Raw genomic sequence first — 57671 nt, 5'->3', positions numbered from 1 at the left:
TAGGAACCGTTGACTTCACGACAACTAGACAATCCCTCTCTATAGATTCTGCAATTTGTCTAGATACTACCGCTATATATGATAAATCTGCAGACCCATCCAATCGTTCCGGAGTACCTACTCCAATAAAAATAACCTCCGCATCTCTATATGCCTCTTTATAATTCGTCGTATAATGTAATCTACCAGATGCATTATTCTTTTTCATTAAATTTTCCAAATCATTTTCATATATTGGCGAAATTCCTCGCTGCATTAATTTTACTTTTTCTTCATCTGTATCAACACACGTAACATCATGTCCCTTTTCCGCAAAGCAAACACCTGCTACAAGTCCAACATAACCCGTTCCTGCTACTACTATCCTCATTTCTTTATCATGATATACGAGATATATCACTTACCCCCATTTTTAGTATAAATTATAAAAAGTATATATTTAATATTATAAAAGCATGGTACATATTAAAAAGGAAAGCATTTTAATATGTACCATTAAATAATTACTTTTTCCAACTATATTCCTTTAAATTTCATTGTATTTTCAGCGAAAAATCATGCTTCTCCAATGTCAAATTGATATTATAATATGGATCTCCGTCCTCTAATTCCTTTTTCCACTTCTTTGCGAAATAATTTACTTCCTCATTAAAACGTTCAACTTTTTCTTTTGTATTCTCTAGCCCTCTTGATTTAGACTCATAATGATAAAGTTCAGCATATGGTGTATAGACTATTAATTTGTTCCTTTTCCTTATTTGCATACACAAATCAATATCGTTAAATGCAACCTTTAATTTTTCATCAAATCCGCCTACATAATCAAACAACTCTTTCGCCATCATCATACATGCTGCTGTGACAGCACTATAATCTTGCGCACATATGATACGAGAAAAATATCCATTTGCATTGTGCAATGCCTCTCTAAATGCATGACCGGCAATACCACCAAGACCTAATATAACTCCTGCATGCTGGACTGTGCCATCCGGATAGTACAATCTTGCACCAACCGCGCCTACATCTTCTCTGCATGCATAAGAGACCATCTCTCGTATACAATCTCTATTAATAATTTCAGTATCATTATTAAGGAAGAGAAGATATTCCCCCTTTGCGTGTTTAGCGCCATAATTATTTAAAGCCGAAAAATTAAATTCATTTCCAGCATCCCATGTCACTATTCGAATTTCTTTATACTGTTCTGTAAGTTCTTTATAATAATCATGGGTTGCATCCTCAATACTTCCATTTTCAATAATTATAATTTCAATATTAGAATAATCTGAATTTTTATATATTGATTGAATGCAACGCTCTAAATCTTCTTTATGATCTTTATTGGGAATTAATATTGAAATAAGTGGTTCACTTTCTAACTCATACTCTATTCTATATAACCCAAGATATTTTCCCATACTTACAGCACCTTTTTCCCCACATCGTTCCAAATGTGCTTCAATTGCACGTCGTCCTGCTTCAAAAGCATATAACTTACTTTCTGGATTCTCCGCAGTTGAATCTTTATGTGCTCTCCAATGATATAAAATCTTAGGTATATGCCTTATATTACCACTGTGCTCTATACAACGCAGTATAAAGTCATAATCCTGAGCCCCATTATATTCTTCTCTAAATACTCCAACCCTTTCTTGTATTTCTTTCTTTACAACAAACAAATGACAAATATAATTCATACTTCTTAGCAAATCTAAATTGAAATCAGATTTAAAATGAGGCTGAAAATAACTTTTTCCGTCCATACTCACTTTATCTTCATCCGTATACAAAATATCAACCACTGCCCCTTGATTTATAACCTTCACACATTCATAAAGCGCACTAATCTCTAATAAATCATCGTGATCAACAAATACAATATACTCTCCTGTAGCTATTTCCAATGCTCGGTTTGTATTTTCGGAAATAGAAAGCGGAAATTCTGACGAAACAAGTTTTATCCTATCATCTTGTTTCATACATTTCTCAATATAAGTATGCTCCATACTTCCACTACCACTGCCGTCAGACAAACATAATTCCCATTTTCCATACGTTTGTTGTTGTATTGAATCTATTAATTCTTTTAAATATACTTGCGGCGTGCAATACAGTGGAACTAGTATACTAATTAATGGCATTTTATTAAACTGCTCATTTCTTTGCCTGTCAATTTCTTTTTTTCCAAGCCGATGCTTTTTTCTCCAACGATTATAAGTCATCTCTTCCATGTGAAATACCTTAGCAAAGATGTGTCGAATAAATCTTATCATTCCATTTTCACGATAGTATTTTATTATTCGGTATATTTTTTTTACTGCTTTTCGTTTCATCGCGACTCCTAAGAAAACAATTTATATAAAATACGGAAAAATACCACAAAATAAATGATAAATCCTAAAGTCATAATAAATGTCTCGATATCAAATTTATGAGTTATCGTTCTAAAAATCAAAGTCCCCGTAATTTCCTCTCCGTTAACTTTCAAACTCCCCGCTTGCTTTCCTATAGGATCATAGTACACCCCTATACTTTCACCTTCATTTAGTCCTGAAGCACTAAATGAAACAGTATATATTTTTTCCTTACAATTCTTTATTCGCTCATCAAATTTCACTTTATTTATTCTTCCACTTTTTATATCGCTAATTGGTACTTCTCCTTTTATTACTTCCTGTCCCTCAGCATCTTCCAGCAAGTAAGTCAACTTCCCACCTGCTGATGTGCTGTTCACCACGACTTTCGCTGCTAATCCATCTAAATTTGCTTCCTGACATTTGAAAGTCTGCGAAATCAACGAATCCCCTTCTACATTTGCAGCTACATATGCACTGTTATCCGTCTCTGTATCATATATGTTATGCGCTTTATCAATATAGGCATATACAACGCAAAAAACAATTGCGATTATGCCTGTTATGATATATTTTATCCATTTCCTCACAATACTAACTCCTTATGATTTTCTATATTCGTCTCCTATTTCCTTTGCATTTCCAAAACACTTCATATGACCATGCTCTAGCCAGACAACTTTATTGCAAATTTTTTGCACCTGATCTATACTATGCGACACAAAAAGAATAGTAGTTCCCTTATCTTTCATATTGCGAATACGTTTTTCACATTTTTCCTGGAACTGAAAATCTCCAACTGACAACACTTCATCTACAATTAAGATATCCGGTATCCCTATTGTCGCTATTGCAAATGCTAATCTTGACACCATACCTGATGAAAAATTTTTTACAGGCACATCCATAAAATTCCCCAATTCAGAAAAGTCTACAATATCTTTATAATAGCCTTCCATTTCACTACGAGTATATCCTAGAAGCGCCCCATTTAAGAATACGTTTTCCCGCGCTGTAAGATCCATATCAAAACCTGCTCCCAATTCAATTAATGGTGCTATAGTTCCAGATACTTTTACGCTTCCTTTTGTTGGCTTTAAAACACCGGCAATTGTTTTTAACATAGTACTTTTTCCACTACCATTCAATCCTATCAAACCAACAGAATCGCCTTTTCTCACCTCAAATGAAACATCTTTAAGTGCCCAAAACTCTTCTATAGACACCTGCCCCTTAATGCTTTTAATAACATACTCTTTAAAACTATCAAATTTTTCTGAAGACAAGTTAAACTTCATCGAAACATGGTCTACTTTAATAATAATTGGTTCTTCCATATTCGCTCCTATAAATTAAGAATAAAAGTATCTTGGTTACGATAAAAAACATAAAGACCAAAAAACAATGCTACAATCGCTTCTAATATTCCAAAAAACAAACTTTGCACATCAAATATCCTATTATTCATCATAACGTCTCTAAACATGGTCAAATAATTCGTTAAAGGATTTGCTTTCACTATAATTGTCAACCAATTTGGTAAAATGGACATCGGATAAATAACTGGTGTTAAATACATCAATGCCGTAACAAATACTGAATATAAATGCATAACATCTCTAAATTTAACAGTTATTGCTGCAAGAAACAAACCTATCCCAAACGAAAAAACAACTAGTAATACAATAGGAACAAATACCAAAAATATCGTATAATGTAATTCTACCCTAGTCGCCAACATAACGAGTATCAACGTAGAAAAGGATGCCAATAGGTTAATTACGCTAGAGCATATTCTTGACATAACAAATAAATATTTAGGAATATAGACCTTTTTTATTAAACTGGCGCTCCCCAAAATCGATGACATTGAAGTATTTGTAGCATCTGAATAGAAATTAAAAATCACTTGTCCACTTAATAAATAAATCGAAAAGTTTTCCACATCAAACTTAAACAGATTTGAGTAAACAACAGACAAAACAATCATCATCATTAGCGGATTGAGTAAGGTCCATAATACTCCTAACACTGAACGTCGATATTTGATTTTAACATCTCTTGCGACCAATTCATTAAGCAATGGTCTAAACCTAAGGAAATTTTGAATATAAGTTGACACAACAGACCTCCCTTATTACTTAAAATCGCCTATTTCTATGCGATTTTTATTCACTTTTGTTTTCCAACATAATTTCTTCCTTTAAATCTTTAATAAAGCCATAAGGATTAGTCATATATACATACTCATGATTCACTTCTTTATGAGTTACAACCGTATGGTATTCACTACATATTTTTTTCAATTCAACTGCAATCTGCACTGGATCCATATTATCAACGGATGTAATATTTTCACTAAAATATGACATGTCTTTATTTCCATAACTATTGGTAATGATGCGAACATCAAAAACGGCCATCTCTAAAGGCGGATAACTAGGATGCGGAGACACCATCAAGGATATTCCAGCATAACTTTCTTGTAGCACTTTGGCATATTCATCAATTGTCAATTTTCCAACCGACTCCAAATATAATCCTTCACCAAGTTTAACAGGATCATGTTGTTCTCCCGCCGAAAGAATAGTCCAACTCTCAGCTCCTGGTTGAATAGCAATCCATTTACGCAGAGACTCTACAATGATTTCAAATGCATTCCGATCGACACTCGGTCTTCCATAAACTAAAATCTGTTTTCGCTTATATACAGTCTCATCTAAAGCTTGTACTTTTTCTTTTAAAACAGAATTAAGTAATGGTTCAAAATAATGTACTGACTCAAACTTATACCCCTTCCCCAAGATATAATCTTTTAATTCATGAGAATTAAAAATTGCAATCTGCGGATATTCATAACGATAAGTCGCCTCCGCCAACACATATTTAGGAGACCAGGCATAAAATCCCGGTTCATAATCCTGTATCAAATACAGAAATGGTCTCAAATTTAATTTCCCGCTTTCTTTCCATTTTCTATATTCTGTCTGTATTATATATGCTGACCACCAAGCAGTGAACATAAACTGATCATTTTCCGAAACTAGTAATGTATTTCTCTTTCTATCCACCATAGAAACAATTTGATGTCTAGCATCACTTCGTTCATCGGATTCTACAATCTTATACTTTTTACCATACTTATCTTTAGTTTTTTGATCCATTTCAGCATCAATCAATACAATTCTTGTTGCACATCCTAATGCTTCACCTATAGCCTCGAAGCAATTTAAAGCCGTCGCAATTCCACCAAACACATATTCTTCATTCAACGCAGGTAACATTAAGTTAAGACGATACTCCCCCTTATTTTCTTTTCTAAAATGTAATTCTCGAATATCTGCAAGATTAACTGGCTTTGTTTTTACCTTCACACTATCATTCTTTTTCGTTGCAACTTGTGGAATACAACTTTCAACACTTAAATTCCTATTATAATACGGATCACCGCCACGACGATATCCAGAGTACATGATGTCAGACAGTTCAAAATCTACTGGTGGAATATATGAATCTCTGCTTTTAGACTCATAATGATATAGTTTTACTTGCGGTACATATACATTCCTATATCCTTCATCTATTGCTCTTAAACAAATCTCCACATCACTTCCACAAATAATAAATCTCTCATCAAATCCACCAATCTTCTCTATTGTCTTTCTAGAAATTGCCATACAAGCTCCTGTACAAGCTGTAACGTTTCTAGTAACCATAGGCGATATAAAAGGAGTTTTTGTATGCACAGGCTGCATTTCCTTGTAGACGTGGTCTGCCCAGCCCCCCATTCCAATTACAACACCTGCGTGCTGGATAGTCCCGTCTTCATATAAAAGCAATCCCCCCACAACACCAGTATCCGGCTGTATAGCATGTTCTACTAGCCTCTGTAGCCACGTAGGTTCTATTACTTTTACATCATTATTTAAAAATACAAATACATCTCCCTTCGCTAAACGAATACCATGATTATTTAATTTAGACCAATTAAACCCATACTTTGCTTCCACAACGATTACATTATCATAAGTTTTTTGTATTTCTGCAAAATATTCTTTTGACTCTTCTTTTTCAGAATTATTATCTAAAACAATAATCTCATAATTGTCATAAACTGTTTTAGAAAAAATACTAGTAAGCGCAACATGTAAGTCATCTACATGATCCTTTGTCGGAATAATAATCGACACAAACGGTTTTTCAGCCACATTGTATCTGATGTCATATATAAGTGCTTTATCTGTATCCTCAACTATAGTAGCATTTTCTCCTAACATTCGGTCAAGATGTAACTGAACCGCTCTTTTTCCTTCAGCATGGGCTGCCTTTTTCCTATCTTCTTTCACTAAAGCACTATTCCTGAATACTCTTTTTAAATATAAAACACGTGCTACATGCTGGATATTATTTGTATATTCAGTAATACGCAAAAACAATTCATATTCATATACATTCTCAAATTCTGCGCAAAATCCACCGCTTTCCCTAAATAATTCTGTTTTCACTCCAGCCAAATGATCTAAATACATTTGTGACAACAAAAGATCTGGTGACCAGTCAGGTTTATAAACAGGGAACGATTTATTTTCCACCTCGTCTACGATTTTCATATCACTATAGATAATATCTGCTTTTGTCTTTGCAATATTTTTACCAAATTCTCGTAACGCCTTTGGATGTAGTTCGTCACCAGCATCCACAAAAAGCAAATAATCACCAGTTGCCATATCGGCAGCCATATTCAGGGACTCTGCCATACTCCTAGGCATATCCATATACTTTATTTTTATTCTATTACTATTCAAATTCTCTAAATATACCCGTAAATCTGATTCTGATGTTATACTATTTATAATGCATAATTCCCAAGTCCCATATGTCTGATTCTCAATTGACTGAATTGTGCTCTTTAACAACTTTATATCAGCATTATAGATTGACATAATAATAGAGAATTTAACATCAAGCAAAACCTCTACATCTTCACTCTCGTCACTTTTCCTCTGCTTTTCCCACTCGTTTCGCGCAAGTTCTCCTGCTCGTGCTTTTAATCCTTTAGTACCATAAAGAACCGTAGCCTTCCCCAATCTAAGAACATCCATCGGTTGATTACAGCAATGTTTCAGAAACATCTTCCCTTTATCAGCACGAGACATATTTTCATTGTTTTTCTCTTTATTTTTCCCCATAATTCATCACCTTACCTATTCTTACAAAATCAAGAACAATTTTCTGTATATTTACCATTACAATTTATGAGTTCTCCGCCCAGTATAGCATTCCAACTATTAAATATCAAGGAAAGTTCTTTATAAGTTTCTCGAGTTATGTCAAAACTAATCAAAGAAATCACTTGCCAAAACATATTCTCTTAATAATATCTAGCAGCAGTTACTATAAGCATCGCTCCTACCATAATCGATATAACCGTCATATCTCCCATATGTTTTTCTTGCTTCTCTCCTTTATTATCAATGGAGTTGCACACTAATGGCATAAGTGCCAACGCCGGAATCAAATATCTCCCTTGCATTCCCATAACCCCAGTTTCTCCGACCGGAGTCCAAGTTATATACAATGCCAAGCATGATGCAACATAAATCCCCCCCATCATAAGTACTACCAAAAACTTATCTAGTTTCCTTATATAAATTCCTTCTTCTTGAAAACATATTTTTCCATACATAAACAACATAATAACCGTCAATATCGGATAACTATATTCAAACCATCCAAAATAATTTAATTCTCCAACATATGTTATTAACTGGTTGATAATACTCGCTCCAAAATCATGTGCCCAAGAAAGAATATTATTTAAAATATATTGTATTTGAGCTTGCGAATTCACATTTATAGATTCCAAATATATCTGATGCTCCTTAGCCGACGGGAATCCCATTGCATAACTATAATACACCCCACCCACAAAAATTGCTCCTATAATTACTAAACCTTTTACTAAAATCTCTCTTTTTCTAGTTGTGAATTTTTCCATAGGAATAAGTAAGATCAAACCAACAAGAAAAATATCTGTGACTTTGGCCATTGTCAATAGTATCCCGATGCCCCAAAAAACTATAAATTGCTTATTAGTTATTTTAATATCTTTTTTACAGTACAAATTCAAAAAATAACCAATCAAAAGAAACGACAAGCCATTAATAGTTGCATCTGGACTATACGATGCCGCTTGCTGAATAGACATCGGAAGAGTCGCAACAAAAAAAAGCGAAAATTTCAACTTTGGAGCCAGTTTTATAGAAAAAGCAACCAAAAAACTATACCAAAGCAAATTGAAAAATCTTCCTAACCATAATAACCAAATCACATCTAATCTTAGCACTTTAGCAATAATAATACCAAATGCCTGCGGAAAATAAAGATATGATATATTCGATGCTGCCACATGATTAACTTCTTGTGAATCATAGTCTATCTTTTTTCCTTTTAAATCAGAAAATATATATGACTTTTTTAAATTATTTTTCATATCTTCAACTGATTGGATTGCTTCATACTCTTGCCTATCAGAATCCATAATTATCTGTCCTTGTGAAACAATCTCTGCTCTACTAAAATGTGCAACTTCATCTGGAATATTAAGGATAGGCTGAATAAAAAGTGATAATCCTCCTACAAACAAAATAAACACAAATGCAAATTTATGAAATTCAACCAAATCTAAAGAGTATATTAATAACAGGATTATCAATACACAAATGACCACTATGGTGATAATACTTTCCGCTTTACTTTTTTGTAAATCTATCTCAAAGAAAAAAACACTCCCTAATATAATTAAAACTGAAATAATACAAATAACACTATTATATTTTCTATTACCTTTCTGTATTGTTCTTGACACTTCTTTTATTTTACCCATAATCATATTCCTTCTAACAAAATGTATCTCCTCAAGATAATAACCTTAAAATATCTCCTCGTATTCCACTCTCCATTGTTAAACACTTGTAATATTATAACATCTATATAATTATTCAACAATATAATATTCATAGATCAATTTTACGAGGATTCTAATATCTCCCTGGCGCTTCAAATATTCATTAACTATTTAATTTTTATTATTCCACCTGATTTTTCTTGCACAAATATCTTTATATACACTTTAATTCCAATATAAAACATTTATTAATTAAATACAACCCCAACTTTGTACTAATATAGTTGGAGTTGTATTCAAAATATCTTCTTTACAATTTTATTTTTTAGTGATAAACCACTACTGTCGTCCCAGACGGAATATTATCATATATCCACTTCGCATTTCCTATTTGCAAACGCACACATCCATGCGACAACGCCATTCCTACTCTCCCATCTCGCAAAGTTCCATTTTTATTATATAAAACCGAATGGAACAAATAATTTCCGTAAAACTGCGTCCACCAAAAACATCTGGATGCCCCTGAGTCAAAATAATATCCTCTGCTTCCAACTCTAAATGTTCCCTCTACAGTAGGTGTTCCAACTGCTCCATCTGCACAATCCCACGTTACAATATTATTCCAATTTCCTCTCCATCCCTGGAATATGCCAACCTTATGCGTGCTCCTGTTAACTAATATGAGATATGACGTAGAACTTGTATAAAGATTCGCCCGCATAGCCATAGCCGACACAGTAGATGGTGGTGCCTTTTTAAAACTATTACTTGTACTACCTGGCGCCGAAGTATTTTTAGGAACCACTTTTATCTGCACGGCCTCCAAATTATATGCATATCCAGAACTTCCAGCAGACTCTCCATTTTTCGCCCAACCTAACCAACCAAAATTCGACACATGAGCCCTATAATAAATATCGCAGTATTTTTCCATTTCTCCGGTCAGTTTAATTTGAATTGCCTCTGCTCTCTTTCCCTGTCCCACAGCACCTGCAATACTACCATCTTTACACCAATCCTGCCAGCCTATATCAGACACATGTAATTTGTAGGAAATACCTCCCGAATAAATTTGAGCATTCTCACTTTTCTTAATCGACATTGCTATAGCTTCAATACTCTTATTTTGGCCTGTCGTCCCTGCTATTTCTCCTGTTACTTTTGCATTCTGCCAGCCTATATCAGACACATGAGCCTGATACTCTATTTCAGCTATATTCTCTCTTGACAAACAACTTACTCCTGTAGTTTCCGGTGCTTCTGAACTATCCTTCTCGTACAATTTGACCTGTATCGCTTCAATTGGTGTCGCATATCCTACACTGCCAGAAATCTCCCCATTTTTTGTCCAATTCAACCAACCAAAACCTGACACATGAGTCCGATAATAAACATCATACTTCTCTTCCAGTCCATCCGCCACTCTAACACAGATAGCCTCCATAGACCTATTTTGTCCGGTAGTTCCTGCTAATGTACCATTCGTCACTTCATTCTGCCAACCAATTCCCGATACATGTGCCTTATACACAATCGTTCCACCCATATGTTCGCCCAAACGAAGCGTAATGCCTTCTATTCCCAAAGCACGTCCCGTTGTTCCTGCAGTTTTCCCATCAACTACTTTTGATTGCCAGCCGACATTTTTCACATGCGCCTGATAAATAACATCTCCCATATTATTTGCGGTCAGATAGGTTTTTCCTGAAACAATCGGTTTTTCCTCACTATTCTTCTCATATAATCTTATTTCAATTGCCTGCATTGCATATGCAAACCCGACACTTCCGGCCACTTCTCCATTTTTCGCCCAATCAAACCAACCATATGTGTCTGAATGAACACGATAATAAATATCATATTGATCGGCGATCTCACCTGTCAATCTTATTTTTATCGCCTCTATCGCTTTCGCTTTTCCAACTGTTCCTGCCAATTCCCCATTGCTCACAGCATTCTGCCAACCGATATCCTGTACATGTGTTTCATACTCCACGCTACCTTGAATTCCATCCAATTGTTTTAATTCAATCCTCAGACCTTCCATAGCCAACGCTTTTCCTACAGTTCCAGCCATCGTTCCATCTTCGACTGCATTCTGCCAGCCAATATTCTGCACATGTGCCTCATACTGTATTACTGGAACTATTTTTGGCTCTTCCGAAATCTCATCTATACTATTTCCCTGAACTTCTTGTTCTTCTTCAGTTGAGAACTCACGTTTTTCTTCCTTTGCACTAGGATTTTCTGCCGTGCCCTCATTTACTTCAACCTTATTACTATTACTCTCATTTTCTATAGCATCATTATTTTGTTCAGAGTCTTCTTCTATTACAGCATCATTATTCTGCATTTCTTCAACTTCAGTAGTTTTCTCCGCCACATCTTCTGCAAAAACTGTACCTGTTGATACCATTAGCAAACTCATCATCAAAATAACTGCTACTACCTTCTTCGCCAACAACTTTTTTTTCACTATTTTCACCCCATTCTACTTCTTTTTAAAAGCATTATTAGTACCGCCCGGTGCTGCTTCGCCTTTTCTCACTATTTTAATCTGCAAAGCCTCCGCTTTCTTTCCACAACCTTCACTCCCCGCATTTGCTCCATTCTTTGCCCAGCCAAGCCAGCCAAAATCACTGGAATGCACACGATAATAAATATCATACTGTTCTGCCATTTCTCCAGTCAGACGAATAGCAATTGCTTCTACTTGCTTATTCTTTCCGGTTGTCCCTGCTATGTTTCCATTCTTTACATAACTTTGCCAACCAATATCTTGCACATGGGTCTTATACTCAATATTCCCATCATATTCTTGACTCAATAATTGAATTTTTATCGCTTCTATCTGCTTATTCTTTCCAGTAGTTCCTGACACCTCTCCCATTTTCACATAAGCTTGCCAACCTATATCCTGAACATGTGCGCTATATTGTATACTTAAACCCGTTGCCTTCTTTTTAAATGCCCCCTCTGTACTTCCCGGAGCCGCGCCATCTTTTTCTACTAATTGAATCCGAATAGCCTCTACCTGTTTCCCATATCCCTCACTTCCTGCATTCGCTCCATTCTTCGCCCAACCAAGCCAGCCAAAATCACTAGAATGTACACAATAATAAATATCATATTTACTTGCCATCTCTCCCGTCAAACGAATAGAAATTGCTTCTACTTGCTTATTTTTCCCTTCTGTACCCGCAACATTTCCATTAGATACATATGATTGCCAGCCTATATCCTCCACATGGGTTCTATATTCTATTTTCCCTTCATACTCTTGACCAACAATTTTTACTCTCAACGCTTCAATCTGCTTATTTTGTCCTGTAGTTCCGGCAATTTTTCCGTTCTCCACATAAGATTGCCAGCCTATATCTTGTACATGTGTACTATACTGTACACTAAGCGCTTTCTTCAAAAATGCATTATCTCCCGTTTCGGGTGTATATCCTAATGAAACAGGTACAATCATAATCTGAATAGCTTCAATTGAATTACCATATCCCTGACTACCAGCCGGAAGCCCATCCTTTGTCCAACCCAACCAGCCTTGATTAGATATATATGTACGATAGAATAAATTATACTGATTCTTGTTATCTCCCGTTAATTCCAACTTGACTGCTTCTACCGACTTTGCCTTACCTACAGTGCCAGAAAGTTCACCCTTTTCCACATAATCTTGCCAACCCGTTCCACTTACACAACTAGTATAACGAATTCCAATATTTTCTGCAGTCATATTTACAGTATAAGCTTCAACTTCTAATGCTTTTCCTATGCTACCCGAAACTTCTCCATTACCCACTGCGCTTTGCCACCCCAACTCACTTACGTGCGTTTTAACAGTCATTCCTAAATCATCTTTATACCTAAAAGGCATTTCTGTTGTACCAGGCGCATCTCCATCTATCGGTAATAAGACCACTTGATATGCTTCTATTGCATAGCCATATCCCAATGTTCCTGCCAATTCATCATTTTTCGCCCAATCAAGCCAACCAATATTGGATACATACATCCGATAATAAACTTTATATTGGGAAACAGCATTTCCAGTCAATCTAATTCTCACTGCTTCTATTGCTTTACTCTGACCAGTTGTTCCTGACTCCATTCCATCAGCAACATAATCCTGCCAGCCCACTCCACTTACATATGATCGATATTCGATCCCTAAACCTTCTATGCCCTGAACGCCCACCTTGAACGCTTCCATTTGCTTTCCCATCCCAGCGGTGCCAATCACAGTTCCATTGGAAACCTCATCCATCCATCCTATATCCTGTAGATGCGCTGAATATCGCAAAGAATTTTTCATCTCTGAAGGCACATCGACTGTTATTGAGCCACCATGATCATTCGGATTTCCAATCAAATAGTCCAAATCTACAGGTCCTGAAATTCCATCCACACTTCCTATTGCCGAATACTGCCACAATGCATATTCTCCTGTATAGTTACAAGCACTACTCCATTGCGCAACCCATCTATACCACTGGGAAAATCTAGTGTCTGTCAAATAATTATTCCACCAGTCCAGATTCGCATATACCCCTACTGCATATCCTGCATTCTTTATCGTACTACAAAATGTCTGCGCAATCGCATTCAAATCACTTCCTATCGTACTGTTATCCTCCATATCAAAATAAACAGGATAAGAAAGATTATGCCCACTTATTAGTCTCAATACGTGCTGCGCTTCACTTAATGCCCTATCTGTATTCGTAGCATATGAATAAATATATACGCCATATGGAATTCCCAGCCTCTCACATTCTGATACATTTCTTAACCACTTCTTATCATCTTGATCCGACCGATTTGTCCCATAACCACATCGTATAATCGCAAATTCTATCCCTGATGCTTTCACTTTTTCCCAATTAATATCTCCATTATGTTCACTGACATCAATTCCTTTTTTAGTAATATTTCCTTGCTTCACTCGCGATGCTGCACGACTTCTTCCAATAGAATAACTCTCAATTAATTCTCCATCCTTATAACGCCAACTATTCGCCCTATCTCCTTCTTCCGGATCATCAACACTCACCTTTTCTTCAGTTTCATTATTCTCATCCGTTTTGGTTTCAATTTCTTCTACATCATTTTTTTCCTCAACATCTGATTCTTCTACATCAACAGTCTGATTCTCTTCTTCCTCCACTACTTCCTGTTCACTTTCAGTATTAGCAGCACCGTCTTCCACTGGCGCTGCTAATATATTCAAATTAATGCTTCCAACTAACATTGCAACCAATAAAATTATTGCCAACAATCTTTTTCTTCTCATTATTTTTCTTCCTCCATTTTTTCTTCCTCCATTTTTTCTCTCTGCTTTTTTTCAAACAGAGCCAATTCCTGGGACAATTCCTTGATTCGAATCGACATTCTTGACACAGCAAGTGTTAATCCAAAAATAATAATCAACGCGAAACAAAATCCCAAGAAGAATAGCATATTAATCGGAAGTTCAATTCCCATGAGAATCGCCAGCCACTGCATAAGCCCTGGAAACAAGTCTAACACAAGAACTCCAAAACCAACTCCAAGCCAAGCCAATGCATATCTTAATTCTAATGCTTTTTTTCTAATCATATTAACAACAATAATTAATGCAATAATTATAACTAATGCAATAATTATCTGAATTCGTAATCTCATATTCTACCTCTACTTTCTGATGCGTTCAATTAAAATTGCTAATGTTACTTTTATCATATAATATATGGATTTTTTTGGTGATATCGAAGATACTCCGCCTTCTCTTGCCCTCATAATAACCGGTATTTCGCGAACCTTTTTCTTTTTCCTTAAAATCGACACAACACTTTCCGGTTCTGGATAATCTTTCGGATAATCATAAGCAAAAATTTTCATAATATCTCGATTAACCATCCGCAGTCCTGATGTTGGATCTGTAATTCTAGTTCCCGTCATCAATTGAATTAAAACTGTAAAATACTTAATTCCAATGCGTCTCGCTCCAGAAGATTGAAATCCTTCTTTATTAATAAACCTAGAACCTATGACCATATCCGTCTTATGCTCCATCATATAGTTCACCATGACGTTCAAAAATCGTGGATCATGCTGTCCATCTCCATCAACCTGAACAGCCACATCATATCCCTCTTCATAACCATAACGATATCCTGTCTGCACAGCACCGCCAATTCCGAGATTAATCGGAAGATTCACAATATTATAGTGATTTCTTTCACAAATACTTCTTGTAGAATCAGTTGAACAATCATTAATTATCACATAATCAAAATCTGGAGCATCCTTTTTTATTGCATCTACAGTCTTTTCTATGTTTTCGCTTTCATTATATGCTGGTATTATAATTAACTTCTTCATTTTTTCTCCTAGTTTATCTTGTTTGATTTTTCACTTTTAGAATAAAACTTCACTATAATTCTAGCTATCCATTTTGGCCAAAATTTGCAAAACATCTCATAATCTTCCTTGCTTCTCGCATTATCGCCAATAATTATAGATGTCTCCGATTCCTCATGTATCCGATGTCCCATCTGTATACTCGAATCATATATAAAGTCTCCTTTTAATTTTGATATGCGTTCCCATGCTTCCCAATCTTCGTCTGAACGGAAATGCACAGAAAAAACTGGATTGGGCAAATTGTTAACCGCAAATGTAACTGATGGACAACAGATTCCATTTCCTAAAGACAAACTACGTCTCCTTACAAATCTACTTTTCTGGAATAATTTAACCTTCAATGGAAACAATAACATTCTCTTTATTCTTAACAACTGATTGCTATTTATTCTCTTTCCGTCTCTTATTTCACAATAGTCAGAAAAATAAATTAATGGCTTTTTACTTTTTTCTAAGCACCGAACTGCTCTTAACGCATAATCCCGCAAATAAATGTCGTCTTGATGTGCAATTGTTACATAATCTGTCTTGCATTGTTGATATCCAAAATTCCAATCCTGTACTATTCCACTTTCACCCTCATTAATCTTTAATGGTATATGATATCTATCTGCCATAGAACTAATATATCCATTCGGAGTTGAAGTTACTATTATAATATTAGTCGTTAGGCTTTGCTGCTTTAACGATTTAATACACTCCTCTAAAAAAGGACTTTCTTTATATGCACATATCACAAATGTATGTTTCTTTCCTAAATTGCTCATAATATAATTCCTTTACTTTTTCTTTATCTACCACAGTATAACATTCTACAACTTTTCATGTCAATCTAAGCACCCATTTCTCTTCCTCTCTCTAATAAGGAAAACAAAAATCATAATCGCTAATACCAAAAACAATACTCCCGCCGATACCGTATATGCATATCCCGCTCCTAATAGTTCAAATATCTCAACCAGTGGTTTGGATATAAAAAATGCAGTAATACTTGCAATTACAAATCCAATCAGAAGATATATCTGTCTACGCATTACCGTCAGCACCACTTGTTCAATAACAGCAAACGCAAAAAAAGCACCACCTATTAACAAAACAATTAATACATTCCTATATTGAATTAACTGAACCCCAAAAACAATCGACAACACCTGACATCCTATTGCTCCACCTAGAACTACTATAAAAGTAGCCATCACTACTGCTCCTAAAAAAATCAAGCCACACAATTTCAGAAAATTTCGGTATTCTTTATGCAGCCATGATTTTGACAATTTAACTAGCAAAGGCTGAAGTGCAAATCCCACAAACAAATTCGTAACGAAACACGGCATAAATAAATATGTATAATATGCCTGGTCATTTAAAGACAAATATGTGTCAATCGCATACTTGGGCGCATTCCCCATATATATTAATAGAAAAGCACTAACACACAAAGGGAAGCACTCCACAAGTAAGGAAAATATCTTTTTCCAATCAAATCGAGGCTTCTCCAAAACAATTACGTCTTTCGTAGATGTAACCACCCCCCACAAAACCAGCGAAGAAATTACAATGGCTCCTAAACATCCAATAATCAAATTATGAGATAGCAGCAAACTAGCGCAAAAAGCAATTACATAAGCCACAATGCGCAAACTCATTACCTTCCCACTAATATCAAGCCTTCCTTGTTTTTGATAATGTCCTCCGTATACATCATCAAAAGCATCCGTAACTTTTAATAAACACAACAATATCGTTATCACCGCTTTTTCAACAAAATATCCTTCTATTTTTACAAAAGCAAAAACAGATAACATCATTATAAAATTTGTCACAATTCTTGATGCCAAATAGATACGCATAGAATATTTGTTCTTTATATCTGTAGCCTGATAATTTCTCATTCCGTAATTGCCAATAGTCAGCATCATTTGCGAAGTGGAGAAACCTAATGAAAAAACACCCGCATCTGATACCCCATTAACTAAAGTCACAACCCACAACAACAACATTGATACTATAGAATTTAGTCCACTAGACATCATATTCCAAAAAACACTTTGCTTTTCAATATCTTTTTTATCTATTTTCCATAATCTGTTTATCATAATCTAATACTCCACCACTATTTTTGTACATTGCTTCATTATAACACTTATATAATTCCTCAGCAACACTGCAAATAAAGATGATATATACTCATAACGCTACTAAAGGCCATTGCTCCCATCTTAGCAATAGCCTTTAAATATACTTTCTCTATGCATTAATCAACGATTCCTATAATTTCCCCCACTTTATATTGATTACCACCTTCATCCACTACATAAGCATGAATATTATACTCACCTACTTTATATCCAAAACTCGGAACATTAATACGCGCATAATAACTTCCATCTTCACGATTTTCCATTTGAATCCATTGCAGATCACTTTGATCTACATTTGTCCATACGGCTAGCATAACCGTTTGTATTCTATCCTGTATATTTTCAATATCTGCCACAGTTACAGGTAATGCACCCGTATCATGCTCATATGCTTCAACATACATACTTGCTGTCGGGATCTTCCCCTCACGCACCAACAATTCTTCTGCGTTTTCATTCAAGTCCGCCATTTTTTCCATTAATTCAGACTTTTTCCCAATCTCTTCTTCTACATACTCTATACCAAATCTTTCTGTAAGAGTCTGTGTACCCGAAAAAAGATTCGTTCCAAGTCCCAACCTATTTCCTTCAATCTCTACCCCTAACGCTGCTAAGGTTGTTGGAAAGTTATCAAATGTTGTATAGTTTCTTTCTGTGTCCACCTCTACCTCTACTGCGGAATTGATAAATGAAGTATATACTCTACGAATATAACCATCATCAATGTCTTCACAAAAATCAGAATCCATCGTAGTGTGATCTCCAACCAGAATAATAGTCGTATTCTCATAAAACTCCTGCTGCTGAATCCATTTTACAAACTCACTAACCTGTTGACTAGAACATGCCATTACGTTGGCATACTGGTTATCTCCATATGTATCGGGACATAGTTCACAAAGATATCCATCTTCAAAATGTGTATCTACAGTAAGCATTGTTAGATTGAACGGGGTGTCTTGAGAAGCAAGTTCCTCCACTTTTTCTTTTGCGAATTCAAATAATTTCTGATCCTCATACCCCCACCAAACACGATAGTCCTCCGGTATCATTCCCGTCTCAATCGCATAATTATAATCTACAACATCATAATTCCCATGCTCTGTAAAATACAATCTCCTACCGCCGAATGTTGCATCCGAGCCAATCAACAACGTCTGCGAATACCCTGCCTGTTCCAGAATATCTCCCAACGTTATTGCCCCGGCAAAAAAAGAATCCTGGGTATCCATATTATTTCCATCAATCAATATGCTAAGAGGGATTCCCGAAGTATGGGAAAACATTGCCCCCATCGTCCATGTTGCCCCCGTCATAGCATATCCACCATTCAATCGACTGCTTTCACCAGAGAAATCTTCATTCTCCTGCGCCAGTACCACCAATTCAGGTATCACATTCTCTTCAAATGCACCACCATTCTCATTATCAGCATATGTTGTCTCCATGGATTCTAAAAAAATATAAATCAGATTCCGTTTTTGTTCAGGAAACTCTATCGAAACCTCTGCCGGATTTACATAATAATCATCAATAAATGTTGAGTAAGATCCCTGTGCTTTCACATAATTCCCCGCATCCAACTGATTCCATGCCGCATGAACCGTATGAGCCGACACTGCTAATGATACTGCGATTACCACTCCCATTACTATGAAATAACCCTTCCGTTGACGTAACGCACTGAACACTATTGCCACCATTAGTAGCATTAACACAGTAGGTACGATACAGACATTCAAATATTCCATAATCATGCTTTCATTAGTACCATCTAATGGTGCAGTAAGATGATATACTAGTTCATCCATCGACAGATTACTCCAAGTATCAAACATCCACCGAATACTAAAGCACAAAATCGTAGCAAGTACCACTATCAGCATCGACAATACTGTCCCTACACCAACCATAATCTTTTTTAAAACATTCTTAAACCTACCCATCATTTTACACATTCTTCCCAATCTTTTTACATTTTTCGACATTTAGTATTATATAAAACTCCTCTCTCCTTTGCAACTTATAGAATTTTCATTTATAAAAATTTAATAAACAAGAGGGAAACTTTGCAACGTCAATTATTTATATTATACCCTAGCATTCGAAACAAACAGGGGACAATACTCTTTTCGACAAGTCATGGGACACACCATATCAAACCGTTTCCATAGCAAATCAATAAATTTAGATAAATATTCAAGACAATTTCAACACAAAAAATTCAACTCATTTCACATTATTTTCTCTTTTATCCATAACCTTATCAGCATCATCTGGTATATAATATCCAATTGCAAATATTGTTATTGACCATACCCCAATACCACTCTCTCCAACTTATGCCTGCAGTATTATTTCTAGCCCTCAGACTCCCTTCATTCTCAGCCAAAGTGGCCGCCACACTAAGTAAGTATTTAACTAGTGTGACAGCCACTTTCTCATTTATATCTCAACTCACTTTTCACCAATTTTTCAACATAACGCTTCTCTTTTAAAACAACTTCTCCGGATACACCTCTCCAGCAATCAGCCGTCTAATCGCCTCAACAACTGCCCCCTTATCTTCCTTATAAGTAACTCCAAACCACTGATCCTTAGACTCCAGCACCTTCACCTGTGCCTTTCCTTCCTCAAGAAGTTGTCCTATAATCTTCGGCAGCAAATACTCAGCCTTCACATCTTCTTTCTTAATTCCACTCAGAAATTCCGCGAACCCACTCTCTAATATCTCAAAAAACTCTGGCTGAAGCCCCCACATATTCATGGATACCGCCGAATCCAGATCTAATTGAACCTCTTCTCCATCCTTCTCAGCCACCGCATGATCACCACGACCTTCAATTCCATATGTCTCTTCAATCTCCTTCAGCATGCGGTTCTCATCAATCTTGCATACTCCTCTTGTTACAGTACCATTCTCGCTCAAAGTATTCTTCAGAATAAACCCAACCATACTGATATCTGTTCCCGCATGTTCCTTTACAAGTTCTTGGTATGCCTCACGATAAGCTTCTTTTCCATAATAATCATCTGCATTAATTACTAGGAACGGTTCATTCACCACATCTTTGCAGCACAGAATCGCCTGACCGGTTCCCCAAGGCTTCTTTCTTCCTTCTAATCTATCTTTAAATTGCTCTGGAATATGATCCAGTTCCTGATATGCATAAGCAACCTCTGTTACCTTCTCAATCCTGTTCCCAATAACTTCTTTGAAGTCTTTCTCCAGATCCTTTCTTATTACGAATACTACTTTGCTGAATCCAGCCTCCAGCGCATCATAGATGGAATAATCCATGATAATCTCGCCGTTCGGTCCAACTGACTCCAACTGCTTGATACCACCGCCGAATCTGCTTCCAATTCCAGCTGCCATAATTACCAATGTTACTTTCTTCATAATCTTTTTCTCCATAAAAGTATTCATTCATATTAGTCTGTTTCAGACAATTCCATTATACTATGCCACATATAAAAATGTCCAACTATGTTTCACATTTCACCACTATTTTCACGCCAGGAATCCTGCTGCCCGAATGATCCTGCCCACGCTAATCACTCCCCCTTACGAACTTCACAATCTTTCCGATAAAAAGAAATTCCATAACACATAATCTGCCGATACCCCTCCACACGAAGTTCTTCTATATATCCTCTCTCATGGATTTGTCTCACAGCCACCTCAGCATCGTCTTCCAGCGCATCTATACTGTCAGATACTTTTACCTCTATTACGAATGCCTTTCCGCGCAGTGAAGGACTTTTAATCATCAAGTCCGAACGTCCGTTGCCTGATTCTCGGTTTGATTTGACCAGATAATGCTCACTCTGACTTAGAATCCCCGCCAGGAATCCATGATAGAAGTTTTCCGCACTATCGTAGAAACTAATCACCGACATCAACTGGCTGCACAGTATCTCACCCATTCTTCCTGCGTTTCCTTCTTCCATAGCCTGATACAGATCAGAGAAATCCTGCTTCTTTATGCTTTCCCGGAACCAATTCAAGATGGTATTCTGATAGACCGTTTTTACCTCCACATTCGGAATACGTACTTTTAGGAAAATCGTTGATTCTTTAAAATATTCTTCTTTCTTGGTCAGATAACCGGTGAAATACAGGAAATTCCAAAGATTTTCCCCGCTTGCATGGATATCCTCATAGGTAATCTCTTCATGCACCTGGACATCCATCGTATCTCCCCACAGAAGAGTCTCTATCTGGGTTCTGGTTTCCCGGTCTGCATGGCTTATCATCTCTTTAATGATAGAATTAGAACTTGTGTTGATCCAGTATGGGCGCGGAAATGCATGGATATCTGCATCCAGGTCGTACATGAACTTGATAACGCTCCACGGGTTGTATACATCCGTATCGCCAAATGTATATCCGTCATACCATTCTTTCATATCCGCAAACCGTTCTTCACAGCCATAATCGCACATCATCTGCCGGACCTCGTCACCTGTGAATCCAAAATGTTCACTATATCTGCGGTCCAGCACCGATATCATATTCAAATGATTTAAGCCGGTAAAGATACTTTCCTTTGAGATCCGCAGGCATCCGGTAATAACCGCGAATTTCAGGTAATCGTTCGTTTTCAGTGCAGACTCAAACAATGAGCAGATGAACTGAACCATCTCTTCATAAAATCCACTGAAATAAGCGTTCTCCAGCGGAACATCATACTCATCCAGCAAGATAATAACTTTTTCCCCGGTCACTTTATAAATACAACTGCATAAAAATTTTAACGCCCCGGAATACTCATCATACCCTGCCTCACAATCCGCAATTTTAGAATAACGTTCTTTCTCCTTTTCTGTCAGGATATCTTTCTCAATCAGCGCGTCATGCCGTCTGAATTCTCCCGCTATCTCTTCTCTTAATTTGAAATATGCCGATTCAAAAGTGCTTTGTTTTGCCGACTTTAAAGTGAGATTGATGATCGGAAACTTTCCCATCTGCTCTACGTATTCTTCGCCTGCAGACATAATCCGTAAGCCTTTGAATAATTCTCTGTTGCGTGCATTCACCTCAGCATCTCCTGTGTCTTCAAAAAATACCGGAGCATACTCATATTCAATGTCTTCCCAAAACGCCGGGGACGGGTGAATAAGTTCGCTTTTCCTTTCAAATCAAGCAATTCTTTTATGAGATTCGTTTTATCTATATAGTAATAATCATTTGTAATTAATTCTTGAAAATTATCCACTCCGATTGGGAAAGCCTTCTTCATATATTCCACCACCTTTTATCACTAATCTCTATTTCCCCATCTATTATAGCAAATCTTCCGGCAAACTACACACACTATTTCCAAAACAGAGGCGCGCCTTAAGCGATCCTCTGCCTAGAACTGCGCATAGATGAATCCTCCTGTCGTAATCATCACATACCCGAACATCGGAATTGCGAATACCAGCATTCCATACACTGCCCACCGCAGCACCAGAGGCTTCTCTCCCAGACTCTCCCGGATTCGAACTCCTCTCTCCTGCAACAGACTGATCAGGAACACCACCACACATCCTGCTGCCAGTATTGTATAATCCAACTGATCCAATCCTAGTGTCATCAGTGACCCGTCCGTAAGCGTACTCATGGTGAATCCCGTAACCGTAGTCTTCATCATCATCCACGCAGCTGACAGACTGACCGCCATATCAAAATACCAGCTGATATTCACCAATACAAACGTCCGGACAATCTGTACCACCCGCCATCCGCTGGATTTCGGATTCAGATGAAGTTTTTCGAAGCATTTTTTATACACTGGTGTCAGAAGGCTGCTTACTGCAATGATCAGTCCATTATAGAATCCATAGGCTATGAATTTCCATGCGGCGCCATGCCAGATTCCCACTACCAGGAACACGATCACATTCGCCACACAGATAGGGATGACTCTTCCTGTCTTCTTTCCGAATACCTTCTTCGCCCATTTTCCGAACTTTCCCATCCATTTTGACAGAGAGATCGGATAGAACACATAGTCTTTCATCCAGGTACCCAGTGTAATATGCCACCGATGCCAGAAATCTGTAATAGACACTGCAAAATACGGTCGTTTAAAGTTCTGTTCCAGTTCGATTCCGAATAATCCGGCCACTCCGGCCACGACATCCATGCCACCTGAGAAATCCATATATAACTGGATCGAATACATCAGCACCGCCACAATATTCGTAAGCCCTGCATACTGTGTGTAATTCAAGAATACCTGATTCACTACCACTGCAGCCCTATCTGCCAGTACCAGTTTTTTGAAGAATCCCCACAGAATCAGCTGCAATGCATACTCAGCCCTTTGCAGATTGAAGGAATGCTCCGCATACAACTGCTTCGCCAATCGGTCAAAACGTCCAATCGGCCCCTGAAGAATCTGTGGAAAGAAGGACACAAACAATGCGAATCGGAAAAAATTCTTCTCTGCTTCGTATTTTCCCCAATACACATCGATAATGTATCCCATGGACTGGAATGTATAGAACGAAATCCCCAACGGCAGAATCAATTTTTGAAAAGAGATGCCCGTGTGAAATATCGCATTCACATTCTCAATCGCAAAATTCGTATACTTAAGCACTGCCAGCATTCCGAAGTTCAGCAACAAGCATCCCACCAGAACTCTTCTTTTTTTGATTTTTTCTTTTTTTACCTTTTCTATTAATCTTCCTGCTCCATATGTGGTGATGGTCGTAAAAAGCAGGAAGAATAGAATCTTGATTCCCGATGATGCATAATAGATATAACTGAAGATCAGAAGCCATATCCACTGGAATCGTCTGGGGATCAAGTAATATCCAATCACCGCGATTCCTACGAACATCAGGAATCCCATTGATATCAGAGACATTCTCTACCTCCACTCTTAAGCTTCCTTAAGACGATTAACCATCTCCCACAGAGATTTTGCCGAATTGAAGTTCTCCGGCACAATATCCACCGGTGTAATCTCGATATCATATGCCTCCTCTAATTCACTTACGATAGACAGAATTGCAAATGAATCCAGCAATTCATCATCAATCAGTGTTGTGCAGTTCTCATAGTCCACATCCGGCTGAACGTCATTTAAGATTTCCATTAATTGTTCCATTTTTCATTTCCTCCTAACACACTTTTATGCCCGCCAAGTTCTAATTGGCATTTTGTTTATTATTTTTCTTAAGATATTCTCCCAATTCTTCACTGAAGTGCTCACCTGCCGGTCCATACATATGTCCGTCATAATCCCAGTAACTATCCATACTCCTGTCGAAATCCAATTCCGAATCCATATTAAAATTATGATAAGGAACCTGATATCTCTCCATCAGTTCTGCAAAATACTGATCCGACCTTTCATAACTCTCCGGCATATTCGCAACCGTATCTACTGGTACCGGAAGGGTAATTGCCTCCAGTTCGATTCCTTCTTTCCTGCAATAACTTACCATTTTCTCAAAATACCGTATTGCGTCTGACCGAACTTGTCCTTCATCCCAAGGCACATTATTATAGGTTCCCTTATCCGCACCTTCTACTGCATCCTGATAGAGAAAGCCGCGCCCGCCATAATACCCTCCGGGCACATCCAGAATCTGTGGATCATATTTCCGATACTCTCGGCTTATTTTCTTCTTCATGATCTGCGGTGCCTGTAACAGATTATTCTTATAATAACTCCATGGAAACATAGATTCACGATAGTCCAGTTTCATAATCTTATCCAGAAAATACTCTGCCTTGTTCTTAGACCACGGCAATTCCTTATAGAACAGAATCGCAGTTGAACCCAATCGCTGATCCATCATCCAATAGGACGGGTCCAACTCATAGATAATTTTTTTCGGTTTCTGCTCTTTACATGCCTCTTTCATTAGATAGTAGGTGTCCACAGGATATTCATCTGCCATACACAGATTAAAACTCTTCTTTCCTGTCACCCGGTCTATTACCTCCGGGCTGATTCCGTATTGCCCATGAGATGTCCCGATAAAGAGATAATCATAAGGACCTTCTCTCTTCAACTGGTGAAGATTCATCCATATAACATTCGGCGGCATCGTTATCCAGTTCAGAATCCCTGATAATACAACGCATAGAATTAAGAAAATCCCAACTCTTAAGATACCATATCTCTTCTCTTTCATAGCATGACTGCCCCTATTCCATTGATCTCGTCAGTCCCTTTACGCTGCCTGATCATCTGAACCCCATTGCCGCCATCCTGCGAATAGAACAATACCTGCGGCAGATCCCTGTTCAGGAACAGATACATTCCTTCCGTCACCGAATAAGCGCCTACCCGCTCAAATACAATCACATCTCCAATCAAGGCATTCTTTAGCGGAAGTTGTTTCACAATCACATCATTCACCGTACACAATGAGCCACATATATTCCAAGGTTCTGCTTTTTCTACATCTGCATCTTTCTCTATGCCTGTATCTATGTCTTTTCGCACACTTGCAGCCTCTCCGCCAGCGCCCTCTTCCTGCATCCAAATATACTGATAATGCGGAATCTTCATCGCCATAGCCTGTCCATAATAGGTCAGATGATGAATACCTCCATCCACAATACAGTACCGTTGCCCTTGATTCACCTTCCAATCCGCAATGCTTGTCAGATAATAACCGCAATATGCAGCAATATATCTTCCCATCTCCAACGTGATCCTTCCCGAGAAATGAAGTCTCTCCAGAATACTTCGGAACTCACCCAGCATCTTCTCCTCATCAATCTCCTCATCTGACGTAAAATACGGCACATAAAATCCCGGACCATACTCCAATTCTTCCGCTTCATATCCGTATTTTCCCCTTAATAATCCAAGGAATTCATCCAGATGCAGTAATTCCTTCTCTATCTTCGCCATTTTCTTCTTCTGGGTTCCGGAATACCACTGTAGTCCCACAATCTGAACATGTGGATACGCTTCTCTTCGCTCTATGATACGACAGATCTCCTCCTCATCCACTCCAAACTGATTCCCGCTGGTAACCCGTATCAATGCACGGATAACTACCTGGCATTCTTTGGCACAGGATTCCAACACTTCTAACTGTCCGGCAGATTCGATGGTATAGATTCCCTTGCTGCCGTATCTTCCCATTACATAGGCAATATCCGCTCTCTCCTTATTCACGCCGGACAGCACGATCTGCTGCATATCAATTCCGGCTTTCTCGCAGATACGGAATTCTCCCGGCGAGCATACTTCATACTTGGAAATCAACTGCCGGATCGGTCCTATCAGGAAAGGGTTGGCTTTCATTGCATAACACAGCCTGATCTCTTCTCCCAGGCTTCTTTGTATCATCCTGATCCGCTTCTTTAACATATCCAGATCAAAGATATATGCCGGAGTTCCATACTCTTTGGCTACAGATCTTAATGCTTCCTTATCCATTCATCAAACCCTTTCTGTCAATCTTTCCATTCTTCGTAACCGGCATCTTGTCCACCCTCACGAATACATTCGGTATCATATATGCCGGCAATCTCACTCCCAGCGTACGAACAATCTGTCTTTTGTCCGCTTCTCCTTCATAGAAAGCTACAATCTTATTCTTTTCCTCATCATAGATGCAGCAGTTTCTTCGGATTCCTTCTACCAGTTCCATTGCCGTCTCGATCTCTCCCAATTCAATCCGATGTCCCATATGCTTAATCTGATAATCCTTCCTGGATGCAAAATACAGATACCCATCTTCGCCATAATAAGCCAGATCTCCGGTCCGGTAGATTCTCTCCAGATAGCAGGTATTCAACGGATTCTGGACAAATGCCTTACCCGTCTGTTCCGGATTATTGTAATATCCCAAAGACAGCGCCGTTCCGGACACGCAGATCTCGCCTTTTTGCCCCGGTTCTGTCACTAATCTATCTTCTTCATCCAGCAGGAATACTTTTTCATTCGGAAATGGCATTCCGATCGGAAGGTTCTCCCCCGGCGCAAACTCCCGGTCTACAATATAATAAGTGCAGTTACAGGTAATCTCTGTCGGTCCGTATACATTCGCATACATCGCATGTGGAAGATATCTTCTCCACTCATTCAGATGCTTCACCGGCATCACCTCACCGCTAAATATAATCTTATTCACCTTTTGCGGTACTTTATATTCGAAACCCTTAAGCGTGGTAATGATACACAACGCAGAAACCGCCCAGATCAACGTCGTAACTTCTCGTTCTTCCAGATAATCCAGTAATTTCGTTGGAAAAGAGAATAATTTCTTCGGAATAATCTGCATAGTCGCGCCCGTCTTTAATGTAGAATAGATGTCCTTCACCGACACATCGAAATCAAACGGTGCCTGATTTCCAATGACATCTTCACTGGTAATTCCGAAGATTGTCGTGAATTCTTCGATAAAATCAATCACCGATCTGTGGCTGACCACAACACCTTTGGGAACGCCCGTGGAGCCCGAAGTGAAATTCGCATATAATGGATCGATATCCATAGCCTGCTTGCGAATGCTTTCCAATACACCTTCCTCTGCATCTTCCAAAATAGCTTCTTCAATATCAATGACTGTCCCTTCATATCCCAGGTTCGCCAACTGTTTCTCATACTTTCTGTCAGCCACCATTACTTTTGCACCCAGTGTGTGTAGGATCTGATTCAGTCTTTCTGCCGGAAATTTGGGGTCCAGCAGCACATAGAAGCATCCGGCATATACTGCTCCCATAAAAGCATAGATTGCATTCACGCTCTTCTCCATGAATACCGGAATTGGCGTTCTTGGAGATACCTTATGCGCAAGACAGGTTCCTACAGATCTTGCGGTACTTAACAATTCTCTGTACGTACATGTTGATTTGTCATCTGTAAAGGCTGGTTTGTCCGGATATTGCACGGCAGAATGTTCCAGATAATCTAATATATTTCGAATCATCTTTTTCCTCGATTCATCCCTTATTTTATATATAACTCCCATCACATTTAGTTTACAGGATTATTGTCAGAAAATCCACTTAGAAATTCTGAATATTTCTTAACAATTCTTAAGAAGTTTGTAAGAACCGTCCATTATCAGGACATGACAAATAGCCCGTCTCCTAAGAGACAGGCTACTACGTCCAAGAACTATCGCCGCCCTACCAGATAATCTATGGTAACCTCAAAATAGTCTGCAATTGCCCACATCATCTCTATATCCGGCATACGTTTCCCGGTTTCATACCCCGCAAGTGTTGTTCTGTCTATGTACAATGCAGCCGAAAGTGTTTCCTGTGATATTCCTTTCTCTCTTCTGAGCATTCTAAGGCGCTCTACAAAAATACTTCTATCCATATTTATCACCGTCCTTATCTCCATTGTAAATAAATCATTGCACATATGCAAATAAAATGGTGATTACATGCACAAAAAGGACAGCAACCCATCTATTTGGATTACTGCCCTTCTGCTTATCTTAAGATTTTATGCAGCTTTTCTTTTCTTGAGGCTATATATCACTCCCAACATTGAGACTGCCAACAGAATCGTCCATATTCCTGTCCGGCTTTCATCTCCTGTCTTAGGAACTACATTCTGCACTTTGTTCTTTCCTGTATTCTTCTGTATCGTGTCTTTGACTTCTGAAGCTGAGGCTGCATTCTTATCTTTTGTATCAGTACCCGTGGTAACTTGTTCTTGTCCTGATGGACCCGATGGGGAACTCGGATCTTTAGTATCGGTTATAACATCAGGACTATCGGTGTTCCCGGTACCTTCACCTGCCGGCGGTACAATGACCGTATTAGCAGGCAGATCATCTGCACCATTGTCATTCGTATTGTCTGCTGCCGGCGGTGTTGTATCTGGCGTTGCCGTATTATCCGAAGATGTATCATCATTTTCTCCAGATGGTGTATTGCTATCCGGCGTGGTATTATCCGGCGTGGTATTACCCGGTATAGTGTTATCCGGCGCAGTATTCTCACCACCATTTGGCGGGTTACTATAATCAGCCCCGTCATTCAGCGCCACTACATATGGAGAAAAGCCAGTCACTTCAATAGCAATCTTTCCCTCTTCTGCTTTTGTCAGATATCTTTCTACATAAGTATTGCCATCCACTTCATTATAACTGTAATGAAGAACCACAATCTCCCTTCCGTTATACTGCTCATCAACCTGGAGCCCCAGTTCAACCTTTTGATCTTTCTCCAGTTTCTCTGTCAGGCTAATGTCATATACGCCAAGGATTGTCTGCCCTTTGACTGCCTCAGTATACTGGGCATACTCTTCTGTGGTATCTGCAATCCCTGCTACCTTCAATTGTGCACCATCCAGTAGAGTTCCTGTAACCCACACCTTGGAATCTTCACTCGTAACTATTGTCTCAGTTTCCGGTGTATCTGGTGTATCTGACTCATTCGGATTATCACTTCCGTCCGGCGTCTCTGGTACATCCGGTGTCTCAGCCTCTCCCGGTGTCTCCGGCTGTTCAGGCTCTACTACTTCTTCCTTCACTACTGTAACAACTGCCTCAGCGCTCTTCGTAACATCCTGAACGGATACAGCCTTTACTTTCAACGTCTCAACTGTCTCATCAGTGCCTATCTGAAGTTTTCCATACTGATCGACCTGTGTATCAGCACTCAACGCGCCTTCCACACTCCAGGTTACATCCTTCGATGGATTGCCTGTACCAATAACCAGTACTCCAAAGTTAAGGCTTTCTCCCACCTTCAGTTCTACCTGTGACGGATCAATCTTCACTTCTGTAACAGCCACCGACTCTGCCACAGTAATATTCTGTTCTGCCGATGCCGTCATGTCCTCGTATGCATAAGTGATTGCGACACTTCCCTGACCAGCCTGCAATGCCTCTGTCGGATAAGTAACTTCCTGTGTAACATCCGTCTCTGTACCGTCGCTCCACTTCGCCACAACACCCATACCGGTTGGGTCGAAGATCTCACCTGCCGTGTAAGCCGTCTTAGCCGGTGCCTGGCTGATATAGATGGACTGCAGTTCTTTCTTAACTTCCACAGTTCCTCCCTGGTTTACAGCAGACACATAATTTGCAGATATATAAGCATACATGCTGTCAAAATCATACTGACCTGTTCCTGCGTTCACGCCTGAGCGATCACCATTCAGTACTGCATCACTCTGGATTCTGTAGAAGCCGTTCTCTGCTGTCGGATTCTGAATCAGCACGGCATAACTGGAATGAAGCCCTGTCTTATATAAAGAAGTATAAGCGGTACTGCTGCCGCTTCTCACATTCACACTCGTATGCTGCGTAGAGATGGAATCCTTGATACCAATCGTATAAGCGTTGGCATCCCTGCCTCCGCCATTCGCATCCAGTGTCCATAAGATATTCGCTGCTTTCTCTCCCCAATATGGGTCGGAGGCATAACTTACATTGACTCCGCTTGCCTTATTTCCAAGGAAACCGCCTTTATATCTCCAATCACTTGGCTTCAGATATCCTCTGGACATCCAGCCATCTGCATACTGGCGGATGCACTCTTCAACACTCGCATAGGTAGAAGCACTGGTTCCCGGTGAAGAATCCACGGCATTCAGACCGAACAGGTTGTTCTTATTCTTACAGATAGAACTTGTCCCCCATCCGCTTTCATTTGCTGCAATTGCTGTCATAATCAACGCATTCACACCATATGTATTCTGGCTGTTCACCAGATAGTCACCAGTATTCCTTAATTTGGATGTGGAACTTGTCCTTCCATTGATCAGATTATTCAGATCTGCCGCGCTATAGGATGTTCTGCTTCTGAAAGGCAGATACTGATAATAATTATAATACGGACTGCCTGGATTCACAGAATTGGAGCGTGTATTATTCTGATAATCTCCAAGCATCGTTCCATAACTTGTGTAAAAATAATGTCCATCATAACTGTAATAAGTAACTCCGCTTTGCAGATATGATGGTGCGGCTCCGTTATCAAGAGAGGTTGCATATCCCGGAGTTGTCATATCCTGTGTTATGTAGTGAAGAAGCCTTCCCCCAGATACCTGGTAACAGCTGAAAGATTTTGCATTAGCAAAATCCACAACCTGCACTTCACTGGCTGACACCTCTCCTACCACTCCGGAAAGCATGAACCGTACTTTTCCTCCACTGGTACCAAGGTATGCTGCATCCGCACCATAAGCACCATTGGTGTATCCATCTGTTCCAGTACCGAACTCTTTGTACGTGGTAACCGCATTTCCTTTGGTTCTGAAATTCACGACCTTCACAACAGCAGTTCTTGCCATGGAAAATCTTGCAATTCCAGATTCACTTACTTCGCCACCCTCATCGCCTACTTCATAGATGTTGCCGTCTTCATCCATAGCAGTAACTTCTTCCAGACGCTGGGGGTTCTCATCTGTTAATCCCGACTCTGCAGACGCCTGCTCCCCTGGCGTTTCTTCCGCATAACTCTCCGTCCCTGGCATGAATATCATACTCAAGCAGACGAAAAGCGAAAGCATCAGGAACTTTCGTGTTTTTCGCAATTAATCTCCTCCTTTTCCCCTTATTAATTTAGAAATATTTATACCGATACAATTTTACGTTACCATAAAATCATTCCCATTTCAATGTAAGAAACGTATTTTTGCAATAAAAACGACCTATGCACATACATAAGCCGTTTCCATCATCCATCTTCTTTTATTCTCCCAGTCCGCCTTCAACGGCATCAACCATTGCACGCAGAGCTTCTTCTTCATCTTCTCCATCACAGACCAGTTCAATCTCATTGCCCTTCTTAATACATGCCCCCAACACACTAAGAACACTTTTCGCATTGGCTCTCGTATAATCATACTCAAACTCAACTTTGCACTTGAAACTGTTGGCCGTATTGCAGAAGATGCCCGCTGGTCTAAGATGCAATCCAGTCGGATTGGTAATTGTAACTCTTTGCCTAACCATGACTTTCTTTATTTACTCCTCCTGTTCTTCTACTTTTTCTTCCAGGATCACTTCTACACTCACATCCTCTACCAATGAACAGCCATCTGGTAATTCTACCGATACCGGAACTGTATAAGTACCTGGACTTGTATAATTTTTAAGATCAATACTTACCTTCTTTGCAATGGAGAATACATTCAATGTCTCCTCCGGACCTTTGATCTGGAGTTCCAGATCTACCATCGACCCATAACTTAATTCCAGATTCGCTGCAAGATTATTCACCGTAATCGAACTGGTGGAGACCTCATAATGCTTTGCCCCCGGCTGTTCGACATAGATCGTCACCACTACACTGCTCGCATTCTGATCCACCAAAGATACTCCATCCGGCAGATATGATGATATATCTATAACCTTCTCTGTTCTCTGTGTCAGATTCGAGACATTCAGCGCCTCTGCCGGCACATCAATCTGTCTTAATTTGGAGAGATCTGATTTGTCGCCTGTCACACTTACATCCCGCGGCTCGACACTGAACATGCTTATCTTATAGCCTTTTGCAGCAGTAACCATAGATGTGTCTAACTTGATCGGCACACTCTTGACCTGATATAGTGTTACCTCTACGCTAACTCCTTCTTTGCCCAGATTGTTGGCAAGAAGCGTCTGATCTATTACATTATTATTCGCATCATACAGAATCAGCCTTGCTTCAATATCCGCATTTTCAGATAAGCCTGATACGTCCGCCTCTGCTACTACCCTGCTGATGTTGTTAATAACGGTCTTAGGTCCGCGAAGAGTTACCTTCTCCGGATTCACGTTCAATTCCCCTACCACATATCCTTCTCTGACGGTTCCGATCGTCGTTGGCGTAATCGGGAAATTATTCTTCGCCTCATCATCAATCTGAACCTGAAGATTTCTAGGCGTCGTATACGCACTTTCATATCTGCCGCCTTCAACGGATACCTCTATCGGAATCTGAGTTCCCAGAGACAATTCTTTCATATCAGCAGTTGCCGTAATATTCTCTGCCTTAATCTTATTCATCTCTGAGCGCTGTGCTCTCACCGTAACATTCACTTCCTTGGTATCATCTACAATCTGATACGTCCTGTTCGTTGTCGTTACGACTTCTTCATTCACCACCTGCACAGGTATGCCGGTATATGTCTTCTCTATGACCGGATCATCAATATTAACCACAATAAACCACATAAAAACAGCGGTAAAGAAGGCCAATACCTTAAGACCCAGGTTAGCTGTCAGTCTTTTTTCCATGCTTACGCCTTCCTTTCCATAATGCTGTTAACTTATTCGTCTCTGTCTTTTTATCCTGAATTCCAGTTAATTTCTCCCTCAATTCTTTCTCGCTGATATTGCGATAAAGTTGTCCGCCTCGTGCCACAGATACTGCACCGGTCTCTTCTGAAACCACAACAATCAGAGCATCACTGACTTCACTCATTCCAAGAGCTGCACGATGTCTGGTTCCAAGTGCCTTGCTGATGTTCATATTATCTGATAATGGAAGATAACAGGTCGCAGATACAATTCTGTCTCCACGCACGATGATCGCTCCATCATGCAGAGGCGTATTATGCTCGAATATATTGATCAGAACCTGGCTGGACACAAGACAATCCATCTGGATCCCAGTACTTTCATATTCTGTAAGACGTATTGCCTGCTCAACAACAATCAATGCTCCTGTCTTAACCTTTCCCATCGCATATGCTGCTTCAATAATACTTTCCATTGTCTCTTCACTAAAACGTGTTTTCTCACGGTTTGTCTCAAAAGGCACCATGGAAGACAGAAACTGCCGTTCTCCTAATTTCTCCAACGCACGCCGAAGTTCCGGCTGGAACACCACAATCGCTGCTGTTGCCATAACAGTAACCGAATTCTTAGCAATATACAATATAGTATGCATCTTGAATATGGCGGCTATCAGAATGAATACAGCAAGTACAATGATTCCCTTAAGCAGCATCCATGCTTTTGTGTTCTTAATCCATACCATAAGCTGATAGATCAAAAAAGTAAGAATTAAAACTTCTATCACATCCGTTACACGTATCTCCGGAAAATACCAGTCAGATACGTATTTTTCTACAAATCTGCTAATCTGCTGTTCCATTCCTCCACCTCCTTCTTTTTATTTATCCTATTCTTAGTCTTTCAGATTAAGATCTTTTCTAAGACTCTGTGTGAGAAGCATCTTATCCACTTCCCTCATATCATGTTTCTTTGTGACAGGTCCTTTTTTGGGAGAACGCTTTCTACTGCTCTTTTCACTCCCATGTGCTACAGCTTTCTTCTCCGCCATTTTGTCCGGTGTCTTAACAGATACAGCGCCAGAATTCCTCCGGACTGCCTCTGTATCTATGATCTCCGTCTCCTGTCTCTCATTAATCCTCTTTACTGTCTTCTCCGGTGTCGCAACAAATACCTTCGGAACAGCCTTCACATAATAATAATACTCATCGTCTTCATACTGCAAGTTCTCACTTCTCGCATAATCCACTGAGAAAAAGAACAACTCCAATACCAAACCAACCAGTATAGAAGCAATACTTCCTCCAATCAGTGCTCCGTAAGAAGTATGTACTCCTAAAACCATGTCTCCTACAACAATCACGATTACATCTGCAACCGCTCCTGCAAGAATTGCAGCCTTCCATGCATGATCTATAGATGTCCTGCGCAGGGTATATACCACGAACAGACAGATGACAAACGCTACAATCACAATCCACATCTCTTTATTCTGGAACACCTGCTTTGCATAATCTGTTCCCTGTGACAGCATGCTCTTCGCATCAGCCCCCGAAATATTCGCCGAAGCCTTCTTAACATACTCCATCATATAGTATACAATCGTTCCGCATGCAACTGCTACCAGGCTGATCGGAGTTGCAACCAGGCCGCATACCACCGGAATCACATATGGAATCTTCAGGAAGAAAGCAATCGGTGTAAGCAGAACAATCAGTGCCATCTTCGGTGTGAGCCTCAGATAGAATATATACATAATCAGGAATATGACTGCCGTCACGATCAATATTCCCAACGACACTGAGAACATATGAGCCAGAATCAGAACCGTCGCCATCACAATCGTTAATGACAAAGGCAAAAACGTGCAGATCACTGCCAATGCTAATGCTGCTACCGGCGAAGCCGCTGCTTTCATGAAGCCTACATTATGGTTAATCACCGAGAACGTCACCATTGCCAGCACAAATTGGCACACCTTGTCGAACACTTTTGAATTCCTGGCATATAATTCCTGTAACCGTCCGCGAAGTACATATATACTATCCATCTATCTATTCTCCTTTTTATACATCTTAAGTAGTCTTGTCAGATTATGGTTATACTTCTTCACCCGCTGTCTCGCATCCTTATGCTTCTGATTATACACATGGCTGGAAATAAGTGCATAGATAATAACCAGTGAAATATAGCCTAACAGAAACATGGCTGCCAGCATCAATATCAGCCCATTGGACATATTCTCAAGCAGTTCTTCCAATCCTGCCAATACCAGCATTCCCACAATACATATATATCCCACAGTAACCCAAAGAACCGAGCATATCGTATGGAAACTCGCATAATCCTTACGGTAGTATGCACTGATCTTAAAATCTTCCTTTCCCTGTGTCTGTTCGTAGAAAGCAAGACGGGTCATGAGTTTTACCTTTTTTTCATCTAACATAATCCACCTCAAAATGTTGCAATATTCTGCTTTATTATCCAATTAAACATCATTTTTAGTATAACAAATATCAGTACCCTTGTCCAATACTTATAGTTAAAAAATAAACTTTTTCCACCCCGTTCTGTTTCAACACTTCTGCCGCCGCGTCAATCGTATTCCCTGTTGTATAGATATCATCAATCAGAAGCACTGTAGAAGCAGGATATACTGCCCACTTCAAAGCAAATGCCTTCCGCAGATTCTTCTTTCTCTCGCTATGGCTCAATATCTTCTGGGGACTGGTAGCAATCCTTCGAACCAGACTCTTTTCATCCACCGGTATCTGCAATCTTCTTCCCAGTTCTCGGCTTACAATTTCTGCCTGATTATAACCTCTCTTCTTCCTGCGCTTTTTATGAAGGGGAATCGGAATGATAAGATCTGGATTCCATCTTTTTATCATATGACCATAACAGCAGATTAATTCCTCGGTATAATGAATTCCATATCTTCTTTGATTGTGATATTTGAACTGATAGATCGATGTGCTGACAGGCGCCTTATGAAGCCACAGACTAAGCCCCTGGTCATAATGATGCCGGGTATGCATACAGTCATGACAATATTCCTGCTCCACATGGCGGATAGGCTTGCCACACTGCATACATCTGGGTTCCCTTATTCTGAGCATCTCTAGTTTCCTTCTGCATATCGTACAGATTCCCTGACTGCTAGCCTTGCCGCAGAACGGACACACCTCGGGCCACAGCCAGGCGCTGATAATATTCCATATACTTGTTAAAATCTCTCTGATATTTCTTTGACTTCTTGAATTTCTCACTACAATTCCCGGATTCGTTCTGCAAGGCTTGTATTGCGATCCTGTTCATTCGTATTGCGGATCATCTCCTGGAATACGGAATCACTTCCCACCAGCGTTACGCAATGCCTTGCCCTTGTGACAGCAGTATACAGCAGATTCCTGTGATACAGCTGTCTTGGCCCCTGCAGCAGCGGAATCACTACTGCCGGATATTCACTCCCCTGAGACTTATGTATGGTAATCGCATAGGCAAGTTCCAGTTCATCCAGCAATTCATACGGATACTTCACCCTGCGCTTCTCATCATATTCCACAATCACCGTCTCTTCATACGTATTAATCTCTTTGATGATTCCCATATCACCATTGAAGATTCCCTGTCCCTTGTCGATCGTCATGCCATACTTGGTTGCGACTTCCCACTCTAACTGATAATTATTCTTGATCTGCATGACCTTATCCCCTTCGCGGAACAGCCGGTCTCCATACTCTTTTTCCGTCTTTCCCGGTTCCGCAGGATTCAGATATTCCTGCAGGATACGATTCAGGCGTTCAACTCCCAGAAGTCCTTTTCTCATAGGAGTCAGGACCTGGATATCATATGGCTTCGCATTCACATACTTCGGCAGTTTCTTCTGAATCAGCGTAATCACGACACTGATGATCACGTTGGCATCCTGCCTCTTCAAGAAGAAGAAATCCCGGCTCTTATTATCCAGCACCACTTCCTCTCCACGGTTAATCTTATGGGCATTCACAACGATATCACTCTCTCCGGCCTGCCGGAAGATCTTAGTCAGCATCACCACCGGAAAACAATGTGCATCGATAATATCCTTCAGGACACTTCCAGGTCCCACACTCGGCAGTTGGTTACGGTCTCCCACCAAGATCAACCTGGTTCCCGGTACGATTGCTCCCAAGAGCGCATACATCAAAGGCAGATCCACCATGGACATCTCATCTATAATGATCACATCTGCTTCCAAAGGATTCTCTTCATTACGCTGGAACCCATTCACACTGTCATCCTCCGGATTCCCACTGACCTCCAGAAGACGGTGGATCGTCTGTGCCTCATATCCGGTGGTCTCTGTCATCCGCTTTGCGGCCCGTCCGGTAGGAGCCGCCAGATAGATATCCATTCCTTCACTCTCGAAGAAATGAATCATAGCATTGATGGTTGTCGTCTTTCCGGTTCCCGGTCCACCTGTCAGTACCATCACGCCTCGCCTGACAGACTCCATTACAGCCATCCGCTGCATCTCGTCCAGATACAGCCCTGTATTCTCTTCAATGGCATGAAGCCTGCGTTCAAGACTGTCTTCTGCCACATCGCAGGTCACATTCAGGTCATACAGCATCTTCGCCACATTCATCTCCATATAATAGTAATGAGAAGAATAAACCCTCATGCCATCCGCTGCATTCTTCATGACAATCTTCTTCTCCATCGCAAGATCCATCAGATATTTCTCAATATCCCGAATCTCAACCTCCAGAAGCTCGCTTGCTTTTCTCAGGAGCACATTCTGGTTCAGATATACATGCCCATCATTCACGCTCTGTAAAAGAGTATAGAAAATACCGCTGCGAATGCGGTAGTCAGAATCCGTATGGATTCCAACCTTCGATGCGATCTCATCAGCGGTCTTAAAACCAACTCCTGACACATGGTCAGCAAGCTGATATGGGTTCTCCTCTATAACACGGTATACATTCTGCCCGTAATGCTGGTATATCCTGGCAGCCAGGGCAGTCGATATCCCGTACTTCTGCAGATAGATCATCGCCTGGCGCATATCCTTCTTCTCTTCTACCTGCACGGCGATCTCTCGTGCTTTGCGCTCGCTGATTCCTTTGATCTCAGCCAGGCGCTCAGGCTCTTCCTCGATAATCCGGAAGGTATCTTCTTTGAACTTCTTAACAATCCTTCCTGCCAGCGCTGCACCTACACCTTTTACAGCACCTGATCCCAGGTAGCGTTCAATCGATACCAGATCTTCTGGCTCACAGACTTCCGAAGTCTCTGCCTTAAACTGAAGCCCATACAGTTTATGGGTTGTATACTCTCCCTCCAGTCTCAGCAGTTCTCCCTCTTCAATATAGTGAAAATTCCCTACACAGGTCACTTCACCGTCATCATTATTCAAGTGAAACACCGTATACCCATTATCTTCATTCCGATATACAATATGCTCAACATATCCTTTAATACTGTCCATTAGAATTCTCTTCGTCCACTCATTAATTCTACAAACTGTCCTGTACCGATTGCAACTACCTTCATCGGATCATCTGCAGTCATGGTATTAATCCCTGTCTTCTCCTCAATCAGTTCTTCCAGACCTCTTAACATAGCCCCACCACCGGTCAGCATGATTCCACGATCCAGAATATCCGCGGATAACTCCGGTGGCGTCCTCTCCAGCACGTTAATTACTTCTTCCACAATCTGTCCCGTTGGCTCTCTTAACGCCTCCTCCGTCTCAGACGAAGTCACGGTTACCGTCTTCGGAAGACCTGTTACCAGATTCCTTCCTCTTACTTCGATCGCCTCATCCTCGATCAATGGATAGGTTGTACCAATCTTAATCTTAATATCTTCCGCGGTTCTCTCACCGATCAGAAGATTATGCTTCTTGCGCATATATCGTACAATGGCTTCATCAAAATCATCTCCCGCAATCTTAATAGAAGAATTCACCACCGTACCGCCAAGGGAAATCACTGCGATATCCGCAGTACCTCCCCCGATATCCACAATCATATTGCCACAGGGCTTCGAGATGTCGATTCCTGCACCTATCGCTGCTGCCACCGGCTCTTCAATCAGATTCACTTCTCTTGCGCCTGCCGCATAGGTTGCTTCTTCCACCGCTTTGCGTTCCACTTCCGTGACTCCGCTTGGCACACAGATACTGATTCTTGGTTTTTTGAATGTCCTTTTTCCCAACGCTTTCTGTACAAAATACTTGATCATCTTCTCTGTCACCGTATAGTCCGAGATGACTCCCTGACGGAGCGGGCGGACAGCCACGATATTCCCAGGTGTTCTTCCAAGCATCAGGCGAGCCTCTTCGCCAATCGCCTTTATCGCATTTGTATCTCTGTCATAAGCAACCACAGATGGCTCCTTCAATATGACGCCTTTCCCCTTCACATAGACCAGGACACTGGCAGTTCCCAAGTCAATTCCAATATCTACTGACATCTTTTTTCCCCTTTCATTATGCTATCTATCTGATTATCATTCGTCCACTTTTTCATAATGAATGCCCGGATGCGTACTGATACATACCGATCCGTGCTCGTTTCATTATAATCAACTTTCCTTAAAATGGAAACCCCTATTTCCTTAAATCTTTGTGAACCTTCTCGACAAATTCCGCACATTCAGGTGACATCTACTTTTTCAGAATAACGTCAATATATTTGCCCGTATAGGACACCGGATTACATGCAACCTCCTCCGGAGTTCCCTTTGCAATCACCGTACCTCCCTTATCTCCGCCTTCCGGACCGATATCTATAATATAATCCGCCGTCTTAATCACATCCAGATTATGCTCAATTACAATTACCGTATTGCCATCCGAAGAAAGTCTGCGAAGTATCTCTGTCAACTTATGAACATCTGCAAAATGCAAGCCTGTCGTAGGCTCATCCAGTATATAGATTGTCTTTCCGGTACTTCTCTTGCTTAATTCTGTCGCAAGCTTAATCCTCTGTGCCTCTCCTCCTGAGAGAGTCGTAGACGGCTGGTCAAGACGGATATAGGAAAGCCCCACATCATACAAGGTCTCCATCTTCCTGCGGATGCTTGGTACATTTTCGAAGAAATGTAATGCTTCTTCTACAGTCATATCCAGGACATCGTAGATACTCTTTCCTTTATATTTTACCTCCAACGTCTCACGATTATAACGTTTTCCACCACAGACTTCACAAGGCACATAGACGTCCGGCAGGAAATGCATCTCAATCTTAAGGATTCCGTCACCACTGCAGGCTTCACATCTTCCGCCTTTGACATTGAAACTGAATCTTCCCTTCTTATATCCTCTTGCCTTGGCATCTGCAGTTGCAGCAAAAAGATCACGGATCAGATCAAAAACTCCCGTATAAGTCGCTGGATTGGATCTGGGCGTACGCCCGATCGGTGACTGGTCGATATTGATTACTTTATCCAACTGATCTATCCCCTGGATATCCTTATGCTTGCCCGGAATGGTTCTTGCGCGATTCAGTTCCCTTGCCAGACGCTTATACAAGATTTCATTGACAAGTGAACTCTTACCGGATCCTGATACTCCCGTTACACAGGTCATCACACCGAGAGGGAATTCCACATCTATGTTCTTCAGATTATTCTCCTGGGCTCCAATTACCTTCAGCCAGCCTGTTGGTGCCTCACGCTTTTCCGGCACCGGGATCTTCACCCTTCCACTTAGGTATGCACCGGTAATGGAATTCTTATTCTTCATAATCTCTTTTGCATTCCCCTGTGCCACCACTTCTCCACCATGTTCACCGGCTCCCGGACCGATATCCACAATATAATCTGCCTCCAGCATGGTATCTTCATCATGCTCGACCACAATAACGGAATTACCCAGATCTCTCAGATGCTTCAGCGTGCCTAATAATTTATCATTATCTCTTTGATGCAGCCCTATACTTGGCTCGTCCAAAATGTACGCAACCCCTACCAGCCCAGATCCAATCTGAGTTGCCAGACGGATTCTCTGCGCCTCTCCGCCAGACAGACTTCCCGTTGCACGGGCAAGCGTCAGATAATCCAAACCAACATCCATCAAAAACTGGATACGGGCATTGATCTCCTTCAGAATCTGCCCACCGATCAGGATCTGCTGCTGGTTCAACTGCAACTGATTCAAGAATCCCTGCAGGCGTTCGATAGACAAGGCTGTCAGTTCCGCAATATTCTTATCGCCAACCGTAACTGCCAGTGCAGCCGGCTTCAATCTCTGCCCTCCACACTCATGACATGGAGTAATCCGCATGAACTCCTCATATTCTGCTTTAGAAGTCTCAGAACCCGTCTCGCGATAGCGACGCTCCACATTACGGATCAATCCCTCAAATGCCACATCATATACGCCCTCTCCACGCTGTCCGCGGTAATGGACTCTTACTTCTTTCCCATTCGTTCCATGGATCAGAACATCATGGATCTCTTTCGGATAATCCTTGAAAGGCGTATCCAGTGAGAAATGATATTCTTTGCTCAAAGCATCCAGAATCGCATAAGTAAAACTCTTCTTATCGTTGCAGGACTGCCATCCCATAACAGTAATCGCGCCTTCCATAATGCTTAATCTCTTATCCGGAATCATCAGATCCTCATCAAATTCCATCTTATATCCCAGTCCGAAACATTCCGGACAGGCTCCAAATGGATTATTGAAAGAGAAACTTCTAGGCTCTATCTCCTCAATACTGATTCCACAATCCGGGCAAGAAAAACTCTGACTAAAATTAATCGGTTCTCCACCGATTACATCGACAATCAGCAAGCCTTCCGCCAATGCCAGAACATTCTCAATCGAATCCGTCAGACGCTGTTCGATTCCCTCTTTCACGACCAGTCGGTCTACAATAATCTCAATATTGTGCTTAATATTTTTATCTAGCGCAATCTCTTCTGACAGTTCATAGAGATTGCCATCTACGCGAACGCGAACATATCCGCTCTTCTTCGCCCGGTCAAATAATTTCGCATGGGTTCCTTTTCTGCCGCGTACGACCGGCGCCAGCAGCTGGATCTTAGTCCGCTCTGGCAATTCCATGATCTGGTCTACCATCTGGTCTACCGTCTGCTTCTTAATCTCCTTGCCACACTTCGGGCAATGAGGAATACCGATTCTGGCATATAAAAGCCGAAAATAATCATAGATCTCCGTTACTGTTCCTACGGTAGAACGAGGATTCCGGTTCGTAGATTTCTGGTCAATAGAGATTGCCGGAGATAATCCTTCAATGCTTTCCACATCTGGCTTCTCCATCTGTCCCAGAAACTGTCTGGCATAGGAAGAAAGGGATTCCATATATCTTCGCTGTCCTTCTGCGTAGATGGTGTCAAAAGCCAGCGATGATTTTCCCGAACCACTTAATCCGGTCAGTACTACCAATTCATCTCTGGGGATATCCAGATCTATATTTTTGAGATTGTGCTCGTTGGCACCTCGTATTTTAATAAATTGTTTGTTGCCTTTTCTCTGTGTCATTAGTCTATCCTTTCGTAGATATCTTCTCTCAACTATTTTTTTACAAACTATTTCTAGTCTGTCATATGTCTTTTTAACTCTACAATCTTATCACGCAATTCTGCAGCTGCTTCGAAATTCAGTTCCGTAGCCGCCTTCTTCATCTGCTTCGTCAGATCTTTGATTAACTTCTCCAGTTCCTGCCTGCTCATAGACTCCGGATCTTTCTCCATCCGCAGTTCTTCTGCTGCCACCTTCTTAGAGATGGCAATCAGATCCCTTACACTCTTCTGGATGGTCTGCGGCGTAATGCCATGTTCCTCATTGTACTGCATCTGTACCTTCCTGCGCCGCTCCGTCTCTTCAATCGCAATACGCATAGAATCTGTCATAGTATCTGCATACATGATAACGTGCCCTTCTACATTCCGGGCAGCACGTCCAATCGTCTGAATCAAGGATGTCTCAGAACGCAAGAATCCTTCCTTATCAGCATCCAGAATCGCCACAAGTGTAATCTCCGGAATATCCAGACCTTCTCTTAGCAGATTAATTCCCACCAGTACGTCAAAAACATCCAGACGCATATCCCGCACAATCTCTGTCCGTTCCAACGTGTCAACATCCGAATGCAGATAACGGACACGAATGCCCAGTTCCCGCATATAATCCGTCAGATCCTCTGCCATGCGCTTTGTCAGAGTTGTAATCAAGATCTTATTCTTCTTCACAATCTCCTTATTCACTTCACCGACCAGGTCGTCAATCTGCCCCTCTACCGGACGCACTTCCACCTCAGGATCAAGCAGCCCTGTCGGACGGATGACCTGTTCTGCTCTTAAGAGTTCATGCTGCTCTTCGTATGGTCCCGGGGTCGCAGATACGAATAGTACCTGATCTATCTTACTTTCAAATTCCTCAAAACTCAAGGGGCGGTTATCTTTTGCTGATGGCAGACGGAATCCATATTCTACCAATGTAGATTTTCTGGACTGGTCCCCATGATACATGCCCCCGACCTGCGGTACTGTCTTATGAGACTCATCAATCATCATGATAAAGTCATCCGGGAAATAATCAATCAGTGTATGGGGCGGCTGCCCTGGCGCCAAACCTGTCAGATGCCTTGAGTAGTTCTCGATGCCGGAGCAGAAGCCTGTCTCACGCATCATCTCGATATCAAAATTCGTACGCTCAGAGATTCTCTGGGCTTCTAATAGTTTTCCCTCGCTCTTGAAAAACCGAATCTGTTCTTCCAGTTCTACTTCAATTCCTTGGATTGCTTTTTCCATATTTTCCTTGGATACTACATAATGTGACGCCGGAAAGATTGCAACGTGGTTCAGTTCATTCTTCACTTCTCCTGTCAAAACATCGATCTCTGTAATTCTATCCACTTCATCTCCGAAGAATTCAATCCGGTATGCCAGATTCTCACTTAATGCAGGAATAATCTCCAGTACATCTCCATGCACTCGGAAGGTTCCACGCTTAAAATCCATCTCATTACGATCGTACTGGATATCAATTAATTTTCTAATAACTTCGTCTCGATCTTTGATCATGCCTGGACGTAAGGAAACGACCATCTCTTGATAATCAATCGGACTACCAAGACCATAGATACAGGATACGCTGGCAACGATGATAACATCCCGACGTTCTGACAGCGCTGCTGTGGCAGAATGACGAAGTTTGTCGATCTCGTCGTTGATGGAAGAATCCTTGGCGATATAGGTGTCGGAGGAGGGGACGTAGGCTTCGGGTTGGTAGTAGTCGTAGTAGGACACAAAATACTCCACCGCATTCTCCGGGAACATCTCTTTGAATTCCCCGTATAACTGTGCTGCAAGTGTTTTATTATGTGCAATTACCAGCGTTGGCTTTTGCAGCTCCTGAATCACATTTGCCATTGTAAAAGTCTTGCCGGAACCCGTAACCCCTAGTAAAGTCTGGCATTGATTGCCTTCGTTGAATCCCTTGACCAGTTCTGCTATCGCCTGCGGCTGATCTCCTGTGGGCTGATATGGGGCATGTAATTTAAAAGCATGTCCGCTTTGCGGGCTGCTTTTATGAGCAAGTAGCTGACTTTGGTCAGCGTATTGCGAATGTCCTTGTTCTCTATTCATCAATCCACCTCCATTTGTGACCAACACTCGAAAACAAGCTTTCTCGTTGTCGCGACATTCGTCAAATGTTTCTGCAAGCAGAACATTTTCCTCATTGTGACCGCGCAAAAAGTTTGTCTATTCGCCCAAAATTCGTGTAATTTGGATTTCAATTCGTGTAAAATGCCCTTTTAAGGCTGGCGAATAGTAGTTAAAATGCCAATTACACGAATGAAGGTCACAAAACCGTATTTTTGAAACTAAATAACACTACAAAATACGAAATAACACGGTTAGTATTTACCAGTTACTCGGATTTCAATTATATCATATGCAACAAGAAAAGTACAGAGCAAATCGAACCTTTGTTCTGTACTTTCATGGTAGATTTTCTTATTCTGATTTTAGGTCACAAATTTTATCTAACTGAGGAATGAATTAATATCATCTAAATATCCATCTTCTGAAAAATCTGTATTACTTTCGTTATCCTGTGGTACAACATCGTCTATGAACGGTTGCAATTCATCCAAACAATCCTCTATAATTTCTGCTGTATCTCCGTAAACATCAATCGTAATAATCTCTTTTGCGTGTCCCATTAACTGTGAGACTGCTTTAGGATTGAAATCGTTTTTCAAAAGGACAGTACAGAAAGTGCTTCGCAAATCGTGCCATCTGATGTCCGGTAAATTATTATCTCTTAGCAGTTTCTTATAATGTGGGAAATGGTAATCCTTGCTTCTGGGACGCCCATACGAGGAACAGCAGATATAATCCAAATTCTGAAAAGTAGTGCTTCTTCTCCTGCGATTCTTCTCGTAAGTTTTTCGTTCCTCCAAAATCGCTTCAAACACATAATCCGGTATAGGTATTATTCGATAACTGGATTGTGTTTTTAAACCGATTTCCTGCTTTGTAAATGTCTTTGCCGGAAAATCTTCTGCTATGGTATTCGGTTTCTTTCCTAACTGCCTCTGAACTTTCAATGTTCTGTTAATATAGTCAATATCAGAATATTTCACTCCATTTATCTCACAGCGCCTTAATCCCAACAGAACAGCAAACAAGACTTGCATATGAATCGGTGTTCCTTTACTTGCCTCAATAAGTGTTAAAATCTGTTGCACATTCAATGTCTTTTTTTCATCAATACTGCGTGTATGATATTTCTTCTTTTCAACACGTTTTGGTAACTCCACTCCTAAAGTTGGATTAACAGAAATAATCTTTTTATTTATGGCATACCGCATAGAAGTGTTCATAGCAGTTTTTACAAGTCTGGCAACAGAGACGGAAACTGCTGCTTCTTCATTGTAAAGAGTCTGTACATGACTCCGCTTAATTTCCGTCATCTTCATTTTCCCAGCACCCATGTTTTAGCCTCCTTTTCTGAACGCAAAAAAGACGCATGAAATGGTAACATCTCACACGCCTTAATGCTTTTTTCGCTCAATCTTATATTTTATTTTTGGTGTCTGATAATCCACTGTAAAAGATCATCTGCATGAATCTTTCCGGCTGCCAGTGCTAAAATAGTATCGCTCAGTTCTTTCTGGCTATATGATAATTCATAACCATTCAGCGCCAGAAATACCAGCATCACATGCGTTCCGATCCTTTTATTTCCATCTATCATCGCATGGTTTTTTACTAAGCCATAACAAAGCTGCGCCGCTTTTGCCTGAACACTCGGATACAATTCTTCGCCCACGAAGGACTGAAACGGATTAGACAATGCAGAATCCAACATGCCCTCGTCCCGGATTCCTTTACTTCCTCCCGTTGTCTCAATCAGGCGTTCATGGAGCATCAGTACCTGTTCTTTTGTTAAAGTAATCATTTTGCAAGCACCTCATATGCCTCCATATTCTGTTTGAGCAGACGTTCCGATATTGCAAGCACATCTTCTGTCGCTGCTGTTTTCTCTTTTTCTGCCTTGCTGAAATCAATCACAAGGTATCGGGGAACATTATTTTTCAAAATTACTGCTGTTCCGTGTTCGTCTACTAATTTCGCCACTCTAGAAAAATTCTGGTTTGCTTCTGTAATGGAAATCATGGTATCGGTATCTATTGTCATTTCTCATGCACCTCGCTTTCATATTTATAGTATATACAAATTCTAGCTAGAATACAACCTATTTCAAAAAATAAGCAAATTCCGTGCTTCAAAATACCTCTACCATTTTTAACTACGTCCGGTTCCGGTTCGCACTGTCCTCCCCCGGCTTGGTTGTCATCAGTTTATACAGCCTCGTATTCTTCGGAAACTTATTGATAAAAGGCACAAGGGAACTTCCGTACTTAATTAAGCCGCATCCTGCGTCCGCATTTGTGATATAACTCATCTGCTCGTTGAAGATGTTCAGTAACTCCGCAAGTTTCTGACGGTCTGATGCCGCCTGATTCAGCATGACAATATACTCACTGTTGGACAGCATGGTGCTGGCAAGCACGGAATCCAGAAGATACTCAACATTCTGCGTGATGGCGTTCGGAAAGGCATTTCTCTTCCGGAACCGTCTCCATGCGGAATTGAAAAATGCGCCGGAATACTCATTTTCAAATACCACATGAAACTCGTCCAGAAAGATATGGGTACGCTTGCCCTTTTTCCAGTTCTCCGTCACACGGTTTAACATAGCGTCCGTGATAACCAGAAGTCCCATTGTTTTCAACTGCTTTCCTAAATCCATGATGTCATACACCACCATGCGGTTATTCATGTCCACATTGCTCTCATGGGCAAATGCGTCCAGACTTCCGCTTGTAAATAATTCCAGTGCCAGTGCAAGGTCTTTTGCCTCCCGCTCCGGCTGTGCAAGCATTTTTTCACGGAGAACACAAAGCGTAGGAACTGCGCCGCCTCTCCTATAATCCTCATACACATCTCCGGTACAACAGTCAATGATAGATTTCTCCTTTGCACTGACACCTTTTTTATCCAACTGTTCAAACAAAGACAATACAAACTCGGACTTATCAATGACCGGATTTCCACCGTCTCCATATCCCTCTACCTGCTCTGCGTTCATTCCATGATACTTCACAAATCCCATCGCCGCAAACGGGGCAGCCCCCAAAATGCACACCCAACTTACTGTTTCCGTTCCCAAATGCGGGCGTAACAAAAAATATAGCCCGACAGCAACGCCGCAGGCTAAAATTGAAAAAATAAACTGCCGCAATGACAGCCCGAAAAACATGGATTCCGTATAATTGCGGATCTCCCGGTTAATTTTTACTATACTTGTACTCACTTTCTACCAAATCAAAAAATCTATTTAACTTTTCCAAAATTCCTATTGCAGTCATACTATGTAAAAATCCTTTGTTTCTCAAATCCGATTTTGTTCTAAGTCCATTAAATGCAATACAGTTAATTATTTGAATATCACTAAGTTCCGTAACTGTTTTCCTCATACTATTGCTAGGAATTGAATTTATCATAATTGGTTACATCCTTTTGAAATTTAGAAATCATTTCCCTTACTTTATCCTGTATTGACAATTCCTCATCAAAATGATGTACTGCCTTGGAAAATTTTAAGATTGGATCAACATAAAATATTGAATAGTCTTCCTGCATAACAAAATCTGTATTATTTTGTATGAAGAGCATTTCTGTACTTTGAGAAGCCCGCTTTAACGCACCAGATATAAACTTCTCATCTGGTTTCTGTGTATATCTTAAATCAATGACATTTAATAATTCATTACAGAAGTCTTCAATTTGCTCTGTTTTTATATTCGGATAAGAATATTTAATCATGATCTGTACCACTTTATCTATATTAGGGAACAGCATATTATAAAATGTTGTTTTCAATCTAAAGTAATCAAATCCAAACTCGCTAATTTCATCTGGTGTCGTAATCGAATCTAATATCTCTACAATAGTATAGAAAAAATTGTTTACATGTGAATAATGTATATATAAATCATAATCTGAAAACAATTCAATTAGGGCTGTCACCCTTTTCATTCTCATACATTGCAAAAAATCTTTTCCTTTAAACAACCTCTTACTCTTTAGTTCATTTACATTATTTTGAAGTTTTAATCGTTGTTTTAACTCTTCAAAAGGAATCTGAAATTCTGTTTTGCTTGCAATTCCTGCTAACACAAAATCTGCTCGAAAATCATGATTAAAATCCGTTTTCTCTGAATCTAGCCAAAACTTTCTACAATTATTACTTTCATCATAATAAAAATGAATTTCTTCTTCTGCGTTTACTCCCCACATTTCTAAACACCTTTTGTTAAATTTCTTACTAACGCTTTCAACTGTCTTGAAGTTCTAATCATTATAACAATACCTCCAAATATGGTCTTAAAAGTTTTTCCACTCGAAACTCTTTTGCATATCGCATAAGTTGTGGCAGATTTTTTTCTTTACTTCGCATATATTCCTTTATTGCTGACTGTAAATCCTGAATCTCTACATTATTTCGACTGCGTAATAAGTCACACACGGTACGTTCCGCATTGTACGCTTTCACAGGATGTCCCTCTGGTGATTCTACTTTCACTACCCCCAAATCCAAAAGTTCTTTTTTTACCCGATATACTTTTACTTTCTGTTCTTCCATACTTTTTGCATGGTATCCTGCTTTTACAGTAATCGTAAATTGCAACGGCTCTCGTTCTGCCATTCCTAACAAATAAAGTGAAGTTTCATGCGAAAAAATAATTTGGGGATACCTCATTTGTAATAAATAAAAAGGATCTGCCCATGCGTCCGATGACAAGTAAATTCCTTTTGCCACACGTTCTAACCCTACTTTCTTTGCATATTCCATGAAATAAGTCTTTGAAATCCCCGCCTCAACCACATCAGAAGTCTGAAGAATTCCATTCTTTTTATATAACATGTCATCTAATTTTTCTTTTTTATTCATTTTTCACCACCTGACTTTCACACATTTATTACACTTCATTATTGTGTGGAAGTAAACTTTTTATTCCAAGCAAAAGAAAATTTTTCTACTATTTCAAGTTTAATAACTCCATCAACTCCCACATCCCCCGACACCCCAACAAATACATCTGCAACATTTCCATTGACATTCTATCGACTTCCAATGCCCAAAATCTCTCGGTAAAACTCGGAATCTTCCTCCAATTTCATATAACACGTTCTTTCTATTTCTCGTCCGGCTCCTCGTCCATCATAACCTTATCGCTCTTCCCCACATCAAGTAAAGCGTTCAGTTCCCCCAGCCGCTCTGTCTTTTCTGCCAGTTCCTGCTCCTGTGGGAACTCTTTAACAGCCTCCACTTTTGCGGTTTCAAGCTGCGCTTTCAGCGTCTCCAGACGTTCCCGGCTGTGGGACAGGTTGTCGGAAAACTTCTGCGCTGTCTTTGAATCCTTCCGGAAAGGTGTATGCTCTTTTATCCATAACAAGATAAAGAGTGACATTTCCTGAACGTTGGTATTCTGCCAAAGCATTTATACAACGGGAATAGGTTGCACACCATTCTTCTGCTTGATTTTAGATGACATGGAATAATGATCTTCTAAAAACTGTAATCCAAAGTCCATGCTGAAAGAATCTGTGCCGTGTTCTTCGGCGTAAAGTAAAAGTTGCTTTGTAAGAGTTTTAAATACGTTTTGGTAATAGTTAGATGCACCTGCCTGAATGAGCGCTTCCTTAGTCTGGTTGATTAGTTGCTGCAAAGTTGAATTTTCCACCTTGTGTACCTCCTTTCTGATTCGCAATAGCAATTATTTTGCAATTTGACATCACGGTTTACCTCCTTCCTTGAAAATTTAATAGCCACTCCTTTATGGAAAATGGCTATGTATAAAAAAGGACATGAAAAAAGCCGACTGATTCTCATTCTGGAAACCAATCGGCTATGTATCTTTATATAAACATTGTATTATTTATCAGTATCAGAAGGCTTCCATCCTTCCTTGTAATGAGCAGAAAGTATCCAATTATGCTTTCCGGGTACAAAATAGAGTTCTCCGTTCCTTTCTATGTACCATCTATCTCAGTCCAATCCATTATTATTCATATGATCTACAATCCAACCTCGTTTTGTCATTTCATCTAAGACTTCTTTTCATACCATTTTTCCAATTCTTCATCCGTTATATTTGCAACATATACAGATGCATTATTTCCTTCTTTATTTTGTCGAATATGCATCTTATTTAGAAGATAACCTATGTTACTTTCTAAAGTTGAATTCACCTTAGAGCATTTATATCTTCAGCGTGTATTTTCATCTCATGATATGTAATACCTAAATGCTTTCTTATTTCTTCACAACTTGTACACCTTCCCCTATATTTCCAATTTCGAATACAATATTGATCTATAATCTCCTCCAGTGCCCAACCATTTATAGAATTTTCTAATATAATTCCTCTATTTTATCAAGCTGATACGTGATATTTACTAGCCTGTTCAGACGAGATAATTCTTTCTCATTTAAATAATTTTTTGCAATTTCAATATCACGTTTTAAAACCTTACCATTAGGAGCATCTTTCCATGTAGTTAACCCCATTGCAGTTTTTTCTGAATCAGCACGTTCATATATCAGTTCTGCAGCAGTCTTGCCCGTAACCGCAAAATGCAATTTGTTCTGGACAAAGGCATAGAAATTCTTTGTGATTTCACTGTTTTTATCATAATCATAACTGCATTGTTCAAAAACATCCGTGATTTTTTGATAAGTTCTTCGCTCACTTGCCCTAATCTCACGGATACGTTCCAACAATTCATCAAAATAATCTTTTCCAAAAGGTTTCCCATTATTGAGTGGCTTATATCTCTCACGCTTTCCGGACTCAACCGAACCGCAACCATCAAAAAAGAAGAGGTCCGCCATCTGAGACCTCTTCTTCTAATATCATATGCTATCTAATATTTTAATTATAAATAATTTTTAATACAAATAACTTTTAGTACAGATACTTATCCGCAATCTCCTTCAACCCTTCCGGCTTCTTCGCAAACCACTCAGCAAAAGTAGTTCCTTCTGCCTGAACTGCCTCTCCCAGTTCTACGAAGAATGCAGGCATGTCCTTCTGAAGCATCATGCCCCACTGCTCGCCGAAACGCTCATTCCCCTCTTCATCGTTACCGTTCACATGGAAAGTAAATGCAGGCTCTACCACATCATTCACTCTCTTAACTCCGCCGTGGAAGCCAAGTGTTCCGATCTGATGTGTACCACAAGAAGATGTACATCCGGAGATATGAATTCTTGGCAATACGCCATCTGCAAAATCATGTTTTCTCACTTCTTCTATAATCGCTGCAAGCGCACCCTGAGAATCACGAAGACCAATCTGGCAAATGGTTGCACCGATACAGGATACAGATGTCTCAAAGAGATTCTTTGCCCCATCCTCTGTCACTGCCAGGACTCTCTCTGCCTCTTCGCCATTCAAATTGATAATATAGATGGTCTCATCCGGTGCAATGCGGACTTCAACGTCATCCATATCCTCAATCACTTCATAGAGTTCTGCGAATTTTGTAACTGCCGGTACACCGCCGATCGGATGATAAGCAACCGCATAGAGTCCATCCTGTTTTTGAGCAATCACACGCTCATCGGAGATGGTTACGCCATTTCCGCTCTTAGTAACTGGTTCTGCATTTACCTCAATATCCAGTTTCTCAGTCTTCTTTACTTCATCCAGTTTTTCAAGATAAGCTGCCTTATATCCGTCTACTCCCAAAGTTTCCTGCATATAGCGGGTTCTGGCTTTTCCACGGTTCTCATAATTACCATGTGCGACAAATGTATTCACCATAGCCTTGATATAATACAGAATCTCAGATGGCTGGATGCGTTCAGCAACTTTCACGCCCATACGCGGATTGTTTCCAAGACCACCTGCACTGTATACGTCAAATGTGCCATCTTCTTTGGCAACAAATCCAAGATCTCTAAATGTTGCATGAGGTTCATTCGCCGGTGAATTAGAGAAACATACTTTCAATTTTCTTGGCATCTTTACCGTCTTGATGAAGCCCATCAGATAGTCAGAAGCCGCCTCAGCATATGGAAGTACGTCAAAGTATTCTCCTTCTTCTATACCTGATAATGGAGATACCATGACATTTCTCGGGAAATCTCCACCGCCGCCTCTGGTAACGATTCCTACATCCATTGCCTTTTCCATAATTCCACAGACAGCCGCTGCATCCAGATCATGGAACTGTATAGTCTGGCATGTTGTAAAATGTGCCTTCTCTACTCCATACTCAGCAATAGAATCTGCCACAAATTTTAATTTTTCTTTCGTCAATCTTCCGCCCGGCATACGAAGTCTGAGCATACTTGCCGCTCCGCCCTTCTGTGCATAACTTCCGAAGCCTCCGGAGAAACCTTTATAGTCCTTCATACTCACTTCTTTTGCATAGAACTTTTCTGTCATATCACGAAACTCTGCAAGATCTTCTCTGAATTCTTTCATTAATTCTTCCATATCATTCTCTCCTAAGACTATTTTATTTGTTATTATTATATTGAAATAAATAATAAATTTCAATGCTTGGCAAACTTATAATTCGATATATTTTTCTATTAATTATATCAAAATATTTTATTTTATCAAATCTTCATTATCGAACGGATCACCACATTCCGGACAGAATTTCGGCGGTTTTGTCTTATCTTCCGGTTCCCATCCACATTTATCACACCGGTATTGCAATGCCCCTGCAGGCTTTTTCGTTCCACATTCTGTACAGAATTTCCCTTTATTCAAGATTCCGCAAGACGGACATGTCCAACCGTCCGGCAGTATCGGTTTCGGGGAACCGCACTCTGAACAGAATTTTCCCTTATTACCTGTTGCACCGCAAGAGCAGATCCATCCATCTTCCGCTGCTGCCTGCACAGTCCGTCCTGCCTGTGCAAATGGATGATCCTCGTTCTGATTGTACAAATTCTCCTGTCCATTCTGATTCTGTGGATAACCCACTCCCTGTGAATAGTTCTGCTGCCCCATCCGAAACAGATTCTCAGCGTTCATGCCGCCCATATTTCCGGCCATTCCCATCCCCATGAATGCCATTGCTGGTCCTGTACCTGCATTCTTCGCTGCAGACTGCATCGCGGCCGCCTGGGCATTGGTCAGGTGTGCGGCTGCCATCGTCGGGTCTTTCAGTACCGCAGTTCTCTGTAACTCCTTAATATAAGCCTCATCTTCTTCTGACGCTTTTACACTGTTCACGCCAATAGATACAATCTCGATACCACGGATGTTACTCCATTTCTCCGTTAAAATATCCTGCAACGCCTCTGCTAATTCCACCGTATGTCCCGGAAGCGCACTATAACGGATTCCCATCTCCGAGATTCTTGCAAATGCCGGCTGCAAGGCTGTCAGCAGTTCACTCTTCAACTGACTGTCCATATCCTTCGCCATGTATACATTCTCCACATTTCCACAGACATTTTTATAAAATAGAATCGGGTCGCACAAACGATAAGAATATTCTCCAAAGCAGCGGATTGCAATATCCATATCCAGTCCGATATTGCGATCCAGCACGCGGAAAGGCACCGGGTTCGGAGTTCCATATTTATTTCCCATCATTTCCTTGGTATTGAAGAAATACACTCTCTGGTCTTTACCTGTATCTCCACCAAAAGTAAATCGTTTCTTAAATGTGTCCCATGAGCCGCGCAGTCCCTCGCCAAATCCACCATAGAATATGGACGGCTCTGTTGATTTGTCCCATACGAACTCTCCTGCCTCTGCCGAGAATTCCACAATCTTTCCCTGTTCGACGACCATCATACATTGTCCCTCATTGACCGCTATAACAGAGCCGTTACTGATAATGTTCTCCTCGCCATGCTTATTCGAACTTCTCTTGGAAGTCCGTTTTGATGCCTTGGCAACAATCAGCCCCTCTTCCATCGATTCACAATAGAAATACTCTCTCCACTCATCGGCAAGCACGCCTGATGCTGCCCCTATACCTGCTTTCAGCAAACCCATAATCTCTTCCTCCTGACTTAAAATTTACCTTTGGCACCTCCATGCCTTGTTCCACTGCTGCTTCTGTGCGTTGTACTATGCGTCCGGCTTGGTGTTATTCCTCCTGAACCAGAACCCTTTTCCTCCCTCTCAATCGGTCTTCTATGAACCGTGCTGGTAAGGAAGAGTTCCCTGGTTCGAATCTGCGTTCTGGCATCTTCTCGCTGATAGGCATTGGCATTCTTCTGCATATTCGCTGTCTTCATACCAGACTTCATATGTACCATATAGACAATGCTGATCACCAGACCGCTGATCAGCGCCGGCAATATATAGTCGGTTGGCTTTGCAGATTCCTCTGGCTCCCCAGACACTTCCTGCTGTCCTTCTGTTCCCTTTTCATCCGACGATTGAGTTTCAAAAGAGCGCCCGCTCGCAAGACAGCCATCTACTTTATTAAGATATGTATCGAATCCCATGTAATACTGTCCGTCTGCAAAATACTGAGTTGCAATCTCTCCCATATCCTCAAGATCATAATCAGAGAACTTCGTAATGGCATCTCCCTGCGTCGAGATTGCCCATTCTCTGTCATTCATTTCCAGTACGAATAAGATTCCCGATTTTGAATCACCTATACCATATCCCGGATTCTCCAGCAGCAGATCTGCTTCCTCCTGAATATCCGATGCTTGTTTCTGGTATTCTGTTACAAGCACTACATCCGTCTGATACTGCGTCACCATCTCCGTAATCTTAGCCGACAATTCTGCTTCTTCTGTTTCTGTAAGCAAATCCGCATTATCAATTACCTTAGGCAATGCTCCCTCTTCACTTGCAATCGCCGGCAACACATTCGAAAGCATCAGACAACAGACCATTATTACTATAAATCGTATCTTCTTCATATGATTTTCCTTTCCTGCACTTTCTGTCATCTGTTATAAAATATAAAGCAAAACCAATAACAACAGATAGACTATCACACTGCTTCCGACAAAGATACCAAACGCATATTTCCAGAACACTCCTTTATCTACAGGCAGTTCTCCTGTTAGTTTGCCCGTCTGTCCATTCATGGCAAACTGGTAGATTGTATCTTTATATTTTACCTTAATCACCCATACCGGCAACAATGCATACTGAACCTTTCCTTTTGTGCAGCCAATTCTTGAATTTCTCGGCATCACAATACTATACTTGCCTCGATTCACCGATTGATCCAGAAGTTCATCAAAACTGGTCTTGATACGGTCCTCCGCCCTTTTCCGGCTCTCTTCCTTCGTGACGTCGTATTTTTGTGCCTCATAACCGGACAAATATCCTTCGTCAAAAGGGATTGCCTTTTCCATATCATATGGTTCGATGGATTCCATATAAGCATCATCCATTACAATCGAACCATCCACCGGCACATAATCAAAATTCACCTTTCCTTCACTGGTTACCAGATAAAAATCCGTCTTGGTGTATTCAAATGAACTGTCTCTCCACTTACGGATTCTCTGGGCATCATAGTTCACACTTCCCTCTGCCTCACAACTAAAGAGCCAGAATGGAACATAGATTCCTGTAATCTCCTGGATTCTCTGATCCGACTGGAATGCTTTCGGAAGAAGCGGCTTTCCTTGACAGAAGGTTTTATAAGCCTTTTTTGCCGTCTCTTGATCCAGCCTAAACGGAATGATCAGATCTGGGCGGAATTCTCCCGATATCTGTCCCGGAAGAATAACCGGACTGTCACAGTAAGGACAGGTTGTTGCTGCAGTAGTCGTATGCGCGTCAATCTCTCCTCCACAGGATGGACAAGTATAGATCTTCTCGCCGTCTTCCTCTCTTACACTCCATTCTCTGGAATTCTGGGATTCTTCCTCTCCCCATTCGTAGGTATCTCCCTTCTCCTCTGCCGACTTTACCACATCGACATATTCCTGATAGGTCTTCATATCAATCTCTGTGTCACAGGATGGGCAGTGAAGTTTCTGCCGATCACTGCTGAACACCAGATTACCGCCACAATTCGGACATTTATATCCTTTTATGCTCATAATGATTGCTTACCTTTCTTTTGCCTTTTCTATCGTTGAGAATAGTATAACATGTTTCATGCAATTGGGGACGGGGGTTTTTTCAA

At 40.4% G+C, this 57671-nt stretch carries 47 protein-coding genes and 1 pseudogene (1 of these 48 running past the window's edge); all 48 read right to left on the bottom strand.

Annotation, left to right across the window (positions count from 1 at the left end; translation table 11 throughout):
- Window positions 1-370: the beginning of a UDP-glucose dehydrogenase family protein gene (locus tag ACQRBN_RS02950; protein ID WP_427737459.1), read on the bottom strand. The gene continues 941 nt to the left of window position 1, outside the view; only the first 370 of its 1311 coding nucleotides appear in the window; the start codon lies at window positions 368-370; its stop codon lies off the left edge, out of view.
- Window positions 371-533: 163 nt separating this feature from the next.
- Window positions 534-2336, bottom strand: a complete 1803-nt coding sequence (locus tag ACQRBN_RS02945) for a glycosyltransferase family 2 protein (RefSeq protein WP_427737458.1) — start codon at window positions 2334-2336, stop codon at window positions 534-536.
- A gap of 8 nt (window positions 2337-2344) precedes the next feature.
- Window positions 2345-2947, bottom strand: a complete 603-nt coding sequence (locus ACQRBN_RS02940) for a hypothetical protein (protein ID WP_427737457.1) — start codon at window positions 2945-2947, stop codon at window positions 2345-2347.
- Window positions 2948-2959: 12 nt separating this feature from the next.
- Window positions 2960-3694 (bottom strand): ABC transporter ATP-binding protein, encoded by a 735-nt coding sequence (locus ACQRBN_RS02935; protein WP_427737456.1) that lies wholly within the window; start codon window positions 3692-3694, stop codon window positions 2960-2962.
- A gap of 8 nt (window positions 3695-3702) precedes the next feature.
- On the bottom strand, window positions 3703-4479 hold the full coding sequence (locus tag ACQRBN_RS02930; RefSeq protein WP_427737454.1) for an ABC transporter permease: 777 nt from the start codon (window positions 4477-4479) through the stop codon (window positions 3703-3705).
- Window positions 4480-4525: 46 nt separating this feature from the next.
- Window positions 4526-7546: a glycosyltransferase family 2 protein gene (locus tag ACQRBN_RS02925; RefSeq protein WP_427737453.1), complete on the bottom strand. Its 3021-nt coding sequence runs from the start codon at window positions 7544-7546 to the stop codon at window positions 4526-4528.
- Window positions 7547-7728: 182 nt separating this feature from the next.
- Window positions 7729-9243, bottom strand: coding sequence for a DUF2142 domain-containing protein (locus ACQRBN_RS02920; RefSeq protein ID WP_427737452.1), 1515 nt, complete (start codon window positions 9241-9243; stop codon window positions 7729-7731).
- 346 nt (window positions 9244-9589) lie between these two features.
- The gene (locus ACQRBN_RS02915) at window positions 9590-11743 is read right to left on the bottom strand and encodes a L,D-transpeptidase family protein (protein ID WP_427737451.1); all 2154 of its coding nucleotides are present in this window, start codon (window positions 11741-11743) and stop codon (window positions 9590-9592) included.
- Between the two features lie 15 nt (window positions 11744-11758).
- A complete protein-coding gene (locus ACQRBN_RS02910; protein ID WP_427737450.1) occupies window positions 11759-14569 on the bottom strand; it encodes a GH25 family lysozyme in 2811 nt (936 codons plus the stop codon).
- On the bottom strand, window positions 14569-14940 hold the full coding sequence (locus ACQRBN_RS02905) for a DUF2304 domain-containing protein (protein WP_427737449.1): 372 nt from the start codon (window positions 14938-14940) through the stop codon (window positions 14569-14571). Before ACQRBN_RS02905 ends, ACQRBN_RS02910 begins: the two co-directional genes overlap by 1 nt.
- Window positions 14941-14949: 9 nt before the next feature.
- Window positions 14950-15639 carry a glycosyltransferase family 2 protein gene (locus ACQRBN_RS02900; RefSeq protein ID WP_427737447.1) on the bottom strand — a complete coding sequence of 230 codons (690 nt, stop codon included), beginning with the start codon at window positions 15637-15639 and terminating at the stop codon, window positions 14950-14952.
- Between the two features lie 8 nt (window positions 15640-15647).
- Complete coding sequence (locus ACQRBN_RS02895) at window positions 15648-16448, bottom strand: glycosyltransferase family 2 protein (RefSeq protein ID WP_427737446.1); 801 nt, start codon at window positions 16446-16448, stop codon at window positions 15648-15650.
- Between the two features lie 60 nt (window positions 16449-16508).
- A complete protein-coding gene (locus tag ACQRBN_RS02890; RefSeq protein WP_427737445.1) occupies window positions 16509-17777 on the bottom strand; it encodes a lipopolysaccharide biosynthesis protein in 1269 nt (422 codons plus the stop codon).
- 158 nt (window positions 17778-17935) lie between these two features.
- Window positions 17936-19768, bottom strand: a complete 1833-nt coding sequence (locus tag ACQRBN_RS02885; protein WP_427737553.1) for a GBS Bsp-like repeat-containing protein — start codon at window positions 19766-19768, stop codon at window positions 17936-17938.
- Window positions 19769-20316: 548 nt separating this feature from the next.
- Complete coding sequence (locus ACQRBN_RS02880) at window positions 20317-21225, bottom strand: nucleotidyltransferase family protein (RefSeq protein WP_427737444.1); 909 nt, start codon at window positions 21223-21225, stop codon at window positions 20317-20319.
- Window positions 21226-21380: 155 nt separating this feature from the next.
- Complete coding sequence (locus ACQRBN_RS02875; RefSeq protein ID WP_427737443.1) at window positions 21381-22865, bottom strand: AAA family ATPase; 1485 nt, start codon at window positions 22863-22865, stop codon at window positions 21381-21383.
- Complete coding sequence (locus ACQRBN_RS02870; RefSeq protein WP_427737442.1) at window positions 22862-23068, bottom strand: AAA family ATPase; 207 nt, start codon at window positions 23066-23068, stop codon at window positions 22862-22864. The genes ACQRBN_RS02875 and ACQRBN_RS02870 overlap by 4 nt, the downstream gene beginning before the upstream one ends.
- 114 nt (window positions 23069-23182) lie before the next feature.
- Window positions 23183-24688 (bottom strand): MBOAT family O-acyltransferase, encoded by a 1506-nt coding sequence (locus tag ACQRBN_RS02865; protein ID WP_427737441.1) that lies wholly within the window; start codon window positions 24686-24688, stop codon window positions 23183-23185.
- Between the two features lie 15 nt (window positions 24689-24703).
- A complete protein-coding gene (locus ACQRBN_RS02860; RefSeq protein WP_427737440.1) occupies window positions 24704-24931 on the bottom strand; it encodes an acyl carrier protein in 228 nt (75 codons plus the stop codon).
- Window positions 24932-24971: 40 nt separating this feature from the next.
- Window positions 24972-25967 (bottom strand): hypothetical protein, encoded by a 996-nt coding sequence (locus ACQRBN_RS02855; protein WP_427737439.1) that lies wholly within the window; start codon window positions 25965-25967, stop codon window positions 24972-24974.
- Window positions 25964-27229 (bottom strand): alanine racemase, encoded by a 1266-nt coding sequence (locus ACQRBN_RS02850; RefSeq protein ID WP_427737438.1) that lies wholly within the window; start codon window positions 27227-27229, stop codon window positions 25964-25966. The genes ACQRBN_RS02855 and ACQRBN_RS02850 overlap by 4 nt, the downstream gene beginning before the upstream one ends.
- Window positions 27222-28724 (bottom strand): amino acid adenylation domain-containing protein, encoded by a 1503-nt coding sequence (locus ACQRBN_RS02845; RefSeq protein WP_427737436.1) that lies wholly within the window; start codon window positions 28722-28724, stop codon window positions 27222-27224. The genes ACQRBN_RS02850 and ACQRBN_RS02845 overlap by 8 nt, the downstream gene beginning before the upstream one ends.
- 191 nt (window positions 28725-28915) lie before the next feature.
- On the bottom strand, window positions 28916-29122 hold the full coding sequence (locus ACQRBN_RS02840; RefSeq protein WP_427737435.1) for a helix-turn-helix domain-containing protein: 207 nt from the start codon (window positions 29120-29122) through the stop codon (window positions 28916-28918).
- Between the two features lie 129 nt (window positions 29123-29251).
- The gene (locus ACQRBN_RS02835; protein ID WP_427737434.1) at window positions 29252-32296 is read right to left on the bottom strand and encodes a glucosaminidase domain-containing protein; all 3045 of its coding nucleotides are present in this window, start codon (window positions 32294-32296) and stop codon (window positions 29252-29254) included.
- A 157-nt stretch (window positions 32297-32453) separates the two neighbouring features.
- Entirely contained in the window at window positions 32454-32717 is a 264-nt protein-coding gene (locus ACQRBN_RS02830; protein ID WP_427737433.1) for an HPr family phosphocarrier protein, read from the bottom strand.
- A gap of 12 nt (window positions 32718-32729) precedes the next feature.
- Window positions 32730-33986: a CdaR family protein gene (locus ACQRBN_RS02825; RefSeq protein WP_427737432.1), complete on the bottom strand. Its 1257-nt coding sequence runs from the start codon at window positions 33984-33986 to the stop codon at window positions 32730-32732.
- On the bottom strand, window positions 33964-34848 hold the full coding sequence (gene cdaA, locus ACQRBN_RS02820) for a diadenylate cyclase CdaA (RefSeq protein ID WP_427737431.1): 885 nt from the start codon (window positions 34846-34848) through the stop codon (window positions 33964-33966). The genes ACQRBN_RS02825 and cdaA overlap by 23 nt, the downstream gene beginning before the upstream one ends.
- Before the next feature lie 33 nt (window positions 34849-34881).
- Window positions 34882-36036 carry a hypothetical protein gene (locus ACQRBN_RS02815; RefSeq protein ID WP_427737430.1) on the bottom strand — a complete coding sequence of 385 codons (1155 nt, stop codon included), beginning with the start codon at window positions 36034-36036 and terminating at the stop codon, window positions 34882-34884.
- Entirely contained in the window at window positions 36037-36432 is a 396-nt protein-coding gene (locus tag ACQRBN_RS02810) for a hypothetical protein (protein ID WP_427737429.1), read from the bottom strand. It lies immediately after the preceding gene.
- Window positions 36433-36502: 70 nt separating this feature from the next.
- Window positions 36503-37255: a double zinc ribbon domain-containing protein gene (locus ACQRBN_RS02805; RefSeq protein ID WP_427737428.1), complete on the bottom strand. Its 753-nt coding sequence runs from the start codon at window positions 37253-37255 to the stop codon at window positions 36503-36505.
- Window positions 37255-39462: an SF1B family DNA helicase RecD2 gene (gene recD2, locus ACQRBN_RS02800; protein ID WP_427737427.1), complete on the bottom strand. Its 2208-nt coding sequence runs from the start codon at window positions 39460-39462 to the stop codon at window positions 37255-37257. Before recD2 ends, ACQRBN_RS02805 begins: the two co-directional genes overlap by 1 nt.
- Window positions 39462-40451, bottom strand: coding sequence for a rod shape-determining protein (locus tag ACQRBN_RS02795; protein ID WP_427737426.1), 990 nt, complete (start codon window positions 40449-40451; stop codon window positions 39462-39464). The genes recD2 and ACQRBN_RS02795 overlap by 1 nt, the downstream gene beginning before the upstream one ends.
- A gap of 193 nt (window positions 40452-40644) precedes the next feature.
- Window positions 40645-43488, bottom strand: a complete 2844-nt coding sequence (gene uvrA / locus ACQRBN_RS02790; RefSeq protein ID WP_427737425.1) for an excinuclease ABC subunit UvrA — start codon at window positions 43486-43488, stop codon at window positions 40645-40647.
- Window positions 43489-43541: 53 nt separating this feature from the next.
- The gene (gene uvrB / locus ACQRBN_RS02785; protein ID WP_427737424.1) at window positions 43542-45596 is read right to left on the bottom strand and encodes an excinuclease ABC subunit UvrB; all 2055 of its coding nucleotides are present in this window, start codon (window positions 45594-45596) and stop codon (window positions 43542-43544) included.
- Window positions 45597-45997: 401 nt separating this feature from the next.
- Window positions 45998-46951, bottom strand: coding sequence for a site-specific integrase (locus ACQRBN_RS02780; protein WP_427737423.1), 954 nt, complete (start codon window positions 46949-46951; stop codon window positions 45998-46000).
- Between the two features lie 89 nt (window positions 46952-47040).
- Window positions 47041-47418 (bottom strand): type II toxin-antitoxin system death-on-curing family toxin, encoded by a 378-nt coding sequence (locus tag ACQRBN_RS02775; protein WP_427737422.1) that lies wholly within the window; start codon window positions 47416-47418, stop codon window positions 47041-47043.
- Complete coding sequence (locus tag ACQRBN_RS02770) at window positions 47415-47657, bottom strand: type II toxin-antitoxin system Phd/YefM family antitoxin (protein WP_427737420.1); 243 nt, start codon at window positions 47655-47657, stop codon at window positions 47415-47417. Before ACQRBN_RS02770 ends, ACQRBN_RS02775 begins: the two co-directional genes overlap by 4 nt.
- 112 nt (window positions 47658-47769) lie before the next feature.
- Window positions 47770-48837, bottom strand: a complete 1068-nt coding sequence (locus ACQRBN_RS02765; protein WP_427737419.1) for a VirB4-like conjugal transfer ATPase, CD1110 family — start codon at window positions 48835-48837, stop codon at window positions 47770-47772.
- Window positions 48812-49027, bottom strand: coding sequence for a hypothetical protein (locus tag ACQRBN_RS02760; RefSeq protein WP_427737418.1), 216 nt, complete (start codon window positions 49025-49027; stop codon window positions 48812-48814). The genes ACQRBN_RS02765 and ACQRBN_RS02760 overlap by 26 nt, the downstream gene beginning before the upstream one ends.
- Window positions 49008-49823 carry a hypothetical protein gene (locus ACQRBN_RS02755; RefSeq protein ID WP_427737417.1) on the bottom strand — a complete coding sequence of 272 codons (816 nt, stop codon included), beginning with the start codon at window positions 49821-49823 and terminating at the stop codon, window positions 49008-49010. The genes ACQRBN_RS02760 and ACQRBN_RS02755 overlap by 20 nt, the downstream gene beginning before the upstream one ends.
- Before the next feature lie 61 nt (window positions 49824-49884).
- Window positions 49885-50478 (bottom strand): type IV toxin-antitoxin system AbiEi family antitoxin domain-containing protein, encoded by a 594-nt coding sequence (locus ACQRBN_RS02750; protein ID WP_427737416.1) that lies wholly within the window; start codon window positions 50476-50478, stop codon window positions 49885-49887.
- 244 nt (window positions 50479-50722) lie between these two features.
- Window positions 50723-50983 carry a hypothetical protein gene (locus tag ACQRBN_RS02745; RefSeq protein WP_427737415.1) on the bottom strand — a complete coding sequence of 87 codons (261 nt, stop codon included), beginning with the start codon at window positions 50981-50983 and terminating at the stop codon, window positions 50723-50725.
- A 45-nt stretch (window positions 50984-51028) separates the two neighbouring features.
- Window positions 51029-51271, bottom strand: coding sequence for a hypothetical protein (locus ACQRBN_RS02740; RefSeq protein ID WP_427737414.1), 243 nt, complete (start codon window positions 51269-51271; stop codon window positions 51029-51031).
- A gap of 683 nt (window positions 51272-51954) precedes the next feature.
- Window positions 51955-52353 (bottom strand): annotated as a pseudogene (gene rhuM, locus ACQRBN_RS02735) (RhuM family protein); the annotation flags it as partial.
- A 142-nt stretch (window positions 52354-52495) separates the two neighbouring features.
- Window positions 52496-54034: a nitrite/sulfite reductase gene (locus ACQRBN_RS02730; RefSeq protein WP_427737413.1), complete on the bottom strand. Its 1539-nt coding sequence runs from the start codon at window positions 54032-54034 to the stop codon at window positions 52496-52498.
- 117 nt (window positions 54035-54151) lie between these two features.
- On the bottom strand, window positions 54152-55558 hold the full coding sequence (locus ACQRBN_RS02725; protein ID WP_427737412.1) for an SPFH domain-containing protein: 1407 nt from the start codon (window positions 55556-55558) through the stop codon (window positions 54152-54154).
- 17 nt (window positions 55559-55575) lie between these two features.
- Window positions 55576-56445 (bottom strand): TPM domain-containing protein, encoded by an 870-nt coding sequence (locus ACQRBN_RS02720; protein WP_427737411.1) that lies wholly within the window; start codon window positions 56443-56445, stop codon window positions 55576-55578.
- Window positions 56446-56478: 33 nt separating this feature from the next.
- Window positions 56479-57585, bottom strand: a complete 1107-nt coding sequence (locus tag ACQRBN_RS02715) for a hypothetical protein (protein WP_427737410.1) — start codon at window positions 57583-57585, stop codon at window positions 56479-56481.
- Window positions 57586-57671 lie beyond the last annotated feature (86 nt).

The organism is Bariatricus sp. SGI.154, assembly GCF_050313795.1.
GTDB lineage: Bacteria > Bacillota > Clostridia > Lachnospirales > Lachnospiraceae > CAMBRQ01.
This window is presented reverse-complemented; position numbering and strand designations above follow the sequence as displayed.

What these genes read in the sequence shown, in the direction of transcription:
- ACQRBN_RS02945 (WP_427737458.1), bottom strand. Translation starts at nt 2,336, where the DNA reads ATGAAACGAAAAGCAGTAAAAAAAATATACCGAATAATAAAATACTAT.
- ACQRBN_RS02935 (WP_427737456.1), bottom strand. Translation starts at nt 3,694, where the DNA reads ATGGAAGAACCAATTATTATTAAAGTAGACCATGTTTCGATGAAGTTT.
- ACQRBN_RS02925 (WP_427737453.1), bottom strand. Translation starts at nt 7,546, where the DNA reads ATGGGGAAAAATAAAGAGAAAAACAATGAAAATATGTCTCGTGCTGAT.
- ACQRBN_RS02920 (WP_427737452.1), bottom strand. Translation starts at nt 9,243, where the DNA reads ATGGGTAAAATAAAAGAAGTGTCAAGAACAATACAGAAAGGTAATAGA.
- ACQRBN_RS02910 (WP_427737450.1), bottom strand. Translation starts at nt 14,569, where the DNA reads ATGAGAAGAAAAAGATTGTTGGCAATAATTTTATTGGTTGCAATGTTA.
- ACQRBN_RS02905 (WP_427737449.1), bottom strand. Translation starts at nt 14,940, where the DNA reads ATGAGATTACGAATTCAGATAATTATTGCATTAGTTATAATTATTGCA.
- ACQRBN_RS02900 (WP_427737447.1), bottom strand. Translation starts at nt 15,639, where the DNA reads ATGAAGAAGTTAATTATAATACCAGCATATAATGAAAGCGAAAACATA.
- ACQRBN_RS02895 (WP_427737446.1), bottom strand. Translation starts at nt 16,448, where the DNA reads ATGAGCAATTTAGGAAAGAAACATACATTTGTGATATGTGCATATAAA.
- ACQRBN_RS02890 (WP_427737445.1), bottom strand. Translation starts at nt 17,777, where the DNA reads ATGATAAACAGATTATGGAAAATAGATAAAAAAGATATTGAAAAGCAA.
- ACQRBN_RS02885 (WP_427737553.1), bottom strand. Translation starts at nt 19,768, where the DNA reads ATGGGTAGGTTTAAGAATGTTTTAAAAAAGATTATGGTTGGTGTAGGG.
- ACQRBN_RS02880 (WP_427737444.1), bottom strand. Translation starts at nt 21,225, where the DNA reads ATGAAGAAAGTAACATTGGTAATTATGGCAGCTGGAATTGGAAGCAGA.
- ACQRBN_RS02870 (WP_427737442.1), bottom strand. Translation starts at nt 23,068, where the DNA reads ATGAAGAAGGCTTTCCCAATCGGAGTGGATAATTTTCAAGAATTAATT.
- ACQRBN_RS02865 (WP_427737441.1), bottom strand. Translation starts at nt 24,688, where the DNA reads ATGTCTCTGATATCAATGGGATTCCTGATGTTCGTAGGAATCGCGGTG.
- ACQRBN_RS02860 (WP_427737440.1), bottom strand. Translation starts at nt 24,931, where the DNA reads ATGGAACAATTAATGGAAATCTTAAATGACGTTCAGCCGGATGTGGAC.
- ACQRBN_RS02855 (WP_427737439.1), bottom strand. Translation starts at nt 25,967, where the DNA reads ATGAAAGAGAAGAGATATGGTATCTTAAGAGTTGGGATTTTCTTAATT.
- ACQRBN_RS02850 (WP_427737438.1), bottom strand. Translation starts at nt 27,229, where the DNA reads ATGGATAAGGAAGCATTAAGATCTGTAGCCAAAGAGTATGGAACTCCG.
- ACQRBN_RS02845 (WP_427737436.1), bottom strand. Translation starts at nt 28,724, where the DNA reads ATGATTCGAAATATATTAGATTATCTGGAACATTCTGCCGTGCAATAT.
- ACQRBN_RS02840 (WP_427737435.1), bottom strand. Translation starts at nt 29,122, where the DNA reads ATGGATAGAAGTATTTTTGTAGAGCGCCTTAGAATGCTCAGAAGAGAG.
- ACQRBN_RS02830 (WP_427737433.1), bottom strand. Translation starts at nt 32,717, where the DNA reads ATGGTTAGGCAAAGAGTTACAATTACCAATCCGACTGGATTGCATCTT.
- ACQRBN_RS02825 (WP_427737432.1), bottom strand. Translation starts at nt 33,986, where the DNA reads ATGGAAAAAAGACTGACAGCTAACCTGGGTCTTAAGGTATTGGCCTTC.
- cdaA (WP_427737431.1), bottom strand. Translation starts at nt 34,848, where the DNA reads ATGGAACAGCAGATTAGCAGATTTGTAGAAAAATACGTATCTGACTGG.
- ACQRBN_RS02815 (WP_427737430.1), bottom strand. Translation starts at nt 36,036, where the DNA reads ATGGATAGTATATATGTACTTCGCGGACGGTTACAGGAATTATATGCC.
- ACQRBN_RS02810 (WP_427737429.1), bottom strand. Translation starts at nt 36,432, where the DNA reads ATGTTAGATGAAAAAAAGGTAAAACTCATGACCCGTCTTGCTTTCTAC.
- recD2 (WP_427737427.1), bottom strand. Translation starts at nt 39,462, where the DNA reads ATGGACAGTATTAAAGGATATGTTGAGCATATTGTATATCGGAATGAA.
- ACQRBN_RS02795 (WP_427737426.1), bottom strand. Translation starts at nt 40,451, where the DNA reads ATGTCAGTAGATATTGGAATTGACTTGGGAACTGCCAGTGTCCTGGTC.
- uvrA (WP_427737425.1), bottom strand. Translation starts at nt 43,488, where the DNA reads ATGACACAGAGAAAAGGCAACAAACAATTTATTAAAATACGAGGTGCC.
- uvrB (WP_427737424.1), bottom strand. Translation starts at nt 45,596, where the DNA reads ATGAATAGAGAACAAGGACATTCGCAATACGCTGACCAAAGTCAGCTA.
- ACQRBN_RS02780 (WP_427737423.1), bottom strand. Translation starts at nt 46,951, where the DNA reads ATGGGTGCTGGGAAAATGAAGATGACGGAAATTAAGCGGAGTCATGTA.
- ACQRBN_RS02775 (WP_427737422.1), bottom strand. Translation starts at nt 47,418, where the DNA reads ATGATTACTTTAACAAAAGAACAGGTACTGATGCTCCATGAACGCCTG.
- ACQRBN_RS02770 (WP_427737420.1), bottom strand. Translation starts at nt 47,657, where the DNA reads ATGACAATAGATACCGATACCATGATTTCCATTACAGAAGCAAACCAG.
- ACQRBN_RS02760 (WP_427737418.1), bottom strand. Translation starts at nt 49,027, where the DNA reads ATGATAAATTCAATTCCTAGCAATAGTATGAGGAAAACAGTTACGGAA.
- ACQRBN_RS02755 (WP_427737417.1), bottom strand. Translation starts at nt 49,823, where the DNA reads ATGTGGGGAGTAAACGCAGAAGAAGAAATTCATTTTTATTATGATGAA.
- ACQRBN_RS02750 (WP_427737416.1), bottom strand. Translation starts at nt 50,478, where the DNA reads ATGAATAAAAAAGAAAAATTAGATGACATGTTATATAAAAAGAATGGA.
- ACQRBN_RS02730 (WP_427737413.1), bottom strand. Translation starts at nt 54,034, where the DNA reads ATGGAAGAATTAATGAAAGAATTCAGAGAAGATCTTGCAGAGTTTCGT.
- ACQRBN_RS02725 (WP_427737412.1), bottom strand. Translation starts at nt 55,558, where the DNA reads ATGGGTTTGCTGAAAGCAGGTATAGGGGCAGCATCAGGCGTGCTTGCC.
- ACQRBN_RS02720 (WP_427737411.1), bottom strand. Translation starts at nt 56,445, where the DNA reads ATGAAGAAGATACGATTTATAGTAATAATGGTCTGTTGTCTGATGCTT.
- ACQRBN_RS02715 (WP_427737410.1), bottom strand. Translation starts at nt 57,585, where the DNA reads ATGAGCATAAAAGGATATAAATGTCCGAATTGTGGCGGTAATCTGGTG.